This window comes from Pirellulales bacterium (assembly GCA_019636335.1).
Lineage (GTDB): Bacteria > Planctomycetota > Planctomycetia > Pirellulales > JAEUIK01 > JAHBXR01.
In genome coordinates, this window is the sequence record JAHBXR010000001.1 from 115,343 (window position 1) to 172,673 (window position 57,331).

Annotated in this window: 51 protein-coding genes, 1 tRNA gene and 1 pseudogene (1 of these 53 only partly in view); 27 read left to right on the forward strand and 26 right to left on the reverse strand. The window is 63.9% G+C overall.

All coding sequences use genetic code 11. The features are described 5' to 3' along the window. From KF708_00450 to KF708_00470, 5 genes are all read left to right on the forward strand, one after another. On the forward strand, window positions 1–347 hold the 3' portion of the coding sequence (locus KF708_00450) for a hypothetical protein (GenBank protein MBX3411156.1). The gene continues 142 nt to the left of window position 1, outside the view; only the last 347 of its 489 coding nucleotides appear in the window; its start codon lies beyond the left edge, outside the window; the stop codon is at window positions 345–347. A gap of 21 nt (window positions 348–368) precedes the next feature. Then, window positions 369–1,448: an Mrp/NBP35 family ATP-binding protein gene (locus KF708_00455; protein MBX3411157.1), complete on the forward strand. Its 1,080-nt coding sequence runs from the start codon at window positions 369–371 to the stop codon at window positions 1,446–1,448. Window positions 1,449–1,701: 253 nt separating this feature from the next. Then, the gene (locus KF708_00460) at window positions 1,702–2,286 is read left to right on the forward strand and encodes an HdeD family acid-resistance protein (protein MBX3411158.1); all 585 of its coding nucleotides are present in this window, start codon (window positions 1,702–1,704) and stop codon (window positions 2,284–2,286) included. Window positions 2,287–2,401: 115 nt separating this feature from the next. Then, the gene (locus KF708_00465) at window positions 2,402–3,271 is read left to right on the forward strand and encodes an alpha/beta hydrolase (GenBank protein ID MBX3411159.1); all 870 of its coding nucleotides are present in this window, start codon (window positions 2,402–2,404) and stop codon (window positions 3,269–3,271) included. A gap of 4 nt (window positions 3,272–3,275) precedes the next feature. Next, window positions 3,276–3,509 (forward strand): hypothetical protein, encoded by a 234-nt coding sequence (locus KF708_00470; protein ID MBX3411160.1) that lies wholly within the window; start codon window positions 3,276–3,278, stop codon window positions 3,507–3,509. Between the two features lie 59 nt (window positions 3,510–3,568). Here the strand turns inward: KF708_00470 and KF708_00475 are convergent, their stop codons facing one another. From KF708_00475 to KF708_00500, 6 genes are all read right to left on the reverse strand, one after another. Next, window positions 3,569–4,423 (reverse strand): hypothetical protein, encoded by an 855-nt coding sequence (locus KF708_00475; GenBank protein MBX3411161.1) that lies wholly within the window; start codon window positions 4,421–4,423, stop codon window positions 3,569–3,571. A gap of 182 nt (window positions 4,424–4,605) precedes the next feature. Beyond that, window positions 4,606–5,631 (reverse strand): hypothetical protein, encoded by a 1,026-nt coding sequence (locus KF708_00480; protein MBX3411162.1) that lies wholly within the window; start codon window positions 5,629–5,631, stop codon window positions 4,606–4,608. Further along, the gene (locus tag KF708_00485; GenBank protein ID MBX3411163.1) at window positions 5,631–6,626 is read right to left on the reverse strand and encodes a M56 family metallopeptidase; all 996 of its coding nucleotides are present in this window, start codon (window positions 6,624–6,626) and stop codon (window positions 5,631–5,633) included. Before KF708_00485 ends, KF708_00480 begins: the two co-directional genes overlap by 1 nt. A 50-nt stretch (window positions 6,627–6,676) precedes the next feature. Next, a complete protein-coding gene (locus KF708_00490; GenBank protein MBX3411164.1) occupies window positions 6,677–7,066 on the reverse strand; it encodes a BlaI/MecI/CopY family transcriptional regulator in 390 nt (129 codons plus the stop codon). 134 nt (window positions 7,067–7,200) lie between these two features. After that, window positions 7,201–8,238, reverse strand: coding sequence for an iron-containing alcohol dehydrogenase (locus KF708_00495; GenBank protein ID MBX3411165.1), 1,038 nt, complete (start codon window positions 8,236–8,238; stop codon window positions 7,201–7,203). A gap of 31 nt (window positions 8,239–8,269) precedes the next feature. Continuing rightward, window positions 8,270–9,409 (reverse strand): iron-containing alcohol dehydrogenase, encoded by a 1,140-nt coding sequence (locus KF708_00500; GenBank protein ID MBX3411166.1) that lies wholly within the window; start codon window positions 9,407–9,409, stop codon window positions 8,270–8,272. A gap of 618 nt (window positions 9,410–10,027) precedes the next feature. Here KF708_00500 and KF708_00505 point away from each other — a divergent pair. After that, window positions 10,028–10,687, forward strand: a pseudogene (locus KF708_00505) (hypothetical protein). 105 nt (window positions 10,688–10,792) lie between these two features. Here the strand turns inward: KF708_00505 and KF708_00510 are convergent. Further along, window positions 10,793–11,404, reverse strand: coding sequence for a hypothetical protein (locus tag KF708_00510; protein MBX3411167.1), 612 nt, complete (start codon window positions 11,402–11,404; stop codon window positions 10,793–10,795). Between the two features lie 336 nt (window positions 11,405–11,740). Here KF708_00510 and KF708_00515 point away from each other — a divergent pair, with 336 nt between their 5' ends. After that, window positions 11,741–12,232, forward strand: coding sequence for a hypothetical protein (locus KF708_00515; GenBank protein ID MBX3411168.1), 492 nt, complete (start codon window positions 11,741–11,743; stop codon window positions 12,230–12,232). A gap of 217 nt (window positions 12,233–12,449) precedes the next feature. Here the strand turns inward: KF708_00515 and KF708_00520 are convergent, their stop codons facing one another. From KF708_00520 to KF708_00535, 4 genes are all read right to left on the reverse strand, one after another. Further along, window positions 12,450–12,677, reverse strand: a complete 228-nt coding sequence (locus KF708_00520; GenBank protein ID MBX3411169.1) for a hypothetical protein — start codon at window positions 12,675–12,677, stop codon at window positions 12,450–12,452. Between the two features lie 264 nt (window positions 12,678–12,941). Further along, the gene (locus KF708_00525) at window positions 12,942–13,850 is read right to left on the reverse strand and encodes a GGDEF domain-containing protein (GenBank protein ID MBX3411170.1); all 909 of its coding nucleotides are present in this window, start codon (window positions 13,848–13,850) and stop codon (window positions 12,942–12,944) included. Between the two features lie 238 nt (window positions 13,851–14,088). Beyond that, on the reverse strand, window positions 14,089–14,427 hold the full coding sequence (locus KF708_00530; GenBank protein ID MBX3411171.1) for a hypothetical protein: 339 nt from the start codon (window positions 14,425–14,427) through the stop codon (window positions 14,089–14,091). Window positions 14,428–14,449: 22 nt separating this feature from the next. After that, on the reverse strand, window positions 14,450–15,001 hold the full coding sequence (locus KF708_00535) for a pyridoxamine 5'-phosphate oxidase family protein (protein MBX3411172.1): 552 nt from the start codon (window positions 14,999–15,001) through the stop codon (window positions 14,450–14,452). A 239-nt stretch (window positions 15,002–15,240) separates the two neighbouring features. Here KF708_00535 and KF708_00540 point away from each other — a divergent pair, with 239 nt between their 5' ends. The 6 genes from KF708_00540 (at window position 15,241) to KF708_00565 (ending at window position 22,265) form a co-directional block, all read left to right on the forward strand. Further along, window positions 15,241–15,624, forward strand: a complete 384-nt coding sequence (locus KF708_00540; protein MBX3411173.1) for an STAS domain-containing protein — start codon at window positions 15,241–15,243, stop codon at window positions 15,622–15,624. A 202-nt stretch (window positions 15,625–15,826) separates the two neighbouring features. Beyond that, window positions 15,827–17,596 carry an arylsulfatase gene (locus KF708_00545; GenBank protein MBX3411174.1) on the forward strand — a complete coding sequence of 590 codons (1,770 nt, stop codon included), beginning with the start codon at window positions 15,827–15,829 and terminating at the stop codon, window positions 17,594–17,596. Window positions 17,597–17,743: 147 nt separating this feature from the next. Continuing rightward, complete coding sequence (locus KF708_00550; protein MBX3411175.1) at window positions 17,744–18,094, forward strand: PadR family transcriptional regulator; 351 nt, start codon at window positions 17,744–17,746, stop codon at window positions 18,092–18,094. Between the two features lie 2 nt (window positions 18,095–18,096). Beyond that, window positions 18,097–19,101, forward strand: coding sequence for a carboxypeptidase regulatory-like domain-containing protein (locus tag KF708_00555; protein MBX3411176.1), 1,005 nt, complete (start codon window positions 18,097–18,099; stop codon window positions 19,099–19,101). 97 nt (window positions 19,102–19,198) lie between these two features. After that, a complete protein-coding gene (locus KF708_00560) occupies window positions 19,199–19,987 on the forward strand; it encodes a hypothetical protein (GenBank protein ID MBX3411177.1) in 789 nt (262 codons plus the stop codon). A 343-nt stretch (window positions 19,988–20,330) separates the two neighbouring features. Then, a complete protein-coding gene (locus KF708_00565; GenBank protein MBX3411178.1) occupies window positions 20,331–22,265 on the forward strand; it encodes a glycogen debranching enzyme N-terminal domain-containing protein in 1,935 nt (644 codons plus the stop codon). A gap of 9 nt (window positions 22,266–22,274) precedes the next feature. Here KF708_00565 and KF708_00570 read toward each other — a convergent pair whose 3' ends face one another. From KF708_00570 to KF708_00585, 4 genes are all read right to left on the reverse strand, one after another. After that, on the reverse strand, window positions 22,275–22,583 hold the full coding sequence (locus KF708_00570) for a cupin domain-containing protein (GenBank protein ID MBX3411179.1): 309 nt from the start codon (window positions 22,581–22,583) through the stop codon (window positions 22,275–22,277). A 16-nt stretch (window positions 22,584–22,599) separates the two neighbouring features. Then, window positions 22,600–23,088, reverse strand: a complete 489-nt coding sequence (locus tag KF708_00575; GenBank protein ID MBX3411180.1) for a DUF1569 domain-containing protein — start codon at window positions 23,086–23,088, stop codon at window positions 22,600–22,602. Between the two features lie 194 nt (window positions 23,089–23,282). Then, on the reverse strand, window positions 23,283–24,716 hold the full coding sequence (locus KF708_00580) for a DUF1501 domain-containing protein (protein ID MBX3411181.1): 1,434 nt from the start codon (window positions 24,714–24,716) through the stop codon (window positions 23,283–23,285). Between the two features lie 339 nt (window positions 24,717–25,055). Next, window positions 25,056–26,696 carry a B12-binding domain-containing radical SAM protein gene (locus tag KF708_00585; protein ID MBX3411182.1) on the reverse strand — a complete coding sequence of 547 codons (1,641 nt, stop codon included), beginning with the start codon at window positions 26,694–26,696 and terminating at the stop codon, window positions 25,056–25,058. 271 nt (window positions 26,697–26,967) lie between these two features. Here KF708_00585 and KF708_00590 point away from each other — a divergent pair, with 271 nt between their 5' ends. Beyond that, window positions 26,968–28,659: an arylsulfatase gene (locus KF708_00590; GenBank protein MBX3411183.1), complete on the forward strand. Its 1,692-nt coding sequence runs from the start codon at window positions 26,968–26,970 to the stop codon at window positions 28,657–28,659. Window positions 28,660–28,761: 102 nt separating this feature from the next. Here KF708_00590 and KF708_00595 read toward each other — a convergent pair whose 3' ends face one another. From KF708_00595 to KF708_00605, 3 genes are all read right to left on the reverse strand, one after another. Then, window positions 28,762–29,979, reverse strand: coding sequence for an SGNH/GDSL hydrolase family protein (locus tag KF708_00595; GenBank protein MBX3411184.1), 1,218 nt, complete (start codon window positions 29,977–29,979; stop codon window positions 28,762–28,764). Between the two features lie 212 nt (window positions 29,980–30,191). Next, window positions 30,192–32,597, reverse strand: a complete 2,406-nt coding sequence (locus tag KF708_00600; protein MBX3411185.1) for a hypothetical protein — start codon at window positions 32,595–32,597, stop codon at window positions 30,192–30,194. A gap of 157 nt (window positions 32,598–32,754) precedes the next feature. Then, window positions 32,755–34,314 carry a hypothetical protein gene (locus KF708_00605; protein MBX3411186.1) on the reverse strand — a complete coding sequence of 520 codons (1,560 nt, stop codon included), beginning with the start codon at window positions 34,312–34,314 and terminating at the stop codon, window positions 32,755–32,757. A gap of 446 nt (window positions 34,315–34,760) precedes the next feature. Between KF708_00605 and KF708_00610 the strand changes: the two genes are divergently transcribed. Continuing rightward, window positions 34,761–35,291, forward strand: a complete 531-nt coding sequence (locus tag KF708_00610) for a hypothetical protein (GenBank protein ID MBX3411187.1) — start codon at window positions 34,761–34,763, stop codon at window positions 35,289–35,291. Between the two features lie 144 nt (window positions 35,292–35,435). On the opposite strand, the gene KF708_00615 is transcribed toward KF708_00610, so the two are convergent. Continuing rightward, window positions 35,436–35,509 (reverse strand) — tRNA-Asp (locus KF708_00615). A 357-nt stretch (window positions 35,510–35,866) separates the two neighbouring features. Between KF708_00615 and KF708_00620 the strand changes: the two genes are divergently transcribed. From KF708_00620 to KF708_00635, 4 genes are all read left to right on the forward strand, one after another. Then, a complete protein-coding gene (locus KF708_00620; protein MBX3411188.1) occupies window positions 35,867–36,190 on the forward strand; it encodes a multidrug efflux SMR transporter in 324 nt (107 codons plus the stop codon). A 70-nt stretch (window positions 36,191–36,260) separates the two neighbouring features. Continuing rightward, complete coding sequence (locus KF708_00625; GenBank protein ID MBX3411189.1) at window positions 36,261–37,202, forward strand: GNAT family N-acetyltransferase; 942 nt, start codon at window positions 36,261–36,263, stop codon at window positions 37,200–37,202. A 238-nt stretch (window positions 37,203–37,440) separates the two neighbouring features. Continuing rightward, entirely contained in the window at window positions 37,441–39,069 is a 1,629-nt protein-coding gene (locus tag KF708_00630) for a TolC family protein (GenBank protein ID MBX3411190.1), read from the forward strand. Between the two features lie 126 nt (window positions 39,070–39,195). Beyond that, window positions 39,196–40,338: an HlyD family secretion protein gene (locus KF708_00635; protein MBX3411191.1), complete on the forward strand. Its 1,143-nt coding sequence runs from the start codon at window positions 39,196–39,198 to the stop codon at window positions 40,336–40,338. Window positions 40,339–40,340: 2 nt separating this feature from the next. On the opposite strand, the gene KF708_00640 is transcribed toward KF708_00635, so the two are convergent. Continuing rightward, window positions 40,341–41,390 (reverse strand): FUSC family protein, encoded by a 1,050-nt coding sequence (locus KF708_00640; GenBank protein ID MBX3411192.1) that lies wholly within the window; start codon window positions 41,388–41,390, stop codon window positions 40,341–40,343. 182 nt (window positions 41,391–41,572) lie between these two features. Beyond that, window positions 41,573–42,244, reverse strand: coding sequence for a leucyl/phenylalanyl-tRNA--protein transferase (aat, locus tag KF708_00645; protein MBX3411193.1), 672 nt, complete (start codon window positions 42,242–42,244; stop codon window positions 41,573–41,575). A 133-nt stretch (window positions 42,245–42,377) separates the two neighbouring features. Here aat and KF708_00650 point away from each other — a divergent pair, with 133 nt between their 5' ends. The 5 genes from KF708_00650 to greA all read left to right on the forward strand — a co-directional run bounded on the left by KF708_00650 (window position 42,378) and on the right by greA (window position 49,482). Next, window positions 42,378–43,580 carry a trypsin-like peptidase domain-containing protein gene (locus KF708_00650; GenBank protein ID MBX3411194.1) on the forward strand — a complete coding sequence of 401 codons (1,203 nt, stop codon included), beginning with the start codon at window positions 42,378–42,380 and terminating at the stop codon, window positions 43,578–43,580. A gap of 679 nt (window positions 43,581–44,259) precedes the next feature. After that, entirely contained in the window at window positions 44,260–46,113 is a 1,854-nt protein-coding gene (dnaG, locus tag KF708_00655) for a DNA primase (GenBank protein ID MBX3411195.1), read from the forward strand. A gap of 114 nt (window positions 46,114–46,227) precedes the next feature. Continuing rightward, a complete protein-coding gene (gene rpoD / locus KF708_00660) occupies window positions 46,228–47,934 on the forward strand; it encodes an RNA polymerase sigma factor RpoD (GenBank protein MBX3411196.1) in 1,707 nt (568 codons plus the stop codon). Between the two features lie 126 nt (window positions 47,935–48,060). Next, window positions 48,061–48,783 carry a phospholipase gene (locus KF708_00665; GenBank protein MBX3411197.1) on the forward strand — a complete coding sequence of 241 codons (723 nt, stop codon included), beginning with the start codon at window positions 48,061–48,063 and terminating at the stop codon, window positions 48,781–48,783. Between the two features lie 213 nt (window positions 48,784–48,996). Next, a complete protein-coding gene (gene greA / locus KF708_00670) occupies window positions 48,997–49,482 on the forward strand; it encodes a transcription elongation factor GreA (GenBank protein MBX3411198.1) in 486 nt (161 codons plus the stop codon). Between the two features lie 35 nt (window positions 49,483–49,517). Here greA and KF708_00675 read toward each other — a convergent pair whose 3' ends face one another. The 4 genes from KF708_00675 to KF708_00690 all read right to left on the reverse strand — a co-directional run bounded on the left by KF708_00675 (window position 49,518) and on the right by KF708_00690 (window position 53,840). Further along, the gene (locus KF708_00675; GenBank protein MBX3411199.1) at window positions 49,518–50,720 is read right to left on the reverse strand and encodes an efflux RND transporter periplasmic adaptor subunit; all 1,203 of its coding nucleotides are present in this window, start codon (window positions 50,718–50,720) and stop codon (window positions 49,518–49,520) included. Window positions 50,721–50,874: 154 nt separating this feature from the next. Next, entirely contained in the window at window positions 50,875–51,171 is a 297-nt protein-coding gene (locus tag KF708_00680) for a DUF167 domain-containing protein (protein MBX3411200.1), read from the reverse strand. Next, on the reverse strand, window positions 51,168–51,875 hold the full coding sequence (locus KF708_00685) for a YggS family pyridoxal phosphate-dependent enzyme (GenBank protein ID MBX3411201.1): 708 nt from the start codon (window positions 51,873–51,875) through the stop codon (window positions 51,168–51,170). The genes KF708_00680 and KF708_00685 overlap by 4 nt, the downstream gene beginning before the upstream one ends. A 102-nt stretch (window positions 51,876–51,977) precedes the next feature. After that, window positions 51,978–53,840: a hypothetical protein gene (locus KF708_00690; protein MBX3411202.1), complete on the reverse strand. Its 1,863-nt coding sequence runs from the start codon at window positions 53,838–53,840 to the stop codon at window positions 51,978–51,980. Between the two features lie 181 nt (window positions 53,841–54,021). On the opposite strand from KF708_00690, the gene KF708_00695 reads away from it, so the two are divergent. Beyond that, on the forward strand, window positions 54,022–54,801 hold the full coding sequence (locus KF708_00695) for a hypothetical protein (GenBank protein ID MBX3411203.1): 780 nt from the start codon (window positions 54,022–54,024) through the stop codon (window positions 54,799–54,801). Between the two features lie 37 nt (window positions 54,802–54,838). On the opposite strand, the gene KF708_00700 is transcribed toward KF708_00695, so the two are convergent. After that, window positions 54,839–55,699 (reverse strand): heme-dependent peroxidase, encoded by an 861-nt coding sequence (locus tag KF708_00700; GenBank protein MBX3411204.1) that lies wholly within the window; start codon window positions 55,697–55,699, stop codon window positions 54,839–54,841. 242 nt (window positions 55,700–55,941) lie between these two features. Between KF708_00700 and KF708_00705 the strand changes: the two genes are divergently transcribed. Both KF708_00705 and KF708_00710 read left to right on the forward strand, forming a co-directional pair. Then, complete coding sequence (locus KF708_00705; GenBank protein MBX3411205.1) at window positions 55,942–56,358, forward strand: hypothetical protein; 417 nt, start codon at window positions 55,942–55,944, stop codon at window positions 56,356–56,358. After that, window positions 56,355–57,062, forward strand: a complete 708-nt coding sequence (locus tag KF708_00710; GenBank protein ID MBX3411206.1) for a sigma-70 family RNA polymerase sigma factor — start codon at window positions 56,355–56,357, stop codon at window positions 57,060–57,062. Before KF708_00705 ends, KF708_00710 begins: the two co-directional genes overlap by 4 nt. Window positions 57,063–57,331: the final 269 nt, after the last annotated feature.

Sequence of the window (57,331 nt, forward strand, 5' to 3'; positions counted from 1 at the left end):
CCACCCCCTGGGCCACGGTGGTGGTCGTCGAGCTGCGGCGCGATGGGCTGGCCGCGGCGCTCGATGCCTTGGCCGACGTCGAACGAGGGGGCCCACGTGTCCTGGCGGTCGCCGTGGCCGAGCGTGAACTGCAAGAGATCGAACTGACGGCCCGCGAGGCCGGCGCTGTCCATTTCGTGACGTCGCCGCGTCGTATCGCCGAACTGATACAGTTGGGCGAGCGACACCGGGCACGCGTGCCGGCGCCGGCACAAACGCTGCGCGAGCGCGCACTGGCCCAGTTGCCCTGGAGCGACGCACGCACGATGCCCGAGCTTCCGGTCCACAAGATTGAACCGAAACTTTAAGACTACGGAGCCATTGAGACGATGCCCTCGACGACCGTTACCACCGAGTCCGTGCGCGCGGCGCTCGAAGATTTCCAGGATCCCGAGACGGGCCGCAGCGCGCTACAACTCGAGCAGATTCGCGATCTTCGCGTCGCGGGCAACGAGGTCGCGTTGACGCTCGCGCTGACCACGCATTCGGCGCCGTTGTGGCAAGAGACGCGCGCCAACCTGATCGAGCAGTTGCAAACGCGACTGCCGGGCGTCGGCAAGGTCGAGGTGGCGCTTGACGTACACGAGCGACGCCCCGAGCCACTCGGCCAGATCGGGCTCACTGCTAAGAGCGTCATCGCCGTCGGTTCGGGCAAGGGGGGCGTCGGCAAGAGCACGATCGCTTCGAGCATCGCCCTGGGCTTGCGGCGTGCCGGCTGCAATGTCGGCCTGATGGATGCCGACGTGTACGGGCCGAGCATTCCGCACCTCTTGGGCGTGAACGAGCGACCCGAAGTGGCCGATGGCCGCATCAAGCCGATCGAGGCTTCGGGCCTCAAGGTGATGTCGATGGGCTTTCTCGTCCCGCCCAATGAAGCGGTGGTGTGGCGCGGCCCGATGTTGCACGGCGCCCTGACGCAATTCCTGCGCGATACGAACTGGGGACCGCTCGACTATCTGATCATCGATCTCCCCCCCGGCACGGGCGATATCGCGCTGTCCCTCTCGCAGATGCTGCCGCTGACCGGCGCCGTCGTCGTCTGTACTCCGCAGGATGTGGCGCTGCTCGATGCGATGAAGGCCATCACCATGTTCCGCAAGGTGAATATCGACATCCTGGGCATGGTCGAGAACATGAGCTACTTCATCTGCCCCGATACGGGCAAGCGCTACGACATCTTCGGCCACGGCGGAGCGAAGCAGAAGGCCGAGGAACTGAACGTTCCCTTCCTGGGCGAGGTCCCCCTCAATATGCAGATTCGCATCAACGGCGACGAAGGCCGTGTCGACGGTTGCTACGACGACGAAACGACGGCGCCGTTTCTAACGGCGATCTGTCAGCGGCTGGCAAAGAACCTGGCGAAGCGCACGCAGGAGAAGCCGGCGTTGCCGACCTTGTCGGTCTTGTAGTGAGCGACCTCAGCGAGCAACGGGCAACTTTCACGCATGTTCGGAAACGCATGCCACGCAGATGGATTGGTGCGAATAGTAGCGTTGTGCGGACGAGGAACGGGAAGCTAGGAGAGACCGTACGTCGCTTGTTGCGAATTGACAGACGCCAATTCCTGTCCTAGCCTTCCCGGATGGACGAGCGTCGGAGTGGCGCGCGGCCAGTGACGTTCCGTCGATCTGTGAACCTTCACTGAAGACAAGAGAGCCTCTCATGGACGCCGTCTCGAGCCACCAGCCCGGTCCTGTTACTCCCGAACTCGAAGCCCTGCGCAAGAGCTGGCTGTGGCTGTTTGCGATGGGGGTGGCGATGGTCGTGCTCGGCACGGTGGGTATCAGTTGGGCCTGCCTCGCCACGATCACCGTCGCGGCCACCTGGCTCTTCGGCTTTCTGCTGCTGGCCGGCGGTATTACGGAAATCGTCCACTCGTTCTGGGCCGGACGCTGGGGCGGGATGCTGCTGCACCTGCTGGTGGGCGTGCTCTACACGGTGGTCGGCTTCATGATCATCGACCAGCCCGAACAGAGCGCGATCGACCTCACGCTCGTGATCGCCCTGTTCCTGATCGTGGGGGGCATCTTCCGCATCATCTTCGCCCTGAGCGAGCGCTTTGCCGGTTGGGGCTGGGTCCTCTTGAACGGTGCGGTCTCGCTGCTGTTGGGCATGATGATCTACAAGCAGTGGCCTGCCTCGGGCTTGTGGGTCATCGGCCTCTTCATCGGCATCGAGCTGATCTTCAACGGCTGGGCCTGGATCATGCTCTCCCTGGGCCTGCGCAGTGCCTTGAGCAGCAAGTAAGCTGCCCGGCGTGAGTCGCTGGATGGATTCGTCGTCGGCGACTTCTTGGATCGCGACGATGGGCTGGCTATGCTCTAGGCGAGTTCTCACTCTCTCCTCGAGCTTGGGCCAGGTTATGCAGTTGCCGCGGAATCTACGCTCGTTTGGCCTGTTCCTTGCGACTTCGCTGGTGGCGATCGTGGCGGCCTGGTCGATCGGTCGGTCGGCAATCGCCGACGACACGGCGACGCAGCTCCAGTACAAGACCGTTCTCAACATTCCCTATCGCGAGGGGAACGATCTTTCCGAGGATGAGCAGAAACGCTGCCAACTCGATGTTTACTATCCAGTCGGCAAACAGGATTTCGCCACGGTCGTCTGGTTTCACGGTGGGGGTCTCACGGGCGGGGCGCGTGCCGTGCCGGGGCCATTAAAGGAACAAGGCCTCGCCGTCGTGGGGGCCGGCTACCGGCTCAGCCCAAAAGCAAAATCTCCCGCCTATCTCGAAGACGCCGCGGCGGCCGTCGCCTGGACCTTCAAGCACATCGGTGAGTATGGCGGATCCGAAAAGCTGATCTTCGCCAGCGGTCACTCGGCCGGTGGTTATCTCACCAGCATGATCGGGCTGGATCGCCGCTGGCTCGCGGCACACGACATCGACGCGAACCGGATCGCGGGCCTGATTCCCTTCAGCGGCCACACGATCACCCATTACACGATCCGCAAGGAGCGCGGACTGCCCGACACGCAGCCGGTCGTCGACGAGATGGCGCCCCTCTTTCACGTGCGCAAGGATGCTCCGCCCCTGCTGCTCATTACGGGCGACCGCGAGCTGGAGATGCTCGGCCGTTACGAAGAAAACGCCTATCTCTGGCGGATGATGCAGGTCGTCGGGCATCCACAGACCGAGCTCGTCGAATTGCCCGGCTACAACCACGGGCAAATGGCCGCCCCGGCCTTTCCGCTGTTGCTCGACTTCATCGAACGGGTGCAAACTCGGAAATAGCCAGATGGTGCTGTACGATGGCACGCCGTTCGCCCATACGTTCGTCGTGCTGGGACGCCGCTCGGGCAGCCGCGATTGGGATATCTCGTCGAGTTGGGGCCCCGACGCCGTGGTGATCGACGCCTGGCACAACAAGGGTTCTGTCTATCCGGCCACCGAGATCGAATCGAAGGGCTTCCGCGGCTACCAAAATTTCTGCGGGCCGCTCACGCCCAAGTCGGTGCTGCGAGTGAACTGAAGAAACGGGCATACTTGCTGTCCGTCGACAACTTCGATGCGACATTACTTCAACGGCTGCTATTCGTCGGACTCGATCTCATTGAACTCAGGCTCTGTCTTCATCCCTGGCTCGAGAGGGAGGTTGCGAAGCTCGAAGAGTTGGAAGGGGCGATATTGGAGCTTGAACTCTTTGACATCGTCGAGCTCGAGGTCGCGGAAGTAGCCGGTGGTCTGGCAGAAGCGGTTGACCCCCACGTTGGAAGTTCTCACCGAGCTCAATTCCCGACCATCGTTCGTGACGGCCACCAGGCGGATGTCTTGCTCGAGCAGGTCATGGGCCACCGAGAGCATGAGTTGCCCTTGCCGTTCGGAGGCGGGGGTAAAGGCCAGGCTGACCGTTCGATTCAGTTTCGCATCGAGAAAGGCGGTCGACATCGGAGCACGTCCGTCGGTTGTCTCCACGGTATTCCAAGGGGCCGTGGCCACGTGGAACAGGATGGAGAATGTCTTCGAGTCGGGTGGAAATGCCCGTGCTACTGCGTCGAGGTCGTGGATTGCCTTGCCGGCGGCGTCCAGAGGTGTGCCGCCTGCGGTCGAGCCGGGCCCGTTCGGCTGCCAAAAAAACGTGCCATCACCGGTCGGTTGTTTTACTCTGCGGACGGCGATCTCGCGCGTGATCGAGTCTTCGCGGACACGTCCTTTGAAATCGTGGTAGGGGGCGGCGACGGGGGTGCCATCGGCGCCCCACCACTCTTTGCCCTGCGAGGGATGAAAGCCGATGCCGACGAGCTCGACGATCGCCCCGCCTGGTAGCTCAACTCGATAGGGGGCCCCGAGCGAAGTGGCGGAAGTTTGCGATGGCGTCGCCTCGTCTTCGTCGGCCTGCGCCAAGTAGAGGCTCGGCGTTGCCAGCAGTGCGAGGAGCACGAACAACGCAAGGCTTTTGGCACCTCGACTCGAACGTGAGGCCGCGGCCTGCGCGAACGGTAGCGATCGCATTCTGTGGCTCCACAAGGTACTGAGCATGGCGCGCGGGCTGGCGTCGAACATCGTGGCCCAAGGGCCTAAGGAATGGCCGCGCCGCAGGTCGGGCCATGTGTCTCGGCGCTTGTGAGTCATCGCTGCACTCCCACCTGGAACGTGAACGTGTCGCTCTTCGTCACGGGTGTTGGCAGGTCGAGCTTCAGCCCGCCGATTAGACCTGCATTCGAGTTGACGCCGACGCCGCGGATCTCTGGTGGAGCGAGGCTCGTGCTTCCCGACACCGAGGCCCGCTGCAACGGGGCATTAGCTGCTCGTGCCGCGCGCAGGGTACGCAAGAAGTCAAGGACGCGCTCTTGTACCATGTAGGTGTTGGTTACCACGATGCTATGCGAGGTCGCGGCAACGACGATCCTGCCTGGGCCGCCACTCGCTTCCCAGGCCTCTTCGCCGATCGCGGATTCGATCAGTTTCACCAATTCGTCGTACTTGGGCGCCGGCGCGGGCTGCGTCTCAAAAGTCGCCGGGGGGGCGGGACGAAGCGGGCTGACCAGGTCGGCCACGGGATAGACCCGCGTTACGGTCTTATCGATCAGCCCTTGATCGCCGATCATCAGGACATCGTTGTCGACCAGATAAGGCAGTTCGAGCAGTCGCAAGAGCGAACGGAGAGAAACCGCCTTCAGCTTCGGCGCAATGGATTTGGGACCATCGAAGTCGCCGTCGAGCAGAATGGTGATTTCGCTGTCGGCCGCGATCGACTCGATGATCGAGTTCAGCGACTGTTTAGCGAGATCGAATTCGCGCGGCTTGTCGAGCGCCTGCTGAATGCGTTCTTCTTGTGCCGTTGGGACGGGCAGGTATTCCACGAGCTTGACCGGAACTTCTGTCGCTACGCCCACTAAGCCAAGCGGTTCATCGGCCCGCGCCGGGCGTTCCACGTCGAATCGCAGCAGCGACGTCGCCACCACGCCGAATAACAGGAAGAGCACGGCGGTGATCGTGCGTCGCGACGTGGGATGGCTCGAACGGCCAAGCCGCGCCAGGCGTTGTTTCCAGGAACCGCTCAGGCGAGCGGAATCTCCCTGGTCGAACGCCGTGGCCCAAACGCCGAAGCTGGACGCTTGATTTCGACGGCTCGTGACTTTTGTGCCTGTCATTATCGATCCTCCTGATTGGTTCGGTGTGCGAATTGTCCGGAAAGACCAGCCGAGGCGACCGAGCTCGAGCGAAGCAGGGAGGGCTCGGAAAGGCGACTGACGACGCGTACGAGTAGTTCCGCATACTGGCTCACGCTCTTGCCCGTGGTGTTCATCGCCAGCCCGTCGCAGGCGAGCTCCGCTTCGAGTCGAATGCGGAACGATGCCCAATAAGCGATCGGGTGAAAGAAGAAGAGCATCCGCGCGAGCTGCGGAAGCCAGTTCCAGAGCAAGTCTCGCCGCCGCACGTGGGCCAACTCGTGCATGAGTACCGGCTCGAGCTCGCTATCGGCGAGCATCGACTGCAAGCCTTGCGGCAAGACGAGCACCGGTCGCCAGATGCCGCAGACGAAGGGGGAGCAGTCGAGCTCGGTGACGAGCGCCTGGGGCACAGGTGCCAGATTCAAGCGGGCAGCACTCGAAGCGACGAGCGATTGCACGTCGGCCGGAGCGGGCAGGCAATCGCGGAGCAGGCGAGAGAGCCGCACGCGCTGGACGATCAGCACGAGGAACTGCGCGGCAACCACGAACAGCCAAGCGAACATTAACCAGGTTGTCCAGTGGATGGTACGCTCCGCTTCAAGGGTATCCGCGGTCATGCGCAAAGTTTGCGACGACGGTGTGCTGCTGACCGAGGAGGTCCCAGCGCCGCTAGCGGGTTGTATGGTTGTGACTGGTTCTAGGAGCGTAGCTTGCGACATGCTTTCCCTGGTGATGGCCTTGTCGGACCACCAGGCGGGGAGCCACTCGCCGGGCAGGGGGAGAGTCCAGAAGGGAATCAGCAAGAGCTTGATCGCCACGATCTGCCACAACCAATAACGCACGGACGGAGAGCTGCGCCGCAGCAGGCCTGCCATGCCCCAAATGAGGAGTGTCAGCAGGGTCGACTGCCACACATTCGAGACTATCCAGTGCGACCAAACGCTGCTCCAAGTCGAGATGGCTTCGAAGGTCATGTGAGGTGCCCTTGTTCGGTGGCGGTGAAGCTTGTGCGGAGGCCGTGAAATCAGTCCGAGGGTTCGTCTTCAAGCTTGCGGGCGATGGCACGCAGCGCCGCGAGATCTTTGGCCGAGAGCTTGCTCTGCCCGGCCAGATAGGCGACGAGGGGCGCCGTCGATCCCCCCAGGGTCTGCTCGACGAAGCGTGCCACGAGCTTCGGCATCAGCCGCTGCTCGGGCACGGCGGCGCGGAAGGTGACGGGGTTGGTATCGGCGACGCGCACGAGGAGCCCCTTCGCCTCGAGTCGCTGCATGGTCTTCAAGACGGTCGTGCGCGCGACATCCCGTTCCTCGCGCACGAGGTCCCAGATGCGCCGCTCCGTGCAGGGCTGCTCGCGCCACACGAGCTGGAGCACGGCGACTTCAAAATCGCCCAGGCTGGGAGGATCTGGCGGCATCGCGGTTCTCGTCATACGGCATCTGTCGTAAGTGCGGCCCGATCTTACGGCGGTTGCCGTATGATGTCAAGCGATCTTTCGCGAATACGACGCCACGACGCCAGGCAGTGCGGCGGTCGAGCAACGCTGTGCGCTCAAGCGAAGCGCAGGTCGGCGAGTGCCGCGTCGATCCAGGTGTCGCTGATTTCGCGTTCCTGGATTACCGAGTGCCACATCTGGCGCGACTCGGTGAAGGCACGCAGGTTGTGCAGCGCGGCGACGAGGGTGGCACGATCGAGTCCCAGATCGGCCGGCTGGTAACGCAGGCCGAGGCGATCCATGAGCGCCGTGATCCACTCGACGCGGTTCGCTTGCAGGCGGCAGAGCAGGTAGATGCCCAGTCCCACGATGTGGCCGTGGATGAAGGCGCGGCCGGTGCGTTCTTCGAGCTCGTAGAAAAGAAAGTGCTCGGAACCTTCCTCGACGCGGTAATGGCCCGCGGGAAGGCAGATGGTATTCACGCGCAGGTAGCCTTCGACGATCGCGCGCAGGCCGGCGTCGGTCACCTGGCGGATATCGTCCGCATGGCGTTCGACGTCCATGAGAATCGCACGAGCACGTTCGACGTCGCCTGTGCTGAAGGGAAACGTGGAGCGGCCGGCTCGTTCGGCGATTTCCCAATCGCGGCAGGCGGTGTGAATCGAGAGCAGATCTCCCACGCCGGCGATGTTCAGATCGGCCGGGGCGGTGCGAATGAGATCGTAATCGATCACCAGCGGATCGGGGCTCGCCTGGCCGAGGTAGACTACCTGCCGTTGGCGACGAATCGCCGCGGCAGGCGTGACGAAGGCGTCGACGCTGATAATCGTGGGAATCGAGATCAATCGCACGCCGCGCTTCCAGGCGAAATACTTGCCCAGGTCGATCGCCTGACCGCCGCCGACGGCGACGACAGCGTCGCAATCGGGCGTCGCGGCGACTTGGGCGTCGACGATCGCTTCTTCCATCGAGTCGACTTGGAGCACGGCAACGGGCTCGGCGCCGAGGCGATCGCGGACGAGCTGCCACGGCAGATCCATCGTGGTGACGACGAAGCGGCCGATGTCTCGCGCGAGGCCGTCTACCGCGCCCGCGCCGAAACGACTCGACACGACGTTGGTCCGACCGACAATCTGGGGAGAGGCTTCGAGCATGAGGTGAGTCGCCTGGCCCGTTTGTCGCGGGCTACCACGACTCGTTGTAGAGTCGGAGCATGTCGGTTTCGGTACACGGGCGCGGGTTCGTCAGATGGCAGCCATCTTGCATGGCCAGCGCCGCCAGCTTCGGCAGGTTCTCTCGCGGCACGTTCAAATCGCGCAGCGTGACAGTGATGCCGATCTGGCGATTGAACTCTGCCAGGAAGTCTGCCACCGCGGCAGCCGGGGTGTTGCCGGGAGAGACACCGAGGGCCTCGGACACGCGGCGGAATTGTTCGCTGTTCTTTTCGCCGTTGAAGCGGACCACGTGCGGCAGCACGACGGCGTTGGCCAGCCCGTGATGGACGTGATGTTCGCTCGACAGCGGATGGGCGAGCGAATGCGCGGCGCCGAGATCTTTTTGAAACGAAACCGCCCCCATCGAGGCCGCGATGAGCATATAGCCCCGCGCTGTGAGATCTTTTCCGTCCGCGACGGCGCGGGGAAGATGCTCGCGCACGATCCGCACGGCCTCGAGCGCGATCGCATCGCACATCGGGTGGAACACCGGGCAGACGTACGACTCGATGGCGTGCGTCATGGCGTCCATGCCGGTGGCGGCCGTGAGCCTGGCGGGCAGCCCTACCGTCAGTTCGGGATCGAGGATGGCCAACTCTGGCATGAGGGGGGGGCCGCCGAGTACCGTCTTGCGGTTCGTCTCGGACGAAGTGATGACGGTGCTGCGGCCGACTTCGCTCCCCGTGCCCGCGGTAGTGGGGATGCCGCACATGGGAATCAACTTCGGTGGCAACTGCGCGAGCGGGACGCTCGTCACCCGTTGCTGGGGGAAGGCGGCTTTAAGACGCACGGCTTTGGCGGCATCGAGCGCGCTGCCGCCGCCCAGCCCGATCACGGCATCGCAGCTCGCGCCGCGGTAGGCCTCCCACGCGTTCTCGATGTCCTGCTCGAGTGGGTTGGGATGCACGCCGGAAAAACTTGTCCAAGCGCCCGGCCACACTTGGTCGGCCGCTTCGACCGCCAGGCGATAGGCGTCGGTGCCGGGGAGCCCGCTGTCGGTCACGATCAACGGACGAGCGACGTGGTGTCGCTGGGCGAACTCGGCCAGCGTCGAGCGCGCCCCGGGGCCAAACTGAATCCGCGTCGGAAAACTGAACACCGTGATCGACATCGACACCCTCGCTGCGTGGTAAAGTCCGCGGCGAATCTACGCCTGCGGTGGGGGAGCGTCAAGCGGGGGGATAGGGGATGGATGGCTTGTCAGTCGCCTCAGTCGCCGGCGTCAGTTTAAGAAGACGAGTGCCAGCAGTGGGCGAAGGCCTGCCGAAGTGGCACGGTCATTCACGAAGGACGTGCAAACAACCAGTGCCTGGAATTGCTCAGGACAGCGCTCGATGAATTGCTCCGTTCCTTCTAGCTCGAGCATCATTGTCTCACCGGGCTTCAAGGGGCACACGATCCTGTCAGACCAGTTGAGGGGCCAAAACGTGCCATGCCGAGCCATCACGGTAACTCGCCGAACCACGTCGAAACAAAGGTGCATCGTATATTGAAAGTAGCCGCGAAATCGATCGTCACATCGACGCCCAGTCTCGTTACAATCTGCCGCAGGCTCGAATGCGACCGCGATGACTACTCGCACCATGTTCGATCGATTTCCACAAACTCGCTTGTGTCGAGGACAGCAACCTTGGCAGGAATCACGCGACACAGCGGTTTCCCACAATTCGCGGCGACACGTTCGCAGGGTACACGCATGCCAATGATCGTTCTATTTCTGGTCACTGTCTTGTTCGTCAGCACTGCGGCGGCGGACGAGAAGTTTCACCAGGTCGCCTGCGAGGGTCACTACCCCGAGCATCTGCAGGGCATTTGCGTCGACGACGGGGCGATCTACTGGTCGTTCACGACCTATCTCGTCAAAACCGCCCCGTCGGGCAAGCTGCTGAAGAAGGTGCCGGTGGCCGATCATCACGGCGATCTCTGCCATGCGGAGGGCAAACTCTACGTGGCGGTGAACCTGGGCAAGTTCAATGACCCCGCGGGCAACGCCGACTCGTGGGTCTATGTCTACGACGCCGACACGCTGGATGAATTGGCCAGGCATTCCGTGCCCGAGGCGTTCTATGGGGCCGGCGGCATTGCGAAGCGAGAGGGACATTACTTTGTCGTAGGGGGGCTGCCCGGCAAGGTGCAGGAAAACTATGTCTACGAATACGACGAGCAGTTCAAGTTCATCAAGAGGCATGTCATCCCGAGTGGCCATACGCACCTGGGCATCCAGACGGCGACCTTTGCCCACGATCGTTGGTGGTTCGGCTGCTATGGCTTTCCCAAGGTGCTGCTCGTGACCGATGCCGATTTCAAGCTCATGGGTCGTTATCAGTTCGACTGCTCGCTGGGGATCGTCGGCCTCGACAACGGACGGCTGCTGGCCGCGAGCGGTCGTCACGAAGGCGCGAAAGGACGCACTGGCTCGGCCCGCATCGCCTTGCCCGACGATCAGTCGGGCCTGCGTTATGAAGAACCATGACGCGCACGGGGCAGACCAACCTTACCACGGATCGTAGAGATACCAGATCGAACGACTTCCGCCGCCGGTGGGAGAGGTACGGAAAACCGTGTCCGACAGCCGCCGGATCTCTTCGTTGAGTGCGCTGAGTTGCCACTCGAGCTGCTTGTCGCGCGATTGACCGACCAGGGCTCGGCCACGCGCGAGATTGAGGCGGAGCAATTCCGCGCGAAGCCTGAGACGCTCGACGTCGAGCGTGTGTACCGTTCCCTGCATGCGTTTGTTCGCCGCCAGGGCACTTTGCCAACTTGCGTGGGCCGACTTCCATTGCGCCTCGGCTTCTGCCAACCAGACGTTGAATGAGTTGGCATCGCCTTGCTCCGCATCCTCGAGCGCAAGCCTGGCAATCTCGACATCGCGATAGTATTGCGCGAGCACGTTTACGGTGACGGTATTAGCCACCTTCTTGTTGCGCCCCTCGGCCCGATCGAGGCTGGCTTGCGCGAGCGCCAGCCTGGTCTTGGCATACTCGACGTCCAGGTTGACCGGTGGCGAGGGGAGATCTTCGGGAATCTCTTTCGCCGGCTCGTCTCCGATGGTCACTGCCAGTGAAACGACCAACACGACACTCGCGAGACCGAGATAGTTTTGCATGTCAGGGGTCCTTATGGACGACCGCGTGCTCGTCGCCCCGGATGGCACCTCGAAAGCCCCTGGTTGGGGCCGCCTATTCCCCACGTTAGGCTTGCTATTCTCCGAATGCCAGCCGGGGAATGGCGGGTATCACGTAGGACGTTGAATCGTGCTGTTTTCTCAATCAGAATAGGCCAGCAGCCAGGCGGCGGTTGGCCCCTTGGGGTGCGATGGCTCCAGAAAACAGCCGATCCCCAGCGCTCGAGAAGGAACTTTTGGCGACGAAATGTCATCTCAATCGAGCGTCGGTGAGATGGAGATGGAAACCCGCGAACTCTACTTCGAGCGAGACTCCTCATGTCGCAAGTCATTCCTGGTTTGCCCCCCGGTGCCACGCCCGCTCAGGCCCAGCAATACGCCATGCTGCTGACGCAGTATTGGCAAGCAATCTACAGCGGCAACGCGCAATCGGCCCAACTGGCCTATCAGCAGTTGTGTCAGCTCGTGGCGCCGTCGATGCAGAATTCGTCCTGGCTGGTTGGGCTGATCCCGATCGTGCGTTCGGCACTGGGCTATCTTGGCATGGCCGCCAGCCAGGTGATGGGCATCTGCGCGTATTTGGCGCGCATCGCGGCGGGAGCCGTCTTGGCCGTGCTGACGCCGGGTGAATTGGCTTTCGTTCTGGGCTGCATCCTGTTGGCACTGCTGTACACATTTCTGATGCAGCGGTTCTACAACAAGATCGATGCGGCCAAGGCGCAGGCCGCCCTGAATAACCCGACGTACGGCCCGGTCTGGCCGATCGAGAATCGGCGTTTGCAGCAAGGGATCGTCGTGCAGACGGTGTAGACGCGAGCCACGGCCGAAGCGTTCACCGCTGGCGCCGCGACGAGCAGCATCGCGCGCTGCCGGTGCTATGGCAATGCCGCGTGGTGGAAGCTGAAGCCTGTCCTGCGCCGGCAGCTTCCTTTCAGCGCACAAGGGAACGTGCCAGGTTTCGCCAGGCGCGGCTCAACTCCGTGGCTGCTGTGCCGGTGCCCAGCCGGAGTTTGAAGACACGGTTCGTTCAGTCGAGCAGGTTGTCGATGCGTCGACGGCATCCACTGCAGACGAGCGAATGCTCATCGCTCAAGTCGGTCGAGTGACATTCTTGCAGAAATTCGATGCTGCCCGGCGTGTCGCCGTGATCGAAGTCGGGCGTGAAAGCCGAACCGGCCATCGACGCGCCACACACGCTGCACGCCGCCTTGCCGATGTTTTCGACGACGCCGGCCGAAAGTGCCTTCCATTGCATCTCGCAGACCCTCCTGGAAAACGATTTCGCTCGCCACACGGCGGAAAGTATCGCGAAACAGGGGGCGGCAGTCTACGGCGAATCGAGTCCGGCCACGGCTCATCGAAAAAGGGATGGCAGCCGCGATGGCGTGAGCGGGCGGGGTGAGTGCTAGCAGGCCGGGGAAGTGTTCTTCAGCCTGCGAACCTGGCGAGGGGGAAGAATGCCACGAGTGCATTCTTCCCCAGGCTGCTAGCACCGCCTCCCCCGTGGCCGCGGTGTGCCTTAGACGGCGCACGGCTCTGGCAAGGCAGGCTCGGGCCCCCCCTGCACGAAGCAGCGATTGCGCCCCGCGGCCTTGGCGGAATAGAGCGCCGAATCGGAACGCTTCACGCACGAGGTGGGATCGTCGTCGGGCTGGGCCTCGCTGATGCCGATGCTGAGCGTGAAATGGTGCTCCTTGTCGTCGATCGAGACGGTGCGATTCGCCACGGCCGTGCGAAAGCGTTCGCCGACGCGGGTCGCATAGCGGAGCGTTTCGCCCACCAGAATCACGGCGAACTCGTCGCCACCAATGCGGCAGACCATTGCCGCCGTGGGGGCGGTCTCGGACAAGATTTTCGCCACGAACTGCAGGGCCTCGTCGCCGACGTGGTGTCCACAGGTGTCGTTGATCGTCTTGAAGTGATCGAGGTCGATCAGAATCAGCGCGAGCGACGTACCCTGCCGTTGACGTTGCGTCAGGCGGCGCGCCAATTCCATGTCGAACGACCGGCGATTCGCCAGCCCGGTCAGCACGTCGGTGTGCGCCTGCGACTGGTGCGACTCGATCTGCTTTTTCTGAATCGAGATCTGCACCAGCGACAGCGTGCCCATCATCAACGAGATCGACACGATGACGATGAGAAACGAGCTCGATCCGGCGTTCCGTCCGTAGGTCCAGAGAAACCACAGATAGACCACCGACACCGTGACGAGCAGCCCGAAGTAACGGGCATGCTGCAAGACGAAGCGGTCGATGTCGATCCACTTGTCGAACACCGTATCGGTCTGCGAGGCGTTCACCAGGCGGTTGCTGTAACCGGCCACGGCGGCGAAGGCCTTCGGACTGATGATGGCCAATAGGCCCGAGATACCAGCGAAGCCCAGCATGAAGTAGAAAAAGGGGGGCCAGAAATGGCTGAGCGCGTGCATGGTAGCGATCATAGGGCTGGAGGCAGTGGACCGCCTGGTGGACAGGCGGACCGGCGTAGCAGCGAGATCGTGGAGGGGTGAACAGGTGCAAGCGTCGCCGCGTCAGCCCCCATCCTCCGCGCCTGGGCGGCCACTTCGAGCTCTCTGTAAAACCTAGCTCGCCAATGGGGGGTTGGCAAATTGCCATCCGCCGACTGTTATTTCAATGCCGGTCGGTTGGTCGTATTGCCATCAGCGCTCAGCGCACGTCTCCAGGGGCTTCCGGCTTGTTTCCGGCAATCGCGAGCGGACAGGCTGCGTCGCGGCCTACGACCGTCAGCCAGGGGCGTACGTGCCAGCGTGCGACGACTCCCGCCACGACGTAGGGATCCTCTTTCGCGAATCGCGTCACCACGTCGGGCGAATCGGCGCGGAACAGCAGCACATTCGCGCCGTCCGCCGGATCGGCGAGCGGTCCCCCCAGTTGCAGTTCGCCTCGCTCCACGGCCGCGAGCACGTGCGCGAGATGATCGGCCTGCACGGGCAATTCACGCACCACGTAGTCGGGCCCCTTTTCATAAAACAGCAGGTAGTGCATCGGCGGTCTCTCGAACACGTTGCTAGATCGCATCCTCGAGCAAGTAGGTGGGCAGGCCATCGATGCTCGTCTGGTTCCGCTCACGGCGATACTCGTCCATGCGTTCGGGTCCCATCTTCTCGACAAACTCGTTCAACTGCTCGCGATGTCCTTGAAACTCGTACCGCGGCACCGCGAAGCCACAGGTCGTCATGATCGATTCGATCTCGAGCACGATGATCTGACGTTCACCCGGTAGGTCCGCGAAGTGGGGGCGCAGTTCGGACCAGGCGGTGTCACGGGGACGCACCACCCGGCCTTGACCGTAGAGCCGGACGATCAGCGGCTTGGCATCGAAGCTGCAAAACATGATTGTGAGGCGACCGCACTCCGCCAGGTGGGCGGCCGTCTCGCATTCGCTACCGGTCAGGTCCAGGTACGCGACCCGCGAGTCGGAAAGGATGCGAAACGTATCGAGCCCCTTGGGCGAGAGATTGATACGTCCCACCCGGGGTGCCGTGGCATGGAAAAAGATGTGCTGCCGAGCGATGAACTCGCGCAGGCTATCGTTCAGCTCGGTGAAGAATTTGGCCATACGTAGTATCCCGGGTTCCACGTTCCTGGCAGAACAAAGGCACGATCAATCATAGCTTTCGCGGCTCGGCCGGACGCCGCACGCCCTTTTTTCCTCGGAAATGACGCTGCCGAGCGTGGTTCAAAGAGGCCCGTTGATTCCCCGGGCGTGGCAAGCCACACTGTGGCGATCTGCCGCGCACGATTTCCGAGCGAAGCACGACGCCCCGCCTCCCCCCCTCCTATACCTGGCAGCTCAACGTGGAATCTCTCACCATTCAAGATCGTGGCGATGTGGTCCTGGTCACGTTCGCGCAGCGCCGCATCCTCGACGAGGGAGCGATTCGCGCCATCGGCAAGGAATTCGAGAAGCTGACGCTCGAGGCCGCGGCCGACCGCAAGCTGCTGGTCAGCTTTCGCGGCGTCGACTTCATGTCGTCGGCAATGATCGGCCAGGTAGTCATGCTGCACAAGAAGTGCAAGGCCGACAACATCAAGCTCAAGCTGTGCGATATCTGCCCGCAGGTGCTCGAGGTCTTCACGATTACCAAGCTGAACAAGTTGCTCGACATTCAAAAGGACGAAGCGACCGCGCTAGCAGCGTTCAGCGGAGCGACGGAAAAGAAAAAAGGTTGGTTTGGATAAACGCACCGACCCGGGCGGTTGGCTCTTTTGCCAACGCTTCACCGTCGAAGGTATGGCAACTGATCGGCAAAACTGCCCGGCCTGGTCGGCGGCCGACCGACCGGCGTTGGGTGGTCAATGCGATTCTGTACGTGAACACCGCGGCGGGAATGGTTACCAAGCGATCCATTTTGTCCGCTATCATGTTGGCGGAGGTATAGGCATGCTTGCTCCGCAGCTCCGCGATTCCACGTGCGCTCTGTTGGTCGTCATTTGCATGGCCGTCGCTGCGCGCGTGGGGATCGCCGCTGAACGCCCGAACGTGCTGCTCATCATCACCGACGATCAGGGCTACGGCGATCTCGGCGTGCATGGCAACCCGGCCGTGCGGACCCCGCATCTCGATCGGCTGGCCGGACAGGGGGCGCAGTTCAAGACCTTTTATGTCTCGCCGGTCTGTTCGCCCACTCGGGCCAGTCTGCTCACGGGACGCTACAACTACCGCACGGGGGTCGTCGACACCTACCTGGGACGCTCGATGATGCATCCCGACGAAGTGACCCTGGCCGAGATGCTCGCCAGTGCCGGATATCGCACCGGCATCTTCGGCAAGTGGCACCTGGGAGACAATTATCCCTTGCGCCCGCAGGATCAGGGCTTTCAGGAAACGCTCGTTCATCGGGGCGGCGGGATCGCGCAGCCGGCCGGGCCACCGGGCGACGGGTACTTCGACCCCGTCCTCGTCGAGAATGGCCAGCCCGTGCAGAAACAGGGCTATTGCAGCGACATCTATACCGACGCGGCGATCGACTTCGTGGCGCGACATCGCGGCGAGCCGTGGTTCGCCTACCTGGCGTTCAACTGTCCCCACACTCCCTTGCAGGTCGAGGAGCGTTACGTCGAGCCTTATCGCAACGTGGACTTCGGCACGCTCGACTACGGCCGCACGGCCGGTCAGCCGCTGCCGAGCAAGATCGATCGCGACACGACGGCCCGCGTCTACGGCATGGTCAACAACATCGATGAAAACGTGGGCCGGCTGCTGGCGCGTCTCGACGAGCTCGAGTTGGCGCAAGACACGATCGTGATCTTTTTGACGGACAACGGTCCGCAGCAACCGCGCTACAACGCCGGCATGCTCGACTTGAAGGGGAATGTTCACGAAGGTGGAATCCGCGTGCCTTGTTTCGTGCGTTGGCCGCGCCGCATCGAGCCGGGACGCCAGGTCGAACCGATTGCCGCCCACCTTGACCTCGTGCCCACGATCTTGGATGCGTGTGAAGTTGAAGTCGCTGCTACACCGAAGCTCGATGGCAAGAGCCTGCTGCCGCTGCTTACCGGCGCAGCGAGCGAATGGCCGGACAGAACGCTCTTTTTCCAGTGGCATCGGGGAGAGGTGCCACAGCCGCACCGCGCGTGCGCCGTCCGGACGCAGCGCTACAAGCTGGCGCAACCCCTTGGCGCGCGCGACGATGATCGGCGCTACGAGGATGCGCCGTTCGAGCTCTACGACCTGTCGGTCGATCCCTACGAGCAGAAGAACATCGTGGCCGAGCATCCCGATCTCGTGGCGGACCTGACGGCGCGCTACGACGCCTGGTACGCCGATGTGCGGGCAGAACGGGAGTTCGCGCCGCCGCGCATCGTGCTCGGGACCGAACACGAGAATCCGGCGACCCTGACGCGGCAGGACTGGCGCGGGCCCGACTCCACGTGGGGGGAGAAAGGACGCGGGCACTGGCTCGTCGACGTCGCGACGCCCGGCACGTTCGACGTCACGCTCCGCTTCCCGGCCGTGCGCGAGGACTCGACCGCCAGTTTTTCGCTCGGCGATGTCACGCGGACGGCCGACCTTGTCCAGGGGGCCACGGAGCACACGTTCCGCGAAGTGAGGCTGCCCGCGGGACAGGGACAACTCGAGGCGGTCCTTTCCTCGAACGCCCAAGAGGAGGGCATCGGCGCCCACTACGTCGACGTGCAGCGGTTGCCCTAAAGGCCGAACGCCGGCGATGTCGCGGGGCAGTGCTTCGGCCGCTTGGCCAGCCTCGCGCGACAGGGCTGGGAAAAGTTTCCGGAAGCTTCCCCTTGACGCGCAAGGGGTGTCGGGTATGCTACCCCTTGTCATTCTAGGGGAGTGCCGATGTCCGAGTCGAAATCCAGATCGACGTTGCTGCAGGGGAGCCTCGATCTGCTCATTCTTCGCACGTTGGCCGGCGGGCCGCACCACGGCTATGCGATCGCGCGGCATCTCGATCGGGTGAGCGAAGCCTTCTTGCAGGTCGAGGAGGGGTCGCTTTATCCCGCGCTGCACCGATTGGAGCGTCGCGGCTGGATCGCCGCCAGTTGGGGCACTTCGGAGTCCAACCGGCGCGCGAAGTATTACCAACTGACCCCCCTGGGCCGAAAGCAATTGCGTGCCGAAACCGAGGCCTGGCAGCGGATGAGCCAGGCCATCGATCGCGTGTTGAACTACCGCCCCGCGGAGGCCTGAGCATGTCGTGGATCGATCGCCTCACCCGTCGCCCCAGCGCTCTCAATGTCCGTCCGGACGCCGATCGGGCAATCGACGAGGAACTGATGTTCCATTTGCGTTCGCTCGTCGAGGATCAGATGACGCACGGAGTTCCCTTCGACGAGGCCTGGGAACGTGCGCAGCAGCGTTTTGGTTCATTGCGTCAATACTCCGACGCCTGCCGGCGTGAGTCGTGGGGTGGAATGGTGCTGTGGCGCGCGGGGATCGCCGTCGGGCTGGCACTCATGGTTTTGTTGGGAACATGGCTGGCCGTCGGAATGCGCAGCATGCGCCTGCAGCAAGAAGCCTGGCAGACCGAGATGTTGGCACAGGGAGCCGCCGCAACGGCCGGCACGAGTGAAGGATCGGCCGAGTTGCCGCCGCGCACGAATCTTGACGTGAAGGGCGGCGTCGTCGATCAGCACGGCGCGCCGCTGGCCGATGCGCGGATCCTGGTGATTCTGAAGACCTGGCCGGGCGGCAGGTTCTTTCAAGAGAACTTTTCCACCTCGAGCGACGCGCACGGACGCTTTCGCCTGGCGCAGGTGATTCCCGAGCGTGGTCAATACGCCGTGCTTGTCTCCGCAGTGAAAAGCGGCTTTGCCTTGAAATCGGCCTATACATTGGTCGACGACGGCGCCGTTGCGGAACAAGCGGGCCTACAACTCTCGCTCGAGACGGCCATGCCGGTGACGCTGGTCATCCGCGACGCGAACGGCCGACCGGTGCCGAACGCCCTGGTGGCACCGCACTCGCGGCAGCCGCCGGTGGGAGACGAGCAGTTGATCTACTGGATGGCGCGCGAACCGGTGCAGACGCTCACCGATGTCGAAGGCCGCGTGACGCTGGATTGTTTTCGCACCGACGATCAGGCCGAGATTTTTCTGCAGATTCCCGGCCGCGACTGGGAAGAGCAAGCCTTTCGCGTGGGCAGTGCGGCCGAGATCATCGTCACCTCGCACGCGCCGGCGCTGTCCGAATCGTAGTCGCGGATCGCGTTTCGAGAGCCCCGTAGTCCCCTCTGCGCTCGCGGTGCGCGCTCCCACTCTTTGGTTCCCACGATATTTTTCCAGGAGCGATACCATGTCGACCCAAATCCTCGTACGAATCGCGTATCTCGTCCTGTGTGCCGCCGCGACTTCTCTTGGTGTCGCCCGCGCGCAAGACGATGTGGCCCACATCAAGTCGGAAAGCCGGCGGATCGAAGGGGATCAACAGCGCCGCTATTTTCTCGTGGGGCCGAAAGCGGACGAGACACCCCCTGCGAAGGGCTACGGGCTGATCGTCGTGCTGCCCGGCGGGGACGGCGGCGCCGAGTTCCATCCCTTCGTCAAGCGCCTCTTCGATCAGGCAGTACCGGCTGGCTATCTTCTGGCGCAACCCGTCTCCCCCAGGTGGACGCCCAGGCAGCAGATCACCTGGCCGACGAAGAAAAGCCGCGTGCCGGGCATGCAGTTCACCACCGAAGAATTCATCGCGCAGGTGATGGCCGATGTCGAGCGCGAGCAGCAACTCGATCCGCAGCGCGTCTATGTGCTTGGCTGGTCGTCGGGGGGGTCGGCGGCCTATGCTGCCACGCTCGGTTCCCCTCGCGTGCGCGGGGCCTTCGCCGCCATGTCGATCTTCAAGCCCGAGATCTTGCCTCCCCTCACGGCCGCTCAAGGACGAGCGTTCTATATCTATCATTCCGATAACGATCGGGTCGTGCCAGTGCGCTTCGCGGATGCCGCGGCGCGGCAACTGTCGCAGGCCGGCGCCGACGTGAAAGTGACGAAGTATGCCGGGGGGCACGGGTGGCAGGGAGATATCTTCAGCGACGTCCGCACGGGCATCGAGTGGCTCGAAGAGCACACGCCGGCGAGCGAACGTTAGGCTCTATTCACCCCTGCACTGCCCATGAACCTAGGGCGACCAACGGGAGCCCGGCCGGCGTGCCAGGGATCAATACATTCGGGCTCACTTGCCGCGCAGCCATCAATAACAGGTGGTCGCGGCTCGATGCTTTGCTCCCGTGGAACGCCCCGCCTCATCGCGCCAGCCGGTTCAAGCGTTCGGGCGGGGGGGCCGGCACGCGGCGTCGGAGCCGTCATCACCCGAACATCCCTCCCGGTGGCGCTCCGGTCAGCTAGGGTTGCAGGATGGCGAGCATTCCGCCACCCGGCAACGTGAGTGGCGGTCTGGGCGGTTCGATACCTGGCGGGGTATGGGGAGATTCATGGCGGGGATCGAAGCAGAGTGGCTCGAGGCAGATGGGCTCGGTGGCTATGCCTCGGGGACGGTGCGCGGCGTGCGCACGCGGCGCTACCATGCGTTGCTGCTCGTGGCCACGACCCCGCCCACCGGTCGCATGGTGCTGGTGGGGGGCATGGAGGTCTGGGTGCGCACCCGTGCGGGGACGTACGCACTGACCACGCAGCACTACGCGCCGGACGTGATGTATCCCGATGGCGAACGCCGCGCGCGGGGCTTTGAGCGCGAACCGTGGCCCACCTGGCGCTTCGCGCTGGAAGATGGCACGCAGATCGAGCACGCGCTGTGCGCGCCGCACGACTCGGCCGCGACGACCCTCACCTGGCGGCTGGTCGAGCCGCGCGACCGGGGCACGCTCTACGTACGTCCGCTATTGGCTGGTCGCGATTATCACGGTCTGCACCACGAGAACTCGGCCTTCTGCTTCGACGCACAGGTAGAAGGAGAACGGGTAACTTGGCAGCCCTACGAAGGGGTGCCACGCATCATCGCGTTCTCGAACGCGCAATACAAACCGGGGCCCGACTGGTATCGGCGTTTTCTGTATGTCGAAGAGCAACGCCGGGGACTCGACTCGATCGAAGATCTCGCTTCACCGGGGACCTTCGAGTTCGATCTCTCGCAAGGCGAGGCCGTGTGGCTGCTGTCGGCCGACGTGCCGGGGGGCATCACCACTTTGGACCAGGAATCAGCCAGCGACGCCGTGGCCCGGCTGAGGGCGAACGAACAGTCGCGTCGCGCCGGTTTCGCCGGTCGGCTGGCCCGCTCGGCGGATGCCTATCTCGTGCGACGTGGCGCCGGCCGCACGATCGTGGCCGGCTATCCCTGGTTCACCGATTGGGGGCGCGATACGTTCATCGCCCTGCGCGGGTTGTGCCTGGCTACCGGACGACTCGACATCGCCGGCGAGATTCTCGTGGCCTGGGCGAGTTGCGTCTCGGAAGGGATGCTGCCGAATCGTTACCCCGACGCGGGCGATACCCTCGAGTTCAACTCGGTCGACGCCTCGCTCTGGTATGTGGTGGCCGTTCATGAGTTTCTGGCCGAGGCCGAGCGATCGGGCTATGTCGTGACGTCGCCGGCTCGCGTGCAACTGGAGCAGGCCGTGCAGGCGATCGTCGCCGGTTATGCGGCGGGGACGCGATTCGGCATTCGCGCCGATGAGGACGGCCTGCTTGCCTGTGGCGTGCCCGGCTGGCAGTTGACGTGGATGGATGCCAAGGTGGGGGATTACGTCGTCACACCGCGCATGGGCAAACCGGTGGAAGTGCAGGCTCTGTGGCTCAACGCCCTGGCGGTCGCCGCTTCGCACGCAGGGGCCGATCCACGCTTTGCGGAGTTGCTGCGGCAGGGCAAGCGTGCCTTCGCCACGCGTTTCTGGAGCGACGAACGAGGCTACCTGGCCGATGTCGTCGATGTCGATCACCAGCCGGGCACCGTCGACGAAAGCTTCCGCCCGAATCAGATCTTTGCCGTCGGCGGGCTGCCGCTGATGTTGCTCGACGCGGCGCTCGCGCGGCGCGTCGTCGAAGCCGTCGAAACGCGGCTCGTTACGCCGATGGGGCTGCGAACGCTCGCCCCCGGTTCGCCAGGGTACGCCGGGCGCTACGAAGGTGGAGTCAACGAACGAGACGGCGCCTACCATCAGGGAACGGCGTGGCCCTGGCTCATGGGGGCCTTCGTCGAGGCCTGGGTCCGCGCACGCGACGCTTCGTCCGAGGCGAAGCAGGAAGCCCGCGAACGTTTCATCAGGCCGCTGATGAAGCACCTCGACGAAGCCGGGCTGGAGCACGTCTCGGAGATTGCCGATGGCGATGCTCCCTTCACGCCGCGCGGTTGCCCCTGGCAGGCCTGGTCGCTGGGCGAATTGATTCGATTGACTGAAGTGGTGCTCAAGTAGCCTTTCGGATCAGCCATAGAAGATCGCCAGCCAGATCGTCGGCTCGTCGCGGGTCGTCCAGGCGACACGATGCCGCACGTGCGCGGGAATGTTCACGCAATCCCCCGCGCATAGTTCGCGCGTGTCGTGCTCGAACTCGAGCCTTGCCGCGCCGCGCAGCACGAGTACCCATTCGTGCTGTGGCTGGTCGTACCAGAACCCCTCGGGCGAGGCCTGCCCGTGGGAAACGATGCGCTCGATGCGCAGGTGGTCGGCCGTCAGCAGGACGTCGGTCACTTCGTCGGGGATCGACGTGGGAATGCCAGCCAGCAGGTTCACGGCCATCTCGTGCAGGTTACGACTTGGGCAACAGAAAGCTGAGGTGCATTTCGGCGTGGCGTAGCGTGAGCCGGTTCCACTCGTCGTCGGTCAAGGGGCCTAAGAAGCCGTGCGCGTGACGTTGCGGTTCGCGCTTCCAACGGCCGACGGTCATCTTCAATTCCTCGACGCCGAGGCGATCTTCGGCGACGTGAGGCGCGAGCGAGGCGGCCTTCTTCGGGAGCTTGAAGCCCGGCTTCAACTTCTTCAGCGCGGTATTCTTAAACAGGCTACGTGCGAACAGGCGAACGAACGCGTTGGCTTGAAACGAGGGACCGTCGAGCGCCGTCTGCATGGCCTTGGCCAGATGGGTGGACATTGTCCCCAGATTCCAATTGCCCAGGCGCGTGTAGCCACCTTTCAGCAGACATTCGGCGTCGACGACGATGTCATCGACGGTATCGAAATGAACCTCGCGGCGACCGGAGACAGAGGCGGTGTTGACGGGCGTGGCGGTGCTGGCCATGGTTTCCTCGCGGGAATGTTGCTGCAAGCGATGGCTGGCGGCGCAAGACGACTCGCCCGCATTCTAGGGTGAGCGGTGTCACGATCTCAATGCAATCGTTCCGAGAAGGCAGGCTGCGGCAGCGGAAAGGGAACAGGGCCGTTCGTCACGAGAGGCGGACTCGCTGTGCGGTGATCTTCGGTGTCTTTGCCCAGCTACGCGCGCGGGGCCAATTCCGCGATGGGCGCCCCCTCGCGCAGAATCGGCACCGGCCGGCCCGAGAAGTCCTCGAGCGCGACGTGCTCGGCCTCGATTCCCAGATGGCGATAAACGGTCGCCAAAAAGTCGCCGGGGCCGAAGCGGCGCTCGATGACCTCTTCGCCCCGGCGATCGGTCGCGCCGATAACCTGCCCCGTGGTGATGCCACCCCCCGCGAAGAGCATCGAGTTGGCCGCGGGCCAATGGTCGCGCCCGGGCTGCGTCACCCCCTGAGCGGCACTGGCGACCCCTCCGCCACTGCTCGGCAGGTAGGAAATGCGTGGCGTGCGGCCGAATTCCCCCGTGACGATGACCAAGACGCGCCGGTCCAGGCCGCGGGCGTAAAGATCTTCGACCAGCGCCGTGACGGCCTGATCGAAGACGGGAGCGCGGAACTTCATGGCGTCGAACACATGATGGTTCACGGCGTGGTCGTCCCAATTGGCGACGCGGCCGCACAAGGGACCATCGAACGTGGTGGTGATAAGCTCGACGCCAGCCTCGACCAGCCGCCGCGCCATCAGGCACTGCTGGCCCCACGGGTTCAAGCCGTAACGCTCGCGCACGCGGGAGTCTTCTTGCGACAGGTCGAAGGCCCGGGCCGCCTCGCGACTGGTGAGCAGCGTGAGAGCCTGCGCCTCGAACGCATCGACCGCCTCCATCAGCCCCGATTGATCGAGATCGCGACGCAGACCGTCGATCTGTCGACGCAGGGAAACGCGATTCTGTAGGCGCTTCACCTGCGAGCCATCGCGCAAGCCGATGTTCGGCACTTCGAACGCGGGGTTGCTCGGGTCGCCCGTCACCTTGAAGGGCTCGTACGACGGTCCGAGATAAGCCGGACCCGCGATGACGAACGAATCGTAACGCGTGATGGCGTTCACGCCGACGTAATTCGGCAGGCGGCGCTCGCCGTGGCGGCGCAGGTAGTTGGCCACCGTCATGAAGTCGGGGAGCACGGGCCCCGGCTTGTCCTGGGCATCGGGATCGCCCGAGAGCAACTGCAGCGAACCGGCCGGATGCCCCCCGCCGGTGTGCGCCATCGAACGCACGATGGTGAATTTGTCGGCGATCTGCGCGTGTCGCGGCAAGAGCTCGCTGACGTGCAGGCCGGGGTTCGTGGTCGCGATGGCGCCAAACGGCCCGCGGTATTCGGACGAGGTGTCGGGTTTGGGATCGTACGTTTCGAGATGGCTGGCGCCACCCCGCAGCCACACGAGGATCACGGCGGTGTTCGTCGTCGTCGGCGCTGGGGTGGCAGCTTCCGCGCGCAGACGCAGCATGCCCGGCAGCGACAGCGTGCCCAACCCGGTGAGCCCCACGCGCAGGAACTCGCGGCGGCACAACGGACCGGGGCAGAACTTCAAACGCGGAGAACGATCCGATGGCATGCCGTGTACTCGTGGCCAGACGAAGGAGGTTGCCGAGTACGGGGCGTACGGACCTGCTCGGCACGGCATTCACGATAGAGCGAGCCCTCCGCGGACACAAGCAAGGAGCGCGACATGCCGAACAATCGCGGTGCGAATCGCGTGTAACAAATAGCCCGCCTCGACGCTCTGGCTAATAGAGCTTCCAGCCCATACGACGAACCAAGAGAGTCGCCGTGGCTGGGAGCTTTTGTTTTGCGCCCACGTGGCGAAGGCGAAGTACGCCGACGTCACAGGTTGGCGCATTAAAACAGGCGCCAGGAGTGACCGAACGCTTCTCCGGCCCAAGCGTGCCGGCGTTTAGCGGGTAGAAGTAGCGACCGAGCCCTGGTACTCGCGCGAGCCCGACTTCTTGGCGGGCGATCGCAGACGCTGCAGCAGGGCCGAGACCCGTTGCTCGAGCACCGTGCGGCTGTCGTTCGTCACCACGCTCTTGACGAAGTGGAAGAACCGCCACGGTCGCACCAGGTACGACAGGCCGAAGAAGGTCAGCATGCCGATCCCGCGCCAGAAGGCCAGCTCGCGCCCACTCACATGCTTCGAGAAGGCCACGGTCGACGTGGGGTCCATGAAGTTGACGAGCGACTGGAAATAGTCGTCGTTGAGCTCCCCCACGATGCCGTCGGAGCGCAGCTCGTTGAAGAGCTGGCTGCCGGGATAGGGGGAGAAGAGGAAGATGCCCACGTCGTGTACGCCGACGATCGCCATCCGCCAGCAGAAGACGAGCGTGCGGAGCACGTGCTTCCGCCGTTCGTGGGGGAAGCCGATGATGATGTTGCACTTCACGTTGATGCCGTTGCGCAGCGAAGCCCGAATCGATTCGAGCACGCACGGCACGTGGACGCGTTTCTTGATGATGTCGAGCGTCTCGGGGTCGCCACTCTCGGGGGCGTAGGTGATGTTGCGGCAGCCCGTGCGGAACAGGGCCGCGGCGACTTCGTCGTCGACCACTTCCGAACGCGTGCCGGTGGGAAGCTGCCAGGTGATCTTCAGCCCCCGCTCTTCGATCAGGCGGCAGAATTCGAGGATCCAGTTGCGCTTGAGGATCATCGTCAGGTCGTAGAAGTCGAAGTTCGTCGCGCCGTACTTCTTCATGTCGTGCTCGATCTCGTCGAGCACGTGCGCGGGATTGCGCGGCACGTAAAGCTGTCCGTACATCTTCGGATTCGAGCAGAACGTACACTTGTAGGGGCAACCCCGGCTGGCGAGCACGCCCATCGTGCGTCCCAGGTAGATACCGTGACCGTTGCGCGTCTCGAGATAGACCTCCATGGGAAAGAGATCCCAAGCGGGCATCGGCAGGCTGTCGACGGCGCGAATCCGCGCCCGAGAGGCCGTTTGCTTGTACTCGCCGCGGTCGAGATAGGCGAGGCCGGCCACCTTTTGCAGCGCCTCGGTCGAATCGAGCAGCCGGGCCACCTCGACCAGCGTTTCTTCTCCTTCGCCCAGCACGCAGTAGTCGACGGCCGGACAGTCGCGCAGGCAGAGCTCAGGCAACGCCGTGACGTGCTCGCCACCGATGACGATGATCTTCTCGGGGAAACGGGCGCGGATCGAGTTGATCAGCCGCTTCACGTAGGGCCAATCCTGGCTGAACATGCAGGAGACGCCGATCAGATCGGTCAGGGGATCGATACGCTCGACCGTCTCTTCGAGGGTCAGTCCCTGGTAGACGTAGCCATCTTCTTGCACGAATTGCTCGACGCTTTCAGCGATGGCGTCGACGCACTCAACTTCGAAGGCCGCCTCGCGGAGCATGGCGGCCAGGTAGGCCAGCCCCAGCGGGGGCGTGACGGGGGAACTCCATGTGCCCGCCGACGACACCATCGTCGGACGCACCAGCGTCACGTGCCGCGTCGGCGTCGAGGCGGTGCGGGGCGTCTGATCCGCGACCACGGAGATCGGGCCCAGAATGTGCAGCGCCGAAGAATCGATCGACATCAGCGACTTCCCCCCACGAGTGCTAACTGATGGACGGGCCGCACCTTCGGCGCGCACCGCCTCACCTTCAAAAGTAGCTTCAGGCTAGTCCCGTCGCGAAAGCATGTCAACCAATTCAGGGGTAAAGGTCGGGCTTCCGGCGGACGGGGCGCCGCTGCCGTACGGGCCCCTTTTTTTCCGCACGACCGTCCCAATGGGCACCGCGGCGAGCTAGGATTATGCGCTGTGAAGGGAAGGTGTTCAGGGGGGATACGCAAGGCGAAGGTGACGCATGTGCAACACAACGCAACGATCGCTCGGACTGCTGGTGCTCGTGGCTCTGATCGCGCAAGCAACGACGAGCTTGGCCCAAGGTGAAGCCGACGCCAAGAAGCCCAACATCCTGGTGATCTTTGGCGATGACATCGGCACGACGAATGTCAGCGCCTATAGCGACGGTCTCATGGGCTACGAGACCCCCCACATCGATCGCCTGGCCCACGAGGGGCTCCGCTTCCTGCACTACTACGGCGAGCAATCGTGTACGGCGGGCCGAGCGGCCTTCCTCACCGGACAGCACGGCATCCGCACCGGCCTGACCAAGGTCGGATTTCCCGGCGCGCCGATGGGCATGAACCAGCTCGATCCCTCGATTGGCGGCTTGCTCAAGAGTCTTGGTTACGCCACCGGCCAGTTTGGCAAGAATCACGTGGGGGATCGCAACGAGACGCTCCCCACGGTCAACGGCTTCGACGAGTTCTTCGGCAATCTCTACCACCTGAATGCGGAAGAGGAGCCGGAACTGCCCGACTATCCTCAGGATCCCGAGTACCGCAAGAAGTTCGGTCCGCGCGGCGTGCTGCGCTGCAAAGCGACCGACGTCGACGATCCGACCGTCGATCCGCGCTTTGGCCGTGTCGGCAAGCAGACGATCGAGGATACCGGCGCGCTGACCAAGAAACGCATGGAGACGATCGACGACGAGACCTCGGCGGCGGCGATCGACTACATGCGACGGCAGGTCGAGACGGGCAAACCGTTCTTCTGCTGGTTCAACTCCACCCGCATGCACCTGCGCACGCACGTGCGCGACGAGCATCGCGGCCGCTACAAGCATGGCGACAGCGAATACAACGACGGCATGATCGAGCACGATGAGACGATCGGCACGATCCTCAAGGCGCTCGACGATCTGAAGATCGCCGACCATACGATCGTCGTCTACACGACCGACAACGGGCCCCACATGAATACCTGGCCCGATGGCGCGATGACCCCCTTCCGTTCGGAAAAGAACACCAACTGGGAGGGGGCCTTCCGCGTGCCCTGCCTGGTGCGCTGGCCCGGCCACATCCAGCCGGGGACGGTCACCAACCAATTGATGAGCCACAACGACTGGATTCCCACGTTGTGCGCCATCGTGGGCGAGCCGGACATCGTCGACAAGCTGCGTCACGGACACGAGGCGAACGGCAAGCAGTACAAGGTACACCTCGACGGCTACGACCAATCGAAGTTTCTCACCTCGGTCGCAGGCACGGTCGGGAAGAACAATGGCGCCAAGAGCGCACGCGACCGGTTCTTTTATACCGACGACGACGGACAACTCGTGGCCTACCGCCAGGGCGATTACAAGTTCGTATTCGCCGAACAGCGCAAGCAGGGCACGATGGGGGTCTGGGCCGAACCGTTCACGACGCTCCGCCTGCAGAAGATCTTCAACATCATGCAAGACCCCTTCGAGCGGGCCGACATCACGTCGAATACCTACTGGGACTGGAATCTCGATCACGTCGGTAGCATGTATGGCGTCATGCAAGACGTGTTCGAATTCGCCGGGACCTTCCAGGAATTCCCGCCGCGATCGGTCGCGCCGAGCTTCAATCCGGCCAACATCCTGGAAGACACGCTGCGCGAAATCAAAGTCAAGCGCAAGCTGCAAGAGGCCTTTCCGATGCTGCAGCGGAGCGCAGAGGAGAAGTGATCGCGGCCGGCAGACCCGAGGGACGCCTAGCCGAGCGGTGACGAGCCTGCCCAAGGCCGCTGGGTGGGCAGAGTCGCTTGCACCAAGCTTGGAGGCGAGATTCTAGGTCCCTGCGTCGTCCTGTCCCTCGGGCGAGTCGCTCGAGGGGGGACCGTCGAGAAACCCGGGCAGCGTTGTCAGCCAATCGACGAGCGCCCGCGCGGCGATGGCATGTCCCTGGCGGTTCGGATGGTGGTCCGATTCGTGGACCCATAGCGCTGCGGTCGTCTGTCCGGCGAAAGCGGGCGCCAGATCGAGCACGGGCAGACCGACCGACTCAGCCATGGCGGCCACTTTGCGGTGTACCTCGGCCAGCGGATACGCACCCTCGAATCCCTCCAGGAGCGGATACAGCACCAGGACGACCTGGCAATCGGTGCGTGACCGCATGTGCCGCAGGTCGTCGGCGAGTTTTTCCAAATTGGGCTGGTTATAAAGCGGATCGTAGAGGTCCTGGTACCACTGAATGGTTTCGTTCCGGATCCGCCGCATGTCGATGGTGCGATCGACGAACTGAACAAGCCGCGACGGCACGCTGAACCAGGATCGCGCTTCGCTGGAGCGCGTCGGGTCATCGCGCAGATTGACCAGGTCGTTGAGGAACGATTGCCGCGCGGCGAGTTCCGGCGTGGGCTCCACGTCGTTCGCCGTGAAGACGACGATCGCGCGTGACGCTTGAAGCAGGGGGACGTATTGCTCGAGCGCCGCCCGCTCCTGGCGAGTGTTCCAGCCCGATCCCCCCAGGTTCAGCAACTCGTAGCCAGTCCCCAACAGCGTTTCTGCTTGGCGCGTCAGCGTGCTTTCGATCGGCACGCCTTCGCCATAGACAAACGAGTCGCCAAAGACCGCGATGCGCCGCACGCCGGAGAGAGGCTGTCGCGCGAAGTCGGGCGCACGCAGCGTGAGATCGTAGCTGCTGTATTCGACGCACCAGGGAGTTTCGGACAAACGGTCGAGGGACAATTCTGTGGGAGGAAGCGTGCTGGTGAAGAGCGACCAGGTCGCCTGCGAGGTATCGGGCAGCGGCTGGAATTCGCCATGCGGATTCGTTGGGTAGCAGTCGTAGCGGAGTTTTTGGGGCGCGTCTTTCTTGAGCAGAATACGCTTGGCGACTGTTGGAGCCGCCGGGAAATCAAACAGCCGCATCCCCGCTTCGAGCAGTACCCAGGCGGCGAGCAGCCCGGCGGCCACACTCATCACGCGCAGCACGACGAGTCGACGCCACGAGCGGGCAAGCCGTGGCCGTGGCTCCGCTAGTGCCGGGGGAGCGTTTTCGATCATAGTTGCGGCAGGCCCGAGGAGAGACGCTGGGATTTCCGGAAGGCGCGTTTCCGGAACGCGGGTCGAGGAGCAAACCCTCCAGTGTATTTTCCGCGATGGCTCGAACAATGCCACAACCCCCGTGGAAGGGCGCGACAAGCGCAGAGACGGGAGCCGCGGCGCGTTCTCGCCGCCATGAAGTGTAGAAGCCGCCCGCGCTCGCGAAACAGCGATCAAGCGGATCGGCGACGCCAACAGGATAGGGCGAGTGCCATCCATCCCACGGAGGCCAGCGACGTGACGGCCCCACCGTATTTGAGTGAGACCGGCGCGTACTCGAGGCGGAATCGATGCTGGCCCGCCTGGAGTGGAATGGCTTGGAACGCCCAATCGGCGGGCATCAATTCGTAGCGCGGTTGCGCGCTGTCCGGCAGAGCCCGGACCTTCCAGCCCGGATCGTAGGAGTCGGTAATGAGCAAGATGGCGGGGCGCTGCAGGTGGGCTTCGATCGTGACATGATCGGTCGATTCGTCCACGACGCGCGCCATGCCGATCGGTTGAGAGCCGGGGCTCATTCGTTGCTCGCCGGCGGAAAAAGGCTCTCGTTCGAGAATCACGGTCTGTGTCGGTTCGAAGTCGGCCTGCGACATGGCTTGCAACACGTCGTTGCGCGCCGTCAGCACGACGTAGTCGGCAACCAGGACGAGTCGTTCCAGAGGATTTTGCATGGGGAGCGTGTAATACATCAACTCGCCCGACTGCGTGCCGGCGACGACCAGGAAATGGCTGCGTGCCAGGCGATAGGCGCTGGGAATCGCCGGCTGGGGGTGATATTCCATGTAGTGCGTCAGTTCGTCGACCGGCCGGCGTGCCGCGAAGGCAAACACCTCGGCATAGCGCCGCGACACGGCGGGATCGTGTCCGATCACGTTCTGACCGCCGATGCTCATGGCTTCATTCGGATTGACCTCGTCCATGAAACGCGCCTCGCGCGCTTGGCTGGCGACGTATTGCTCGAGATTCGGCGTCCATACATCGTCGACGGGAAAGCTGACGCACCAAGACCAGGCCACGACCATCACCTCGGCCACGGCCAGCGCGGCCAGCACGTACAAGAGGGGGCGGTACCACCGGCTCGCCACGAGCAGCAACGCCACGCACAGGGCGAGATAGGCCGCACGTTTCAGGCTGGCGCCGGCCGCCGCGCCACTTTGCTCTATGAACTGGGGTGATTCGTAATCGCTGACCGGCCGGTGAAATAATTCGTCGATCTCCTGGGCCTGGTCGCGCACGTGCCGCAGCATCGCGGCCCAGCGACCGTCCGTACCCGACCGTGCCGAATGGGCGACGAGAGCGCCAGCGATCCCGCATGTTACCGCGAACGAAACGAGTAGGGCTGGAAAGACGGGCGAGCGAACCGGGATGCGCAGCAGGGCATCGAGGCCGATCGACATCAAGGCAATCAAGCAGAGCACTGCCGGAAAGGCAAACTTCGCACTGGCGCGAAAGCTCGCGAAGCCGGGCAGTAGCTCGTACAGGGGCCCGTGCAGCGGCGTGTTCGAACCCAGCGCCAGCACGAGCATCACCAGCGCCAGCCCGGCCAATACGAAGCGGCGCGAATCTTTCCTCCCATAGGCCACGCCGTAGAGGGCCAGCATGAGACCGCTGACGCCGAACGTGCAGTTCATTTCCCACAGCGTGGCCTTGCCCCAGTAAGACGACTTGGGCATCTCGCCAAAAAAGCCTGGCGCGACGAGCGTCACCAGGTTCTCGGGAGGAAACGACAAGCTGCTCGCAAAGTGGTAGGGCACGTGGCCGCCGCCGCGCACGCTGTTTTCGGTCAGGGCCAGGCCGGGCACGAGTTGGATCGCGGCCAACGCGGCCCCACCGCCGTAGATCGCGACAAGGGCCACCACGGCCGATTTGCGCTTGCGCGCTCCCGGCCACGACAACGCGAAATACAAGCCCGCGGCCAGCGCGGTGTAGTAGACATATTGCGGATGGCCAGCCAGCACTTGCATCGCCACGGCCGCCGATCCGACGAGGGCCCAGGGACGCTGGGCGCCGTCTAACACGCCGTCGATGGCGCGCAGAATCAGCGGCGCCCAGACCATCGTGGAGAGATTGGCGAGATTGCCGGCATACACGAAGGCGAAATAGGGTCCGGAAAACATCGCCACCGCGCCACCGACCAGGCTGGCGATGGGAGACAGATGCCGTCCGCGCAGCCAGACGAACGTGAACCATCCCAACAGAAAGGTGTGCAGCGCCATGCTCACGTTGATGGCGCGCGCCGTGGGAAGCAGCAAGAAGATTCCGTTCGGGGGATAGAACAGCGCGGCCTGGAAATTCGCGGCAAGTGGGATGCCCGAGAAAATATGGGGATTCCACAGCGGCAGATTGCCGCTTGCCAGTTCGCGGAAGCTAAAGAAGCGGAGATGATAGAAGAGGATGCGAATCTCCGAGGTCCAATCGGCTGATACGAGGCGATCGCCTCGAAGCAGCAAATTGCCGAACATGCCGCAGATGAGCAGCGCATACACGCCTGCCGCGATCGCTAACCAGGAACGGTCGCTCCAGACGCGTGCCACAGTCGTTGCTGCGGCTACTTCGCGCGAGGCAGTCAATTCTCTGGACACGAATGGACTCCCTGGAAACATCAAGCGACTTGTCACGAAACTGGCCGGAGCGTCCGCCGCCCGGGCCGGTGGCTAGGGTGCAGCGGCAGGGCGCTTAGGCTCGGCCAGGAATACTTTCGTGAAGCGGCGACGGTCGAGCCCGAGGAAAAGCGCGACACTACATATCTGATCCAGAGAGGCTCTTCAAGAACTCGATTACCGCGCGGCGTTCGCTGTCGGTCAGGCGATCGCCGAACGTGTGCCCCGAGTTACCGTGGCCGAAGGCCGTCGTATCGTAGAGGGCGCTATGGTCGACGGCGGCTTGCGAGAAGAACGGTTTACCCGAGGCTGCCGCGGCACTCGTATCGAAGTCTTCGCGCGAGACCGTCGCATACGCCATGCCCACCTGGTCGAGGTCGTAGGCCGTGGGGTCGCGAGGCTCGCGTGCCCAGATCTCGGGTCGCTCCTGGGAATTGAGCACCGTCGCGAGCGTCGGCACGGAGCCGTTGTGAAAATATGGAGCCGAGGCCCATACCCCCACCAGCGGCGGCGCCACGTAGCCTTCCGTGGCGGGCACCGAGGCCGTGGGGATCATCTCTTGCGGCGTCCCCTGCGCGGCGAGGTACTCGCCCAGGCCATTGATGTGATCGGCGATCGGCTTGAACTTCTGCAGCACGGTGTTGTACGAGTTGTCGGTCTTCACGTTGCGCAGCACGTGCGAGAAGTTGTAATCGACGGCCCATGAGCCAGGCTGGCTCAGCTCCGCCTGCGTCGACTTCTTCGTGTAGCTGCCGTGGCAGGTCTTGCACGCGCGGAAGCCGGTCTTGTCCCGCGGAGCGACGCGGCCGTGAAACAGGTCGGCCCCTTGTTGCACGAGCTCGGCGTCGAGCGTGCCCGGGTAGAGGGGCGATTGCGTCTCGCGCGCGAAGGCCAACGCCTTGGCCACCGACTGAACGTGCTCTTCGTGGTGCGCGTTCATGTCGGGATGCGGCGTCGTGAAATTGATCGAAAAGCTGGCCGCGTCGTCCGGCGCTGCGTCGGCGTACCAGTAGTCCTTCTTTTTGTACTTCATCAGCCACCATGGCATCGGGTCGACCGGTGGCAATTCGGTGGCCTCGAACAACTCCTCCAGTTCCGTTTTCTTGTTGGCCAGTTCGAGCCCCTTGGTGACGGGATCGGCCAAGCGCGTGCCGAGGTGCCACACGGCGTACGGTCCGAAGTTGTCGCCGCGCGTGCGGCTTTGCTGCGGACTGGATTGATTCATGTGATTGTTGCCAAGCCCGGCCACGACTTGTCCGCGGACGACCCCCGCGTGGCAGGCAAAACAATTGATGTTCACGACCTGCCCCTTGTCACGCTGGAAGACGCTTTCGCCCAGGGCGAAGCCGGGATCGGCGCCGGCGCTGCGCGACGGCGGCGACGGCAGCCGGCCGGAACCGTAGAAACGCCCCTCCGGCGAGTCGGGTTTGAATCCGGCGGCCTTCTGCGCACCGGCGAACGTGCCCGTCAACATGCGTGCGGCAGCCACCGGAAAGGCGGTGTAGAAGAGTCGCCCGGCAAAGATCTCCTCGAGACCTGCCTGGGCCTCGGGCGAGTAGTTGGCGGAATCGAACCCGTAATGCGACATCGGTTCGCCACCGCGCGCCAGCGAGGGGGAGAGGGACAGCAACAGCGCAAGCGTGCCCAGCGCGAGTTGCCGAGCGAGACGGCCGTCGATCTTGCGCATCTTGCGGTTCATCGGGTTCTCCCTGCCGGATTCAATTCGTTGAGGATTGGTCGAGTCCTTATGGCCGATCTTGACCCATGCGTTAGCACGCGACCAGGAGACCCGCCTCTGGGTTTGTAAGGGTGCTACCATACGGTACTTCCTCCCGATTCCGCCAGTTTCATGCCGGCCAGAGGAATGTCGCATGCGTCCACGCCCAGTCTCGCCCGGTTGGCGGGAGATCGTCACAAGCCCTCGCGTTTTTGGAAGTGCCGGCAAAGTTCACCTGGTCGGAATGCCCCACCACCGCACTTCTTGCCTGATCGCTACGTCGCAGGCCAATCTCCGGGAGGGACGTACCTGCAACCCGTCGACTTCACGGCTCGGTTCAAGCCACTGCGAGGGAAGGCCGACCGAAACGATAGTGGCACGATGTTTTTTCGGAGACGAAGCGAAGGGGGCCGACGATGATGCGAGCGATGGTTCTGGCGACATTGGCGATCTGCACTTTCTCTGGCACGGTCCGCGCACAAGGTGGCCCGGCGCTCGTCTCCGACGCCATGTACGCGCAATGGCTTACCGGAACGCCGGTGGTCTATGGCTCGGACACGGCCGTCCGGTGGACGACTCGCTGGGACCCGATGCGGGGCCTGGTGGCGGTCCCCGCCCGAGTGCCCGACGATCAGAACCGGCAGCTCAAGCTAGCGGGGCAGCCTTCGCCCGTCGGCATGACCGACCGTCTCACGCCCCCGACGATTCTCGAGTTGAATCGGAGCTTGCGTCAGCAGGACTGGCCGGCGATTCAGCCCGAGGGGGTGAACATGACCAAGCACCTGACGCAGCCGACGGTGCTGCAGTTGAATCGCCGGCTGCGCGAACAGGCTCGCCGCGCGGCGTTGCCGGTCGAGCGGCACCCCTCCCCCGGCGAAGCGAGCCTGGACGGCACAAGCGCGGCGCCCCCCGTCGCGCCGCAGGCCTCGTACGGCGTGCGACAATCGCGTACCCGCTAAGCTTACCGCAACCGCGCCCAGAGCAGTTCCTACCCACGCACTGCTGCTTCAGGCCGCCGTTGGGTGAGCGCAACGAAAAAGGCCGCCCCCGAATTTCGGTTGCGGCCTTGGTGTTTCGCGGTGCCGAGGGGGCACCGACTCAAGCGAGGACGACGGGACTCGAACCCGCAACCACCGGATCGACAGTCCGGTACTCTAACCAATTGAGCTACGTCCCCATTCGTGCGCTCAGGCCATCGCCAGGGCGAACGGGCTGGGCTTTTAAGCAATTTAGCTTATCGGCCGGACCGGCTCTCCGAGTCGAGCGCCATCGCGCTGGAAGGCCTCGAATTATATCGCTGGCGCGCGGGCACGCAAGGCGGGCGGTCCGAGAGACTATTCTACGTCGCGAATCGCCTCAAGTCTTTTCCAGCCAGGAGACTTTGGCCAGCCCGCAGGTTCGCGTCCCCCGGGCAGATTTCTTCTCGCCCGGCGGTGCCGCCGCGCCGCGCCGCGACGGTGATATTCTGAGCCACGTTCTCTCTCCCTTGCGGGGGGCGATCCCGCAGACCATCGCTTTTCTGGAGTTTTCTTCGATGTATTGGTTGATTCTCCTGGCCGCCATCGTGCTCGAAGTGTGCGGCACCACCTGCATGAAGCTTTCGGCCGGCTTCACGCGACTCGGCTACACCGTGGCCTTGTTCGTCTTCTATCTGCTGAGCCTTTCGGCCCTGACGCTGGCCCTGAAGCGGATCGAGGTCAGCGTGGCTTACGCCGTCTGGTCGGGGGTGGGGACCGCCCTAATCGCCCTGATCGGCATGACCTACTTCCGCGAACCGGTCAGCGCGACGAAGATTGTCAGCCTCGGGCTGATCATTGCCGGCGTCGTGGGACTGAACCTCGCCGGTAGTGCCCACTGAGCCTGTCCACAGACGACGCGCCGTCTAGGCGTAATCGCTTGCCCAGAAAATCCTTGGAAAGAGCCCCGGCATGAGCCAACTCGAACTACGTCAGGCGAACGAAGCAGAGCGTGCCGCGATCTTTGCCAAGGTACATGAATTCTGGGGGGGCACGTTGACGGTCGAAGCGTACGTCGAGCGTTGTCTCAAGGCCGCCGCGCCGCGACGCGCCACCTGGTATCTGGGACGCGTGGGGGACGAGATTGTCACGTCGCTCGGGGCGCACCCCACGATCTTCAGTGTCGACGGCGAGCTCGCCAGCGGCTTTTCGATCGCCTCGGTCCACACGCGGCCGCGGGATCGGGGACGTGGCTATGCGCCTCGGTTGATCGAGTACGTCGAACGGGTCGAGCGCGAGCGTGGCGCGCGGCTCAGCGTGCTCTATTCCGACATCGATCCCGCCTATTATGCGCGGCTCGGCTATCGACGCGCGCCCGCGTTCGGTGGAGATACCGCGACCGACACCGCTGCGCGGGGGGCAGTACAAGCGCCGGCCGGCAGTCTCGAAACATTCGACCCCGGCGCCGAACTCGACGAGATGGCCAGGTTCTACGAAGTGGCGCACGGCCAGCGTCGTTTTCACATACATCGCGCGCCCGAGTATGCCCGCATGTTGTTGGCAAAGCGGCCGAAGGACGAATACTTCTGGCTACAGGACCTCGCGGGGGGGCGACTGGGCTATGCCCGCTTCGAGCCAGCGGACGAACGAGTGAAAATCACCGATTTCGTGCTGCTACCCGAGCAGGAATCGCGCCGCGAGACGTTCTACCGGCTGCTGATCGCGGCGGCGGGAGAGCAGGGTTATTGGCGCGTCGGCGGCTGGCTGCCCGATCTGCCGGCGGCCCGAAACTGCTTCGAATTCGGCCCGCGGAAAAAGGAGATCACCATGGCCAAGGTGCTCGACGAGTCGCTCGTGTTGCCGGACGAGGCCTTGGCCACGGCCGAGTATTTCAACGAGATCGACCACGTCTAAGGGGAACGGGGCATGCCGCGGGCGGTTGGCCGCGCGGGGGCCGTCGGACCGTGGCGGGGTGCGATCCGGTCCGCCTGTAGCGGTTGTAGCGATCCTAACGGTTCTTCGGCCGATGGAACTGCTAGCTTCGGCAACATCGCTACAAAACTCCTATCCGGAGGTCGAAACAAAGAAAGAGCAGGCCAGTGGTTCGTGACCGCGCCGCTCTTCTCACCATCGACCCCGGAACAGCCCCGCGATGCGCCGACGATTCCCACTGCGCATCGTTCCGCCCGGCGTTGGTCCCCTGCTGGGGCTCGTGGCCGCGTTGCTTTTTTGCGGCTGCCAATCTTCCCCGAAACCGAACACGGTAGCTCAGACGCCGCCGGTCCCTGCGTCGCCACAGCCGGCACAGATGGTCACGGCGCCGGTGACCGCCCTGCCGGCGATACCGCCGCCGCAGCACGTCGTGGTGCCTGCCTCGCTGGAGTCGCGCATCTCGCGACCGACGGTCGAAGCGGTGCCCGTTCCGTCGAATGCCGTGCCCATTCCATCCCACGCCGCGCCGGGCCCCGAACCGCTGCCAGCGCCGCCTGGCGTTCCGGCTTTGGCGCCGATGGCCCTTTCGCTCGAAGATGCCGTCGGGCTGGGGCTGAGCGATAATCCGCGACTGCACCAGCTCGCGGCGTTGACACGAGTCGCCCGTGCGAACGCCGACGTCGCGTTCGCGCCGTTCTTGCCGGAAATCGGCACGAGCATGCGTTATTCCGCCTTTAGTTCGCCCGTGCTGCCAGGGGGTGCGTTCGTGCCGGCCTCATTGCCCGCGGGAGTCGACAGCTTCGCCGTGGCCGAGATCGGCGTGCAGCACACGATTGCCGACTTCGGCCGCCGGGCGGGGCACTATGGCCAGGCCGTGCATCGTTCGCGGAGCCAGGATCTCGCGCTCACGCGGGCGCGCCAGACGATCGCCTTCGAGGTGGTGCAGGCTTACTTTCACGTGCTGGCCGCGCAGGCGAATTTGCGCGTGCGCGAAGAGGCACAGCGCGACGCCGAACGGATCCTGTTCGATACCAAGGCGCGGCGCGAAGGGGGCGTCGTCGATCGCGATGCCGTGTTGCGGGCCGAAGTCGAGCTGGCGCTCACGCGGCAAAACTTGCTCAGCGCGAGACAAGGCGTGCGCGACGCCAGGTCGCGGCTGAACGTCGTGATGGGGCAGCCCCCGGTGGCGCCGCTGAGCGTGAACGATGTGCTCGCGCGGCCCAGATTTCAACTGCCGCTCGAGGCCTGCCTCGAACAGGCGGTGGCCGATCGCCGCGAGATCGGCATGGCGCGCGAGGCGGTCGCCGTGGCGAATCATGGTGTCGAGGCGGCCCGCGGCGAGCTGCTGCCCAAGGTCTACGTGCGCGGCACGGCGCTGCGTGCCGACTCGCCGGGAGACCTGAATGGCTTCGTCGAGGGCATCGGCCTGCACGTCGAGCAGCCGCTTTACGCCGGCGGACGATACAAGGGGGGCGTGCGGTCGAGCGAGGCACAGGTCTCCGCCGCTCTGGCCGACCTGCGGGTGATTCTCGACAACGTCGCGCTGCAGGTGACGGTGGCCTACGAGGCGATCGAAACCGATCGTCAGCGCATCGAGCTGGCCGAGACGGCGATCGTGCAGGCACGCGAAAACCTGCGTTTAATCATCGTGCGCTATCAGAACGGCAATGCGACCCCCACCGACGTCGTCGACGCCCAGACGGCGTTGATCCAAATGCAAACGAATTACTTTACGGCGGTGTATGGGTATCTCGAGGGGCTGGCCCGACTCGATTACGCGCTGGGGGGAGATCAGCAGACGCTGATGGCGCAGCTTCGGCCGGCGTGGTCAGGCGTGGGAGACCTATAACGGCCGGACCGTCAACCGCACGACCAAACGACATCGACAAACGGACGTATCCGAACCAAAAACCGAAGCTCTTAGGCGAAGGCCCCGACGGGCCCCGGAGGGATCGCTGTTAGCGATCGCGATGCCGTGAGTACGCCACTGGATTGGCTCACTGGAATGCTGCGTGGAATCGGCCGGGGAATTCACCGGTTGGGGCAGTTCTTCGTGCGCTCGCGGCATTCGTTTCGCTTTTGGGTGGTGTTGATCCTGGCGATCATGGTGCTGCTTGTGGCGTATTACGTCGCGGCCGATCGCTATACCCCCTTTACTGCCGATGCCTATGTCCAGGCGTACGTGGTGCAGGTGGCGCCGCAGGTGGGGGGGCAAGTCAAGCACGTCCACGTGCGCGAAGGAGACCAGGTCGCCCAGGGAGATCTGTTGTTCGAGCTCGATCCGCGCCCCTTCGAGCATCGCGTGGCGGTGCTGCAAGCGCAGGTGATCGATGTCGAGCATCAAGTGGAGCAACTCGTCGCGCAGCTCGAGGCTGCCCGGGCCGAAGAACGCCAGATGGCCGCCGAGGCGGAATATGCCCTCAGCGTCTTCCGGCAGGAAGAGGTGATCTTTGCCAAGGAGTCGACGACCGAGCGCAAGTATCTCGACGCCGTGCAGAATCGCAAAGCCACGGAAGCAGCGCTCGAACGGGCCGGACGCAACGCGGCGAGCATCGAGGCGGCCCTGTCGGCGCGCGTCGGCGACGAGCACGCACGCGTCGCGAAGGCACGGGCCGAGCTGGCCGAGGCCGAACTGAATCTGGCCTACTCGCGAGTTTATGCCCCTTGCGACGGTATCATCACCGATTTGCAGCTTCGCGACGGCGCCTACGCACACGTCGGTCAGGCCGTGCTGACTTGCATCGATACGTCGGAGTGGTTGGTAGTGGCAAACTTCCGCGAGATCTGCCTGCAAGACATGCAGGCCGGTCAAGCGGCCTTGATCGCCTTCCAAGGTCAGCCTGGCGCGTTATGGCCGGCGCATGTGAGCAGCCTGGGGGCCGGCGTGGGGCAGGGACAGGGAGTTCCCTCGGGGGAACTGCCCAACGTGCGGGACGATTTGTACTGGATTCCGCCGGCGCAGCGATTTCAAGTGCGCCTGGCGCTCGAAGAACCGCCGACGATTCCGCTGCGCGTGGGCATGACCGGCAGCGTTTCGATCTACGTGCGGCCCGATCATTCGCTGAACGCGATCACGCGCGGCTTGCACCGGCTGCTCGCGTGGTTCTATTACCTCTGAGACTACGTCGGCTGGTTGGCCTGCTTGGGAGGCGGAACCGGGGTGAAGGGCATGGGGGACACCGGAACGAACGCGGACCAGATGACTCCCACGATGACCGATGCGCCGATGGCGAAGATCGCTCCTCCCACGCGCGCGAACGCGACGTGGAGCGAGCCGAGCTCACTATGAGGCATGACGAGAATCATGGGGAGCACCAACCCCATCTGCACGCCGGCGTAGCTCCAGCGTTCATGATTGCGTGCGAGCGTGACGGCGAGAAACGTGCCCAGGAAGATGCCCAGCACGAGCAACGGGAAGCTGGGGCGTTCGAGGAGCAGGATCAGAAAAATGGTGGCGAAGACCATCGCCAGCCCGGCCCCTGCCAGGCGGAGCTCACCCTTCCAAAGGAGCGACTGGTAGTCGGGCGTGATCGTGAGCATCATCACCGCGACGATCGACGTGGTCGACGAAAAGCTGAGCGCGAAGCAAAGCAGTTGCACGATGAGCACGGTCAGCGTGAGCATAATGCTGTGCGAGAGTAGATCGCGATCGAGCGGCCAGAGCGGTTTTCCGTCGGTATGGATGGTCACGTCCTGCTCGGCGCCCGCGAGCCACGACACGACCACCGCCACGGTGACCCCCAGCACGATGGCGTAAAACAATTCGGCGGCAATGAGCGTGGCGCTGGCGGGCTCGGAACGCGAGATCTCCATCACCACGGCGAGATACAGCCCGGCGTTGAGCCAGGTGTAGGAGAGCCGCCCGCCGAAATACAAGTAGAAGAGCGCGACGGTCGCCAGCATCTCGAGCAACAGTCCCAGGAGCCACGCTTCGCGCGTGAGGGTGGCCAGCACGAGGGCGAGCAGAATGCCGACGCTGCGTCCCACGATGCGCTCCACCCCCTTTTGAAAGGTGGAGTAGGTGTACTGCACCATCACCATGTGGGTCGACCAGACCGCCAGCCCCGGCTGGGCGAGATCGAGCCACTCGGCGGCGACGAGCGTGATCGCCACGGCGAGGGCCGCCAGCAGGGCCTGCTTGATCTCGAGTTGCGGTCGAGGCTCGGTCACGTGAGCGATCGCTTCCCTGCGAGGGAGAGGAATAGCCGTGCGTCATCGCGCGCCGCCGCGAGCACCGTGGGCACGAGACGCGCGGCCGCATTGTCGTCCCAAGGGGCATGTGCTGACTAGGCGAACTTGCCGTGGCGCGGGGGGCGGCAAGCTTGCCACCCGGCGGCCACGAAGTCCCGCTGCTAGCAATCGGGACTGGCGAAGCTCGCCTCGACGACCAGCGCCTCGTCGAGCCGAACGAGGAACTCAGCCCGAGGGATGGCGATCGCACCGAAACGCTCGAGGTGGGGCGTCAACTGCTGGATATCGAGCAGCCGATACCCACATTGCTGGAGACGATTGAAGAGATAGACGAGCGCCACGTTCGAGGCGTCGCGCTCGAGATGAAACATCGATTCGGCGGCAAACATGCCCCCCAAGGCGACGCCGTACAAGCCGCCGACGAGTTGTCCATCGCGGCGTACTTCGACGCTGTGGGTGAAGCCGGCCTCGTGCATCGCGCGGTAGGCCCGCTCCATCTGGGGCGAGATCCAGGTAGCGTCGACTCGATCGCCCACGGTGGCACAATGGCGGATCACCTCGGCGAACGACCGATCGATGGCGACCGTAAATCGATTCGAGCGGCACGTGCGCGCCAGACGCCGCGAGATGCGGACCCGATCGAGTGGCACGATGGCCCGCGGATCGGGAGAGAACCAGGCCAGTGTGCCGTCGGTGAAGGGCCAGGGAAAAATGCCGTGCGAATAGGCATCGACCAGCCAGTCCACGTTCAGCCGGCCTCCTAGCGCCAGCAAGCCAGAGTCATGTGCCGACTCGGCGGGGGGAAAGAATCGCGACTCGCGCGAGAACGCCATAGGTAAGAAGGCCTCTCAAAACCAACTCAACAAGTCCGATCCCTGCCCACTGCCCACTGCCTGTTGATCCCGCGTGGACCCACCTATAATACAAAGGCTACGCCCCATCGGCCCCGCACGGAACTTGCCCGGCATGCAGCCGCCTGCTGAATTCCCGGAGACGGCTTCGGTACCGTCGTCGACGCCCGCACATCGGCCTGCTCCGCACGAACCGGGCCGGCTGACGCGGCTGCTGGTGTTATTGGTGATTCTGGCGATCGCGCTGGGCTCGCCGACGTTTGTGGAGCGGATTCAATATGCCCTGACGAGGGGGCAACTTCTGGCCCGCTCGGATCTTGCCCGCGAGACGCTGGTGGGATACAGCGGCACGAGCGAGGCGTTTCGGCTGGCCTCGGAGAGCATCGCGCCGTCGGTGGTCGATGTGATGACCGTGCAAGAAATCGAACCCGAGAGGGGGACGATCGACGAGTGGAGCTCGCTCAGCATTCCACGCGAGGTGGATGGGCAAGGTTCTGGCGTCATCGTCGACGACGCGGGCTACATTCTGACCAACTATCACGTGATCGCGCGTTCTTCGCGGGTCGATGTGAAGCTGAGCGACGGCCGAACGGTGCAAAACGTGCAAATCGTGGGGGTCGATCCCCCCACGGATCTGGCGGTGCTCAAAATCGAGGCGCGTGCGCTGACGGCGGCTCCCTGGGGCAAAAGCGAGGACCTCGAGGTCGGCGACTGGGTGGTCGCCATCGGCAGTCCCTATGGGTTGCAGCGGAGCGTGACGGCGGGCATCGTAAGCGCCAAGCGGCGACGCAACGTCGGCATCGGGGGGTATCAAGAATTCTTGCAGACCGACGCGGCAGTGAATCCCGGCAACAGTGGGGGGCCGCTCGTCGATTTGCGCGGGCAGGTGGTCGGCATCAACACGGCCATTCTCGGTCAATCGTTTCAAGGCATCAGCTTTGCCATTCCCAGCGAGCTGGCGCGCGATATCTACGAGCGGTTGCGGGCCGAAGGCAAAGTCGCGCGGGGATGGCTCGGCGTGCAACCGCGGGCGCTCACCCCGGAACTGGCGGAAAAGCTCGGGCTGGAAGCAACCACCGGCGCGGTGGTCGTCGATGTCGTGCCGGGAGCGCCGGCCGACAAGATCGGCATCGAGCCTGGCGATGTCATCGTGCGCTGGAACGATCAACCGGTCCACGACCCGGCCGAGCTGCGCTCGTTGATCGCGGCCACGGCGATCGGTTCGCAAGCGACGATCGAGGTGATTCGCGACGGCGAGCGGAAGACGATGGAACTCGAGGTGATCGCGCGTCCGAGCACGCTCGAAACGGAGCGCTGAAGAACGCGTCGTCAATCATCGGCCTTCGCTGACGCTCTTTAAAGTTGCGCTTCCGAAATTCCTCGGTCGCTATCTTCGGCAGGTCAACCCATCCTAACCCGAAGCGTGAGTTTTGAAGTTGCGTTTTTGCAGCATCTTAACCCGAAGCGTAAGCGAGGGAATTCCTGCAAAGAACGTCGAGCAAAGTGCTCCCTCGCTTACGCTTCGGGTTAAGATGGGCTGATTTGCCGAACTATAGACGCCAAGGAACCTCTCAAGGCGCAACTTCAAAACTCACGCTTCAGGTAGCGCTGGTCGAAACACCACCCAAGCGTGAAGCGTCGCCGAGCGCAGCGCAGCCTGTCGGCATTCCGCCGCGACGATGCTTGAGGGGGCGTCTCCTTTTTATGCTCGCACGCGAACTGTGTGCATTCCTTGCATGCGCGCGGTAGGATGCTGGCGTCAGCATCTCGGGCGGATGTTCTACGCCACAAGTCCTCTTTACAAGCACGTTTTTCCGCGTGTTTTTGCGCGGGTGCGTGTGGCATTTTCCTGAGATTGACCCGTTTTTGGCTCGCTCCTATAATCCGGCCGCTTTTTCGGCCGGGGTCGCGCCGCTCCCGCGTGCGGCGCCCTGGAAACCCTGCCGACAGACGTGCCAGAGCCGCATCCCGCGGCGCGGCGCGATGGGGGAATTTTGGTGTCTTTCGGATCTTCGCACGACGCGAAAGAGCAAGTGCGCCAAGCGATCGATATCGCCGACTTGATTGGCGAATACGTTCAGCTCCGGCGTCAAGGGAGCGGCTACGTCGCTCTCTGTCCGTGGCACGACGACTCCCGTCCCAGCCTGCAGGTGAATCCCACGCGCCAATCGTGGAAGTGTTGGGTCTGCGACGTCGGCGGCGACATCTTCAGTTGGACCATGAAGCAGGAGGGGGTCGAATTCCCCGAGGCCCTGCGCATGCTCGCCGATCGGGCTGGCATCTCCATCGCACGCCCCGGCGGTCATCAAACCGCCGCTGGCGAAGCGGTCGAAGACGAACGCCGCGCACTTTTCCAGACGATGGCCTGGGCCGAGGAACAATACCACGACTTCCTCGTCCGCGCCGACGAGGCCGAAGTCGCCCGCCGTTATCTCCGCGAGCGCGGCATCACGGACGACAGCCTGCATCGATTTCATCTCGGCTTCGCGCCCGATCGCCGCGACTGGATCACGAATCGCGCCCGGCAGGCGGACGTCTCGGTCGAGCGACTAGAAAAGGTCGGCGTTCTTGGGCGTTCGCAGGAACGCGGTGATCTCTATGAGCGGTTCCGCGGCCGCGTGTTGTTCTCGATTCGCGACGCGCAGGGCCGCCCCGTCGGCATGGGGGGGCGACTGCTGCCGGAATTGAACCTGTCGAGTCCCGCCAAGTACGTGAACTCTCCGGAGACACCACTATTCTCGAAGAGTCATTTGCTCTACGGGATGGATGTCTCGCGGCAGGGGATTCAGCGTACGAAAATGGTGCTCGTCACCGAGGGCTATACCGACTGCATCGCCGCGCATCAGGCGGGCTTCGACAACACGGTTGCGGTGCTCGGCACTGCCTTAGGCGAACGACACACGAAACTGCTTCGCCGCGTTTCCGATCGTGTCGTGCTGATTCTCGACGGCGACGATGCTGGTCAGCGCCGGTCGAACGAAGTGCTCGAATTGTTCCTGGCCGAGCAGCTCGACCTGCGGATCGCCACGCTGCCCGAGGGGCTCGACCCCAGCGATTTTCTGCAGCAGCGTGGGGCGGATGCCTTTCGCGAGTTCGTCGAACAGGCGCCAGACGCGCTGGATTTCAAGTTCCAGACCGCCTTTTCCTCGGTCGGAGCTGCTGGCAGCATCCACCAAACGTCTGAGGCCGTGGACGAGATTCTCCGCTCGCTGGCCAGGGTTGGCACAAGCGCGGTGGCCAGCTCGACGGCGGCTGCCTTGAAAGAGGATCAAATACTTTACCGCTTGGGGCGCCGGGCAGGCGTTTCCGAGGATCGGTTACGTGCCCGTTTGGCGGATCTTCGCAAATCGACGCGTCGATCTGCTCCCCAGGTGGCGCCAATCGCCAGTGAGGCGGTACCCCCCACGCTCAACTTCTGGGAGAGCGAGCTATTCGAGGTGTTATTGCAGCGACCGGCTGCGTTTGCGGAGTTGCGCGAGGTCGTGGATGTCGACGAACATTTGCCGTCGCCTGCCGCCAAGCTGCTCTTTAGCCTGACGTCCGGTTTGGCCGACGATGGCGAAACCTTCGACTTCGATCGACTGATGCTGGAACTCGAGTCGCCGGTGCTCAAATCGCTGCTAGTCGATCTCGATGAACGTGGACGCGCGAAGGATGCGCAAACTTTGGATGAGCGTGTGCGCGATGTCGTGGCGGGATTTCGCCAGCGCACGGCGCAGAGCAAGAACCGTGCCCAGACGGTGGCACTTGGCGAGCATGGAGTCGCCGAAGATGAAGAGTTGAAGATCCTGCAAGAAATTTTCGAGCAGGAGAGAAAACGGCATGGCATTTCCGTGCCCACGGATGGGTAGGGATGCCGCACCTTCTGGTCGTGGCCGAATCCGCTAGTTGAATCGGACCAGCGGCCCAGACCATAATCGTCTCAGTGAGCGCGCGACAATCGCGACGTTCGGGAGGAGCGACAGGTGTACGATTTGGACAAAGACCTGCAGGATTTGGTCGCCTTGGGCAAGGCTCAAGGATTTCTCACGTACGATCAAGTCAACGACTATCTACCGGATGAAGCGGTTCATCCGGAGAAGCTCGATTCGTTGCTCGTGGCGCTGGAAGATCAGGGGATCGAACTGGTGAGCGAAGCGCCCGAGCATTCGTTCGCCGAAGACGTGCGAGCGGAGCGCAGCGAACGCGTCGAACGCCCGGCGCCGGCGACGGTGGAAGAAGCCTCGCACGTGGAAAACGAAGAAGAGGTTCCCAGCGGCGACGCGCCGGCGTCGAACGATGAAGGGGGACGCTGGAGCGACGACCCCGTTCGCTTGTATCTGACGCAGATGGCCGAGATTCCCCTGCTGACCCGCGAGCAGGAAATTGCGCTGGCCAAGCGGATCGAGATCACCCGCAAACGATTTCGCCGCACGGTGCTGGCCTGCGATTACTCGCTGCAGGCCACGCTCGAGACCCTGGAAAAAGTCTTTGCCGGCATGCTGCCGTTCGATCGCACGATCAAGGTCTCGCTCACCGAGCGCTTGACCAAGGAGCAGATCCTGGCGCGTATGCCGCACAACCTGAAGACGCTCGGTCACCTGGTGGCCGTGAATCGCCAGGAGTTCCGCCGGGTGATCAATCGCAAGCTGCCGCGCGAGGAACGTCGCGCGGCGCTCGTGCGCTTCCAGAATCGTCGCCGCCGCGCGATCACGTTGCTCGAGGAGTTGAGTCTTCGCACGCGTCGCGTGCAGCCGATGATGAAGCGGCTGGAAGAGATCTCCCTGCAGATGGACAAGCTGCAAGTGAAGATCGCGGCGCTCGAGGGCAATTCGGCCGCGGCCGACGATCGGGCGAATTTGCGCCGCGAGCTGCGCGACCTGATGCTGATGACGCTCGAAAGCCCGGCCACCCTGCGCCGCCGCTGTGCCACGATGCGGGAACAGTTCCGCGATTACGAACTGGCCAAGCGCGAGCTGTCGGGGGGCAATTTGCGGCTGGTGGTCTCGATCGCGAAGAAGTACCGCAATCGCGGTCTCAGCTTCCTCGACCTGATTCAGGAGGGGAACACGGGGCTCATGCGGGCGGTCGACAAGTACGAGTACCGCCGCGGCTATAAGTTCTCGACGTACGCCACGTGGTGGATTCGCCAGGCGATTACCCGCGCGATCGCCGACCAGGCCCGCACGATCCGCATTCCGGTCCATATGATCGAGGTGCTTTCGCGACTGCGAAACGTCTCGAAGAAGCTGGTGCAGGAACTGGGCCGCGAGCCGACGCCCGAAGAAGCGGCCCAGGCCGCGGGCATCTGCCTGGAAGAGACGCGCCGCGTGATGAACATCGGCCGCCATCCGGTCAGCCTCGACCGGCCGGTGGGAGAGAGCGAGGACAGCTCGTTCGGCGAGTTCATCGAGGACGACGCCACGGAAAGCCCGCTGAGCGCCGCCTCGCACGGGCTGCTCCGCGAGAAGATCGAGGGACTCTTGAAGACCCTCACCTATCGCGAGCGGGAGATTATCCGCCTGCGTTACGGCCTGGGAGATGGCTATACCTACACCCTGGAAGAGGTGGGCCGCATCTTCAAGGTGACACGCGAACGTGTCCGCCAGATCGAGGCCAAGGCGGTCCGCAAGCTGCAGCACCCGGTGCGGAGCAAGCAGATCGAGGGCTTCCTCGAGGGCATCGCCAGCTAGGCGGCTGTCCGACGAGCGACAAACGACAAGCGAGAAACCGCTGGTCCCACGACCAGCGGTTTTTTGTTTGCTATACTGGAATCCGGCCAGCTATTCGGACGCGCGATTCTTCAGCATGAGGCATCCATGACCTTTCCGGCAGGCAGTCTGCTTGAACTGCACCGCATCCACCAGCAATTGAGCGATCTCGAGGATCGGCTCGAGCGCGGGCCCAAGCAGGTCCGCGCCCGTCAGGGCAACGTCACCCGGCTCGAAGAGGAGTTGAACTCCGCCAAGAACCAGGTGAAGCAGACGATGATGCAGGCGGACCAGAAACAGCTCCAACTCAAGTCGAACGAAGCAAAGATCAAGGAATTGCGGGTCAAGCTGAATCAGTGCAGCACGAATCGCGAATTCCAGGCTCTGAAAGATCAGATCGCCGCGGACGAGATGGCCAATAGCGTGCTGGCCGACGAGATTCTCGAGGCACTCGAGAAAGTCGACGACTTGAAGCGTCTCGTCATCGACGCCGAGGGGCAAGTCGCCAAGGGACGCGAGGAGTTGGCCAAGGTCGAGACCACGGTTCGCGAGCAGGAAGGGCTCATTCGCGGCGATATCGATCGGCTGCGCGCTGAATTGGCCACGGCCGAAGCGCTGCTGCCGGTGGATGTGCGCGACGGCTACGACCGCATCGTGCGCTCGCGAGGCTCCGACGCTTTGGCCAGCGTGCAGGGGGACGTCTGCGGCGGGTGCTTCCAGCAACTCACGCCGAACATGGCGAATGAGTTGCTGCTGGGACGCGTGGTCTTCTGCAAGAGTTGCGGTCGCATGCTCTATCTGTCCGAAGAGCGCACCCCCGGCAAAGGGTAATAACCCCCCGGCAGGCCGGCCAGTCGGCCGGCGTCTGGGCATCTTTACAGTACGTTCTTTGCAGGCCAGAATATTCGCTGACGCGCGGCTCCCAGAGGTGGGGGCCGCCTTTTTTTGGAACGACGCACCGCGGCGTTCCTCGTACGAGATCGGTTACGTTTCCGTCCTTTCGCCGCGCGGACGCAAGTGCCGCCCAATCTGCCGAGGTGTTCCATGGTTGAACGGATCCCCATGACCCGTAAAGGTTACGACAAGCTCAAGGCCGAGCTGGAGCATCTCGAAGGAGTGGAAGAGCCCAAGTTGGCGCAGCGCGTGGCCGACGCCCGCTCGGAAGGGGACCTCAGCGAAAACGCCGAATACCACGGCGCTCGCGAGTCGCACGCGATGCTGCATGCCAAGATCAACCTGCTCAAGGACAAGCTGAGCCGGGCCTCGCTCGTCGATCCGGCCACGCTCCCCAAGGGGGAGGTCGTCTTCGGCGTGACGGTCGTGGTCAAGGATCTCAACTTCGGCGACGAGGAGTCGTTCACCCTGGTCGGCGCCGGCGAAGAAGACTACGACGTGGGCAAGATTCTGGTCACCAGCCCACTGGCACAAGGGCTGATGGGAAAGAAGGTTGGCGAGACCGTCGAGATTCCCGTGCCCGCCGGCACGCTGAACTACAAGATTCTCGAAATTCGCCTCGAAGACGAGGAATAACCGCGAGCGAGGTTCGCGCGAGCAGCAGCCTGGTCTCAGGGAGCTTCGGCGCCGCTGGCCATGTTGACTTCGACGGCCGGCTCGATGGCTTCGGCCTCGCTACCGGCGGCCTGGGCGTCGAGGATTTCGACTTCGCGGCCATCCGTCAGGCGGTGTTGGCCCCGCACTACCACCGTGCGAAACTCCGCGGGAAGCTCGCGCACGATCAGTTCGCTACCCTGTTCGAGCGCGCCGAGCAAAGGATAACGCACCGCCTTGTTCTGCGCGTCGATCGCGAACAAGAACAGCTCGCCTTCGCGGAAGACACCTGCCGTCAACGGTAGGCGATACGCCTCGACCTCGTCGACGACGATGTTCGCCCGGGCAATCAGGCCCGGCTTGAGTTGATTTTCGGTGTTGTCGACGACGATCTCGACTTCGAACAATCCGGTCTGCTGATCGGAGGCCTCGGCCACCTCGTGGACAACGCCATCGACCGCCGGGCGAGGACGGCCGTAGAGGTCGCGGGCCAGCAATTCGAGGTGTACCCGCTGCCCGAGGCGCAGTTCCTGGATGCGCGATTCCGGAATGCCGACGACGAGGAGCAGCTTGTCGGTTTCGAGCACTTCGAACACGGCCTGATGAGGATTCACCGATTCGCCCACGCTGAGCGTGCGCCGCGAGATGACGCCGGGCACGGGGGTGATGAGCAGGCGGTCTTCGAGGGCTTTTTCGGCAGTGGTCGTTTCGGCCTCGGCCTCGGCCAGTCGCGTGATCAAGTCGGTGTATTCGGCATCGGTCACGGCGCCGGGGACCCGTTCTTTGGTGCGTTCGACCCGCGCGAGATCGGCCTGCGCCTTTTCGAGCAGAGCCTTGGCACGCTTGAGCCGTGCGGACTCGGTGCGCGCATCGAGTTCGGCGATGATCTGCCCCGCGTCGACGCGATCGCCGACGTCGAGTGGCTTGCCCGCGGCATTGGTGCCGAGCGACGTGACGCGCCCTCCCACCTCGAACGCCAGTGGATGCCGCTCGAAGGGACGCAGCATGCCGGCGAAGCGGACGACGATCTCGACCAACTCCGGTTCGACTTGTTGGACGGCCACCGGGGTCTTGGGAATGACGATCTCGCGCGCCTTCTCGGCCTCGTGAGATCCGCCCCAGCTCCACGAGCCGTTGCCGATACCGATGGTGAACATCAAGATCAGCGATGCGACCGTCACGATCGAGACGCCGATGTAATCGCTTATTTTGAACTTCATGCGGGGGGAAACCGTGCCCCGACGTACCGGGGCGGGAGAGAAATTAGCCTACGAATCAAACGATAGATACGAACTCGATCCTGTTCAAGGGCGATTGTTGGAGTTTAAGGGCGGTGTGTGGCGCCAGAGGCGATCATGGTCGATTTCGATCCTCTCACGAGAGCAGTTTGTCCAGTCTGGCGGAGAGCTCCTGCTGGCTAATCCCGCGTACCAGGACTCGTTTCGCCCGCGACGTCGCTCCCCGAACCAACGAAAGCTGATTGGGCCGCAGGCCCAGCGTCTCGGCAAGTCCTTCGATCAAGGCCCGGTTTGCTTGCCCTTTTTCGGCCGCTTCCGCTACTCCGAATTTTAACGCGCCGCCGTGTTCTCCCAGCACGCCACATTTGCGTGCCGCAGGTCTCGCCTGCACGGGTAGCAAAACACCCTCGCTCGACGTCTCCAGGGCGATCATGTTTCGATTCCCTCGAAGAGCGCCGATCCGACACGTACCAGCGTCGCCCCCTCCTCGATAGCCACGCCATAGTCCTGGCTCATGCCCATCGATAGTTCGCCGAGCGAGATCTCGGGCGGACAGTTTCTCGCCAGGCGATCTCGCAACTCTCGCAGGCTGGCGAACTGACGCTGCGCCGTGGCGAGCTTGCCATCGCCACTGGCCATCCCCATCAGGCCGAGCACCCGAAGGTGGGGCAATCGGGCCATCTCGACCAGTCCCTGCTCCACCTCTTCCGGAGCGAATCCGTGCTTGGCCGATTCGTCCGAGATATTCACCTCTATCAATACCCGGGCGGGGGAGGTCTGGTTGCGGGCGTTCTCCTCGATTGCCGCCGCCAGACGGAGGCTGTCGACCGAGTGGATCAGGTACGCGCAGGGGAGGGTGCGGGCCACCTTGTTTCGCTGCAAATGCCCGATCAGGTGCCAGCGAAGGGCCGGGTTGGCAAGCGTATCGTGTTTGTGCCACAGCTCTTGTGGGCGGCTTTCGCCCAGATCGAAGCAGCCCGCCTCGGCGACGGCCCGCGCTGTCTCGACGCCGGCGTACTTGGTCACGCACACCAGGGTAATCGCGTCGGCCGGGCGACCGCTACGTGCGGCCGCATCGGCGATGCTGGCGCGCACGGCGGCAAGATTCTCGGCGATTTGCGCGGCCGTATACGGCATGGTTGGGCAAGGGCAGGGGGAGCGGGGCGCGCCCGACGCACGTCCGATCGCGTCGCGGCACGATTCGATTATAGTTCCCCGCGGCCGGCGGGCGATGCCGCGCTATTCAATCTCGACGATGGCGTCGGTCGTTCCCTCACGCGTGAAGCGCGCCACGAGAAACTCGCTGATCAGGTTCTGGCCCAGCAGGGTGCGATTGGCCGTCGGCCCGAGCGAGCGATAGATCATGAACTGATCCTTGCCCACCTGCACGCGGAATCCGGCCGCGACGCTGGGGGGGAGCGTTTCGCGGCGCTCGGCGACGGTCAGACGCCGCCAGGTGCAGGGTTTGCTGCTGCGCCGCGCGTCGAGATCGATGAAGAGCGGAGCATACAATCGACCATCGGTGGCCGAGTGTGACAGTCGCAGCGCATCGTCGTCTCGCTCGAGCGTGCCGGGGCTGGGTTCGCTGCGCCATTCGGAGAGGGCCAGCGGCAAGACGAGCAGATCGTTCTCGCAGCCCGAGATGTACACCTCGCGCGAGTCTTCCGCGGTGCGGAGTTCGGCCCCTTCCAGCAGGGGCAAGCGGCCTTCGTACGAGACGTTTCGCTCGGCGGCGCCAAGGACGACATCGGCCAGCAAGAGAAACTTATGGCGCCGCGCCAGCACCAATTGGCGTTGCACGGTGATGTCGTTTTCGAATTCGCCTTCAAGCTCGAGGTACGAGACCTCCTCGTCGGCCAGCCAGCAGACCGATTGCCAGTCTCCCTGCATCCGCAGGGGGCGACCTTCGAGCGCGACCTGGCAGCCCCACGTGCCGGACCAGAACCGATCGCCACCGCGCACCAGTTCGGTCTGCACGACTTCATCACCGAAGGCCACGCTGAGCAGTTCGCTGCGGCGCGACCACGACGTGCGAAGCAGCGCCACGCCCGCCTCCTCGGCATGCAGGCTGGCGTCGCGCAGCTTGCGGGCGCGGGCTCCTCCCACCTTCGCGCGGGGCGCCAGGGCCTCGCGTGCCGCGGCGCGATCTCGTTCGTCGCCGGCCAGTCGCAGCGCCACGGGGAGTACATCGCGACGCCAGGTGGCTACCTCGGCCGGAGCGAACATCCAGCTTCCGTCGCGGCGCGTCAGACGCAGCAGATTGCGGACGACTTTGGCATAGCGCTTGCGCGAGACCTCGGGCCACACTTCATCGTCGAATGCTCGGCCCGATAGGATGAAGGATCGCGTCCAGCAACCGACCAGTGGAACCAGGTCGTCGAGTTGGCAGCAATGGACCATGCCGGCTTCGTCGAGCAGTTCTTCGAGCCCGGCGGCCAGCGTGCGCTCTCCACGTTCCGCCAGGTCGCGGCAGGTGCGCAACTCGGGAAAGCGATAGGCCATGGCGAGGGGCAACTCGCCGGCCAAAAGCTGATGCACGAGGGGTGACTCGGCCGGCGACATGCCGTCGGCCTCGTGCGTGGCGCGGACCAGGTGGTCGAGCGCACGCCACCAGACGTCGGCCGGGGTCTCGCTGGCCAGGGGGGGCAACACCTGGCACCAGGCGAGCGCTTCGAGCGCCGCGCTGGCGTCGCGCGTCAGGTTAGGGCGATCGTCGACCCAGCTTCGCAAGGCGTCGACCACGCTTGCGCGTGGACGTTTGCCCCGCATCACGATGCGATCCAATTGCACGAGCAGGCTGGCGGTGTCGGCGCCACGGCGCCCCGTGGAATGCGACCACCACAGGGGCGAGCGCTTGCCATCGAGTGCGGCTGGCCAGACCGGCAGCTTGCGTCGCTCTTCGAGATGCTGCACCCAACTCTTCCAAGCCGCGTGCCGATCCCAGGCGCCGTCGGCGTCCGAACTGCTCGTCGAGGTGCGTTCTTCAAAGAACTCTGCGAGCCATTGTTCCGCGCTGCTCGTAGAACGCTCGGCCGCACGGGGAGATTCAATCGTCGTCATGCCGACCCCCGAGAGTTGCAATCGGTTTCCGTGTCGTCTCATTCGCACGCCTGCGCGTTGAATTCGACAATTTCGGCAGAGAACGCCCCGTAGGGGGCGTTTGCCCGCGTATTCCCGAGTTGGACGCATTTCCGTGAACCCGATATCTTAGAATTCAACGTCACCTAGTAAAGTGCCTGCCGCCGCTGGCCCGCCCGAACGAACACGATTCTGGAAAAAAGCCATGTCTCACTTGCCGCGAATCCTGGCCTGCCTGCTGGTGGCGATCCTGCTGGTGGCGGTCGTCGAGAAGCCCCTTTTGGCGGCGGAGCCCGCCACCGAAGGAAAGGCTGCCGAGGCCCCCCTTGCCGATCCGCTCGAATCGCCGAGCCTCAAGCGGCTGGCTCCAGACGATGAAGCCTGGATCGACCCGGCCAACAAACGCGTCGTGCTGGGGGGAACCATCTGCCTGCGACAGGGGCCGCTCGAGATGTTCGCCTGCGTGGCGGGCACGAAAGAGCACGAATCGATCGTGGCGATCAAGTCGAAGGCCTACGCGATCCATGCGGCCCTGTTGGCGCTGGGGGCCGAGGCCGGCGCTCCCGTCGAATTCCGACCCAAGTATCGCCCGGCGCGCGGCACGGAAATCGACGTCTGGGTTTACTGGCACGACGAGAAGAACCAGTTGCGCCGCGTTCGCGCCCAGGACTGGATTCGCAACATGCGCACGGGCAAGAACCTCGACGCGAACTGGGTCTTCGGCGGGAGCGGCTTCTGGCAGGATGAGATGACCGGTCAGAAGTATTACCTGGCCGACGACGGCGACCTGATTTGCGTGTCGAACTTTCCCAGTGCGATGCTCGACCTGCCCATCGAAAGCAGCCAGGCGAACGACGCGCTGCTGTTCGAGGCGAATACGGATCTGATTCCGCCACTCGAGGCGAAGGTGACCGTCGTGCTCGAGCCGAAAATGAAGAAGCTCTCTTCAAAGCTCAAGCCCGTGGCGCCGGGCAAGGCAAAATAGGGCCCCCATCGGCCCCACGAACTCCCTTGCAACCTGTCTAATCGAGTTCGCGGGCATCGACGCGGCAGTGGTCGAGCATTTCGGTCGGGCTCATGACGTAGCTCGTGTAGAAAGGTCCGAACTCGGCATAGCGTGCGCTCGCCTCGTCGAAGCGCATCGTGTAGACGATCTCTTTCAGGAACTCAGGATTGCGGGCCCAGAGCGTGACGCCCCATTCCCAGTCGTCGAGTCCGAGCGCCACGGTGATGAGCTGCGTCACGCGGCCGCCGAACTTCATGCCGCTGCGTCCGTGCTCGGCCATGAGGCGGTTTCGCTCCTCGAAGGGGAGCAGGAACCAGTTTTCGCCCACTTTCCGCTTCTTGTTCATGGGATAGAAGCAGGTGTTCGGCCAAGGGGGCAACTCGGGCGTGAGTCGTTGCGTGCGCATCATCACCTCGCGGCTTTCATACGCCTTGAGCTTGGCTTGATACGCCGGGCCGTTCGGGTCTTCTCCCTCTTCGACCAGCCGTTTGCCGTACTGCTCGACCGAAGGGACGTACTCGGAAACCTCGGTGAGCGAGACGAACGAATAGGTCGGTTCGAGCACCACGCCGAAGATGCCCGACATGAGCCGCTGGTGGACGGCGTCGATCTTGAGCGGATCGGGATCGAGCAGCATGAGCCCGAAGTCGGCCTTGTGTCCCGAGACGACCGACGTTTGCAGGCGAGCGGTCGCCTGTGGCCCCTGCGGGTCGAGCGTAGCGGCCAACTGCACGCGTCCGGCCGTAATGTCGTTCGGCGTCAAGCGGGCCAGGGCCTGACGATCGAACCGGTAGTACAGATGGCTGCAATGCCAGCCCTCGGAGGGGACGCGGGAGACTTCCGAAGAACCGGTCGTGGGTCGAGACGCCTCGCTCATAGAATGGCACTACTCGCAGGGGGAGAAAGGGAACTGAATGGTGGGTTTGCGCCCCGGATCATAACAGACCCAGGGCCACACTTCTGCCCCCGCATTTGGCAGCTTGCTTCGCGCCGGGCGGCGCGCTAGCTTATCGTTTTGGTGGCTCTTGTCCGCGCGTGGGTCCAGGGCAAGGCGATGCCTTGCGGCGCCGGCGGAGCATTGGCGGCAATTCCGATCGTTTTGTCCGTGGGGTGAGCACGATGGCGGCTTCGGCCTTTGGCGCTGGCGCGGATCGCAACTCGGACCACCGAGCCGCTGGCAGTGCGGCCAAGCCGAGCAGTTCGCTCCCCGATCCGCAACTGCTCGAATCGGTGCTGCGCGAAACGCTCTCGAGCGGCGCGTCGGGCCAGCCGCTGGTCCCCGAGGAATGGCAGGCCCTGCGCGACGTGGTGCAGCGCCACCGGGGCGCGCCCTTCTCGCGGAACCCCGTCGTGAGCGATCTGATCGCGGCGCTCTTGCGCGAACGGCTCACCGGTTGGAAGCTGGCCGAGGCGGCGCAGCGCGAGATCACGGGCCTGATCGCCGATACGCTGTACGAAGATGCGGCCTCGCGCGATCGCCTGCGCGCGATGTGGGAAAATCTCGCGCAGATGCCGGGGTCGGAGAATCCGACATGAGCGGCATCGATCCATCGCGCCAGCAGTTGATCTACGAGGGACAAGGACTAGTCCGCTCGCTGGCGTGGTCGATCCATCGCAAATGTCCTGCCCACGTCGAGATCGACGATCTGGTCGGCTACGGCAACTTGGGGCTGGCTGAAGCAGCGCGCGATTTCGACCCGTCGCGCGGCGTGCGCTTTATCACCTTCGCCCATTACCGCATTCGCGGGGCCATCTACGACGGCCTGTCGAAGATGAGCTGGTTCAGCCGCGCCCAATACAATCACCTGCGCTACGAGCAGATGACGAATGATCTGCTCCGGCTGGAGGGGGAGTCGGGCGAAGCGCAGGAGCAGCCCGCCTATCGCATGGAGGAGGAAGTCCGCTGGCTCAAGGAGGTGTCGACGTCGTTGGCCGTGGTTTATCTGGCCACCAAACGCGACGCCGACGGCGAAGATCGTGCGGCCGAACTGGCGGACGAGTCGGCCCCTTCGCCCGACGGCGCGGCCATCGATCGCGAGATGAGCCAGAAGCTGCACGAGCTGATCGACTCGTTGCCCGAGGAAGCCGGCCGGCTGATTCGGGCGGCCTACTTCGAAGGGCTCACGCTGACCGAAGCCGGACAACGCCTGGGGGTCAGCAAGGCCTGGGCCAGCCGCCTGCACGCCAAGACGCTGGAACGCCTGGCACGCTCGCTCCGCATGATCGGTGCGGCGGATTAGACGCGCGGCTCGCCGCCAGTCGGCGCGGGGCTCGCCCCCGGCGCCGTCCGGCAGGGGCGTCAGAACGCACAAAACCGGCCTGGTTTCGCCCCGCCGATGGCCTGGGGAGTTCAGGAATTCTGCTTCGGCAGCCGCCGGGTTCCAATTATATTTTATACTCGCACGGGGTACGTTAGGGCCCGCACGATCGATCGATTCGATACGAGGCGGCCGGCGTCAAGGCAGTACGTCGCCTGGCAAGCCCGACGATCTCGCCCCGCGATGGACGA

What these genes read in the sequence shown, in the direction of transcription:
- KF708_00515 (MBX3411168.1), top strand. Translation starts at nt 11,741, where the DNA reads ATGTCGCAAGTCATTCCTGGTTTGCCCCCCGGTGCCACGCCCGCTCAG.
- KF708_00460 (MBX3411158.1), top strand. Translation starts at nt 1,702, where the DNA reads ATGGACGCCGTCTCGAGCCACCAGCCCGGTCCTGTTACTCCCGAACTC.
- KF708_00455 (MBX3411157.1), top strand. Translation starts at nt 369, where the DNA reads ATGCCCTCGACGACCGTTACCACCGAGTCCGTGCGCGCGGCGCTCGAA.
- KF708_00625 (MBX3411189.1), top strand. Translation starts at nt 36,261, where the DNA reads ATGAGCCAACTCGAACTACGTCAGGCGAACGAAGCAGAGCGTGCCGCG.
- KF708_00705 (MBX3411205.1), top strand. Translation starts at nt 55,942, where the DNA reads ATGGCGGCTTCGGCCTTTGGCGCTGGCGCGGATCGCAACTCGGACCAC.
- KF708_00595 (MBX3411184.1), bottom strand. Translation starts at nt 29,979, where the DNA reads ATGATCGAAAACGCTCCCCCGGCACTAGCGGAGCCACGGCCACGGCTT.
- KF708_00545 (MBX3411174.1), top strand. Translation starts at nt 15,827, where the DNA reads ATGCTTGCTCCGCAGCTCCGCGATTCCACGTGCGCTCTGTTGGTCGTC.
- KF708_00490 (MBX3411164.1), bottom strand. Translation starts at nt 7,066, where the DNA reads ATGCCGCCAGATCCTCCCAGCCTGGGCGATTTTGAAGTCGCCGTGCTC.
- KF708_00590 (MBX3411183.1), top strand. Translation starts at nt 26,968, where the DNA reads ATGTGCAACACAACGCAACGATCGCTCGGACTGCTGGTGCTCGTGGCT.
- KF708_00480 (MBX3411162.1), bottom strand. Translation starts at nt 5,631, where the DNA reads ATGACAGGCACAAAAGTCACGAGCCGTCGAAATCAAGCGTCCAGCTTC.
- KF708_00565 (MBX3411178.1), top strand. Translation starts at nt 20,331, where the DNA reads ATGGCGGGGATCGAAGCAGAGTGGCTCGAGGCAGATGGGCTCGGTGGC.
- KF708_00470 (MBX3411160.1), top strand. Translation starts at nt 3,276, where the DNA reads ATGGTGCTGTACGATGGCACGCCGTTCGCCCATACGTTCGTCGTGCTG.
- KF708_00525 (MBX3411170.1), bottom strand. Translation starts at nt 13,850, where the DNA reads ATGCACGCGCTCAGCCATTTCTGGCCCCCCTTTTTCTACTTCATGCTG.
- KF708_00535 (MBX3411172.1), bottom strand. Translation starts at nt 15,001, where the DNA reads ATGGCCAAATTCTTCACCGAGCTGAACGATAGCCTGCGCGAGTTCATC.
- KF708_00630 (MBX3411190.1), top strand. Translation starts at nt 37,441, where the DNA reads ATGCGCCGACGATTCCCACTGCGCATCGTTCCGCCCGGCGTTGGTCCC.
- KF708_00695 (MBX3411203.1), top strand. Translation starts at nt 54,022, where the DNA reads ATGTCTCACTTGCCGCGAATCCTGGCCTGCCTGCTGGTGGCGATCCTG.
- aat (MBX3411193.1), bottom strand. Translation starts at nt 42,244, where the DNA reads ATGGCGTTCTCGCGCGAGTCGCGATTCTTTCCCCCCGCCGAGTCGGCA.
- KF708_00485 (MBX3411163.1), bottom strand. Translation starts at nt 6,626, where the DNA reads ATGACCTTCGAAGCCATCTCGACTTGGAGCAGCGTTTGGTCGCACTGG.
- KF708_00560 (MBX3411177.1), top strand. Translation starts at nt 19,199, where the DNA reads ATGTCGACCCAAATCCTCGTACGAATCGCGTATCTCGTCCTGTGTGCC.
- KF708_00620 (MBX3411188.1), top strand. Translation starts at nt 35,867, where the DNA reads ATGTATTGGTTGATTCTCCTGGCCGCCATCGTGCTCGAAGTGTGCGGC.
- greA (MBX3411198.1), top strand. Translation starts at nt 48,997, where the DNA reads ATGGTTGAACGGATCCCCATGACCCGTAAAGGTTACGACAAGCTCAAG.
- KF708_00700 (MBX3411204.1), bottom strand. Translation starts at nt 55,699, where the DNA reads ATGAGCGAGGCGTCTCGACCCACGACCGGTTCTTCGGAAGTCTCCCGC.
- KF708_00685 (MBX3411201.1), bottom strand. Translation starts at nt 51,875, where the DNA reads ATGCCGTATACGGCCGCGCAAATCGCCGAGAATCTTGCCGCCGTGCGC.
- KF708_00605 (MBX3411186.1), bottom strand. Translation starts at nt 34,314, where the DNA reads ATGAACCGCAAGATGCGCAAGATCGACGGCCGTCTCGCTCGGCAACTC.
- KF708_00680 (MBX3411200.1), bottom strand. Translation starts at nt 51,171, where the DNA reads ATGATCGCCCTGGAGACGTCGAGCGAGGGTGTTTTGCTACCCGTGCAG.
- KF708_00520 (MBX3411169.1), bottom strand. Translation starts at nt 12,677, where the DNA reads ATGCAATGGAAGGCACTTTCGGCCGGCGTCGTCGAAAACATCGGCAAG.
- KF708_00580 (MBX3411181.1), bottom strand. Translation starts at nt 24,716, where the DNA reads ATGCCATCGGATCGTTCTCCGCGTTTGAAGTTCTGCCCCGGTCCGTTG.
- KF708_00610 (MBX3411187.1), top strand. Translation starts at nt 34,761, where the DNA reads ATGGTTCTGGCGACATTGGCGATCTGCACTTTCTCTGGCACGGTCCGC.
- KF708_00665 (MBX3411197.1), top strand. Translation starts at nt 48,061, where the DNA reads ATGACCTTTCCGGCAGGCAGTCTGCTTGAACTGCACCGCATCCACCAG.
- KF708_00555 (MBX3411176.1), top strand. Translation starts at nt 18,097, where the DNA reads ATGTCGTGGATCGATCGCCTCACCCGTCGCCCCAGCGCTCTCAATGTC.
- KF708_00510 (MBX3411167.1), bottom strand. Translation starts at nt 11,404, where the DNA reads ATGCAAAACTATCTCGGTCTCGCGAGTGTCGTGTTGGTCGTTTCACTG.
- KF708_00530 (MBX3411171.1), bottom strand. Translation starts at nt 14,427, where the DNA reads ATGCACTACCTGCTGTTTTATGAAAAGGGGCCCGACTACGTGGTGCGT.
- KF708_00550 (MBX3411175.1), top strand. Translation starts at nt 17,744, where the DNA reads ATGTCCGAGTCGAAATCCAGATCGACGTTGCTGCAGGGGAGCCTCGAT.
- KF708_00495 (MBX3411165.1), bottom strand. Translation starts at nt 8,238, where the DNA reads ATGCTCGAAGCCTCTCCCCAGATTGTCGGTCGGACCAACGTCGTGTCG.
- KF708_00710 (MBX3411206.1), top strand. Translation starts at nt 56,355, where the DNA reads ATGAGCGGCATCGATCCATCGCGCCAGCAGTTGATCTACGAGGGACAA.
- KF708_00650 (MBX3411194.1), top strand. Translation starts at nt 42,378, where the DNA reads ATGCAGCCGCCTGCTGAATTCCCGGAGACGGCTTCGGTACCGTCGTCG.
- KF708_00575 (MBX3411180.1), bottom strand. Translation starts at nt 23,088, where the DNA reads ATGGCCAGCACCGCCACGCCCGTCAACACCGCCTCTGTCTCCGGTCGC.
- KF708_00500 (MBX3411166.1), bottom strand. Translation starts at nt 9,409, where the DNA reads ATGTCGATCACGGTGTTCAGTTTTCCGACGCGGATTCAGTTTGGCCCC.
- KF708_00675 (MBX3411199.1), bottom strand. Translation starts at nt 50,720, where the DNA reads ATGAAGTTCAAAATAAGCGATTACATCGGCGTCTCGATCGTGACGGTC.
- KF708_00690 (MBX3411202.1), bottom strand. Translation starts at nt 53,840, where the DNA reads ATGAGACGACACGGAAACCGATTGCAACTCTCGGGGGTCGGCATGACG.
- KF708_00465 (MBX3411159.1), top strand. Translation starts at nt 2,402, where the DNA reads ATGCAGTTGCCGCGGAATCTACGCTCGTTTGGCCTGTTCCTTGCGACT.
- KF708_00585 (MBX3411182.1), bottom strand. Translation starts at nt 26,696, where the DNA reads ATGTCGATCGATTCTTCGGCGCTGCACATTCTGGGCCCGATCTCCGTG.